Origin of the sequence: Vibrio scophthalmi LMG 19158 (genome assembly GCF_000222585.1) — a bacterium.
Classification (GTDB): domain Bacteria; phylum Pseudomonadota; class Gammaproteobacteria; order Enterobacterales; family Vibrionaceae; genus Vibrio; species Vibrio scophthalmi.
The window spans coordinates 57672-115342 of sequence record NZ_AFWE01000078.1; the positions used below are offsets into that span (position 1 = coordinate 57672).

The window sequence follows — 57671 nt, forward strand, 5'->3', positions numbered from 1 at the left end:
CATAATTATATTAAACAAACATTATTAGTTATATTGTTCTTCTCGCTTCAGGGTTGCATGGCAACGGGAAAGAGCGCGAATACTGCTTCTGCTAGTATGAACATTCACACCCAAGAAAAGCTCTTGGAAGCGGCCAATAATAATGCGAGATTAATAGAGTTTTATAAATCGCAATTAAAGGCGAATGAATCAGAAAAATACCGCTTAAAACTCGCTCAAGCCTATCTAAGAGAGTTTGATGCAGAATCTGCATTGTTCACAATTAAGCCTCTGTTAATACAATCTAAATTTTCTGTCTCAAGCGCGGTAGTTGGTGCCAAAGCTTATATTGACCTTGGTCAACATGAACAAGCGAGATCGCAACTAGAACAAGCAATAAAATCAGCACCTAAAGATGGAGAAGTTGCTAACTTATTAGGCATTGTCTACGCAGAGCAAGGTGATGTGTTGAAGGCTCGGAAAATGTTTGAGCTTGCACGCAGCAATTTCTACGATGATACGAAGATCAAAAATAACTTAGCGCTGCTGGACATGATGGAAGGGGAGCGAACACAAGCGCTGCAGCGTATTGTATCATTAGCCAGTGAACCCAATTTAGATAAGCAATTACAAGCAAATTTAATGCTGATCATGGCGAAGAATGGTCAGAGAGAGTACGTCCTTGATGGCTTAGATTCGACACTTTCAGAAGTGCAAAAAGATAAGATCTATCGAGCGTTGCGAGATAGTTCATTTCAGATTCGTCACAACGAAAATCATGCCATTGTTGAACCGGTCAGTGAATCCATACCAAAATTGCTACCAGAACTCATCACTCAGCCTATTCCAGACAAAGTAGTCGTACCTTCAGCAAAACAAACGATAGCACTAGAGCCTTTAGTGACGGAGCTGCCTACAACTCAAGATTCGAATTCTCAAAATTTAATTGCGAGTATGCATGAGGTAAAAGAAGCATCTGTACCCGAATCAACGCCGTTAGAAAATCATGTTGCAGAGACTGAAATGATAGATCCAAACATAATCGAAAGGGATCAAGTTGTACTTATTTCTTCCGAATCGGCTGTGCTTGAGACCGAGAATCTTCAAACCGTAGAGAGTGAATCGGCCTCGGCGGCGGAATTTGATGAAAGAGCGGAGGTAATGGCCTCCGATCCTTTAGCCATTGCACAAGAGGTTAAGCGATTACCTTTGACGTCAAAAATCGAAGATCCACGACCAATTGAACCTGCTTCAAGTGAAATGACTGCCGAAGATGCAATAGCATCAGATGAAATGACGGTAGATTCCGATTCTGTAACGCCGACTGTTGTAACCCCTAACATAGTGGAGCAAACGGCCGATCAGCCTGAGGTTTAATGGAGAAGGATCATGAAGCGGAGGAATAGTAAAAAGAGGCAGGATGGTGTTGCCACTATTGAATTTGCAATGGGCTTTATGTTGTTTTGGTGGCTATGTATGGCTTGGGTCGAAGTGAGTTACATGTCTTATATTTCTGCTGTTTCTGATTTAGCAGTTAGTGAAGCTTCAAGAGTTACTCGCTTAGAAGATTCGGTAGATAAAGATTGTACTGGACAAGGTTGTCTTAATAGTTATTCAGCACGCTTTAGTCTGGCTTTACGCGACAACAACTCATTATGGGCTAAATTTGTTGACCCTTCTAAATTTAGATTTTCTATTCAATATTTAAAAACGCCTTTAGAGCTAGAAAATTTAGCGGATGATTATTGTGCTCTAACGCAGGGTGAAACTGAAAATGAGTGTGGAAATTCTTTTAATAGTGCTATAGCGGTTTATCGATTGAATTATGACTATGAACCGATGTTTAATTATTTTATCAATTCAAACCAGCTATTTTCTCGTGAAGTTGTAGTAATACAGGAATATGAGCGTGAAAAGTTTAAATTATAGTCAAAGAGGAACATTCACCGTTGAATTTGCAATCGTCGGTTTGATTTTTAGTTTACTTTTTGTTTTTAGTGGCGATGTGATTATTAAACTTGCCTATAAAGGGAAACTTGATCGCCTTGCCTACTCGCTAGTGAATATAGTTAAAGAGCGAACCCAGCTATATGAAGACAGTTATAGTTTAACTCCGGCAAATGTAACAACGGTAGCAAATATTGCAGAGGCATCGTTGCGTAGAATGATAACTGATTTCGATTCCAACAAATTTGGTTATGTGATTGAGGCTGTCACTTTTGACGCAAGCCATCGATCGACGTATCAAGCGTTTTCATCAAATGTGGTAGGCAATTCGGCGATACAGTGCAATACCCCTAACAAGCTGAATCAAATGATGCATTTATCAAAGATCACAACATGGGGACGTCCGTCTACGCTCTATCGCGTCACCTTATGCTATGAAACCGCAAATTGGATCGGTGATTTACTCAATATGAACTTTACACGTGTAGAGTCTGACGCAGTCATGATAGGGAGATGATCATGAAGTCTCGCATTGTTTCTCAAAATGGGCACGCTTCAATACTATTTGTGATGATTATTCCGGTCCTATTTGGTGTGTTCATGTTAGGCACTGATGGTGCAAGAGCATTGCAACAAAAAGCACGGCTGCAAGACGCTTCAGAGGTTGCCGTTTTGGCAGTGACAGCTCATGCGGATCAGAATATCGTAGGTGAAGGACAAGCCCCTGAGGGCGGTAGTAAAGTCAATCGAGCAATTGTGGCGGACTTTATCTCAGCGTATTTTCCAGATGTGAAAATTAACGGGCCTGAAGATTTAACAAACTTAAGGATCGAAAGGAAAGAATGTTCTCAACTTGCAGATTGTTCAGCGGATGGTTATCAGTTTTTCCAATATCAAATACAGGCGGCCTTTAAATACGATACCTGGTTTCCAGGAAACAGTGCCATTGTTGGTTTTGGTGATCAAGTTGAAGTTGGTGGTTTAAGTACGGCAAGAAAATATCAAAATAATGCTGTCGATCTTATGTTGGTCGCTGACTACTCTGGATCAATGACGTTGGAGTGGGATGGTGGTAACAAAAAAAAATACCAAGACTTGTTCGACATTATTAAAGAAGTGGCGCTTGAACTCGATGACTATAATAAGCAAAAAGTGCCAGGACAAACCAGTACTATTGGAATTACTCCTTATAACCACTTTGTTTTCAGAAAGAAAGGCGTAGGAGGAATTTGTAATAACGTTACGAATGGTGATGTATGGAATGTGGAACACACTAAGTTTACAAATAATGCGACCGATTTTCAGGCAACAATATTGGCTGCAGAAGCTCCTATTGATAGTGATGTATGTCCTAGTAGTAATGAATATAAAAAATCCACATTTTACAGTATTGGTTTGACTACCAATATACCCAACTTTATATCAAGTATAAATAGGTTTAAGCCATCATCATATACAGCATCATTTCAAGGAATTATTGAAGGTTATAAACATTTAAAAGAAGGAAAAAATAAAAAAAAGCTGCTCGTTATTCTTTCTGATGGGGTGGATACTGAAGACCACGCGCCTAAAGGTAAAATTGAGCCTGGTAGTCCAAGTAATCGCTATCCGTCATATAAAAAGATAGGAAGTACACTTGTAGATAAACCTCATTTGCTATGTGAAAAGGTAAGAAATGGTTTATCAAAAAATGGTGAAAATGTTCAACTCTATCTTATTGGCTTTGATTATAGGCCGGGTGCTACAAACAAGGCATTGGATGAGTGTGTAGGCGCAGGAAATATTCTTTATGCAAATAATAAAGAAGAGATTAAAAAAACATTACTGTCTCTAATGGCAGAAGAGATTGGACACTTAAAATAAATCAAGGATATTTATGAAAACTGTATCTACGGCTCTGAGTTGCATCGGAATGCTATTGTTTGCTACTTCTGCAAATGCTTTGGACAACGACAAGTTAGTCAGTGTATGTGGCCACTCGGATGTTAGTGTTAAAAAGCAGGTTAAAATCGAACAATCCACCAGTGTCTCACTGCTACAGGGGGGCATGCTACGCATTGACTCAAAAGGTCCTATGCCAACGGAACAACTATTGCAGGCGGAGATGAAAAACATTGGAGTGTCAAATGAATGTACGGAGTATTTTATCTCTCAAGGAACAAATAATCCTATGGATGGGCGAGTCTATTTTGCGTTTGATAGCGACAAGCTAACGTCGGCCTCCATTACAGTCCTTGATGCCATGCTAGATCATCTAGGTAGAGCAGAAAATAACATCACTCTGGCAGGACATACTGACTCAATTGGTAGCGATGGCTATAATTTTTCATTAGGCTTAAAGCGTGCAATGTCAGTACAGGAGTTTTTACAGGATAATAATGTGGCACAAAAAAATATCGAAGCGGTTAGCTATGGCGAGAAACAGCCTATAGCATCAAATAGCAGCTCTGAAGGTCGAAAATTAAATCGTAGAGTGGATATTTCAGGGAACTAATTCATTATCTAGTAGCTCGCAGTTGAATTCGGGGGTTTTAATTATGCTAGAACGACTTTAGATATGCTATTTTTCATTGGCTTTTATTTAAGTTGTTGATTTGCATGGTTTTGTTGTTTTTTTATGAGAGCTTGTGCAAATGGTTATGTACATAAAAAGGTAAGTAAACCTGACATCAAGGCGGTGTCAGGTTAGTTGTATATGACTTGAATTTTCCCTAAGTCAATAAATAGATCTTCGATGGCTTGATCTTTGGATATGCGAATGTCGACTGATTTGGCTACATTGTCATAAAAGTGTACTCGGTAATTTCCTTCCGGTAATACATCAAGTTCAAAATTCCCACTATCATCGGTAAAGAACGGGTAGATTTGATTTGATTCACTATTTTGAAATTCGCCAACAATATCACTCGCAGGTGCTTGTTGTTTATAAAAATAACCACTTACAAAATAGCCTTTGTTAATGACTAGTTGATGGGAGGAGCCGCTATGTAATCCACCCAATGCTATGAATTCGCCTTGCTTTAGTTCTTCATTGAAATAGAGGTTGTTACTGTTAATTTTTATGGTTCTAAAATCGTCATTAGCGACAGGAATTAATAACTCTGATTGCCCTGAATTTTCAGCTGCTTCCGAAATATGAATCCGTTGGTACTTATCGTAACTCAATTGATACTTTTCTTGATACTCATCAGGAAGTGAGACAATCGTAAAACTACTGGTAACGGGAGATGTTAAAATAAGATTAGATCCAGCCCATGCGAGCGCAGTATCAGCTCCTAAGGTAATAATACGATCGCTCCCTTGTTGCGATTCATTTCTGGATGAATAGCGAGCATTCAGCACGACTTTGTCACCATACCATTTACCGTAACCATCAAAACCATCATAGGTTGTATCTCTATACTTAGTGGAGGCTCGCCAGTAATAATCAGGTTGATATTGTGAAGCAGAAACCTCACTTTTATATTCATCGCCGCGGCTATCATAAGATGTTTTTCCTGATACACTGACGTTGTTCCAACGCAATGGGATAGAGAATGAAAGATAAAGGCTGCGATCAATGTTATTGGCATTCTTTTGCCAGCGTAAATTTAAACTGGTCGATATCCGCTCGTTAATTCGATAGCTGGTGTTGATTGAGGCTGATTGTCTAACAGTGCTGTTTTTGTCGAATTGATGTTCAAGATTAAACGACAGATAGCCGTTGGTCAGCGGAGTTGTCACGCCTGAGCTGAAGTAAATTTTGTGCAGCAACGGGTCGGAACTGGTTGATTGGTCGACGCCATAGCTAAACGCTACATTTGATAAGGTTTTATCAAACAGCTCGTCGATAAATAGTTGGCTTTGAGCATTGTAAGAGCGGGAGTTTGAAAACCTAGTCAGTTGCCCGTTTAAGGTGAGAAAGAGCTCACCAACGGCAAAGCTTTGATTAAGCGAGTAGCGTTGTTCGTCGGTTTCTAATTCAAGTGCGGAAGAAAGGGTCCACCATGGCGTTAGTCCATAGGAGAAGACGCCTTGAGCATTCATATCGTTTCTATCGATGCTCTTATCGCCATTGTTTTCATAGATTTGTTTAGCACCATAAATCAACTGAGTCTCTATATCACCTGCAAGCAACATTTGTGGGTGGTCAATGAGGTTAAAAAAGCGCTTGTGCTCGATGCCGCTTTGGTCGATATAGCTTACCTCTACCTCATTTACCCCCTGTTCTAGAGGCAAATCCTTAAGATTATATTGTCCAGCAGCAAGCCGGAGCGTACGGTATTCTTCACCGTTGATTCGAATTTTGATTAGCGAGGTTGATTCTAAATTAATCGGTACTGTATTTGGGCTGATGACGTCTCTTAAATATTTAGGTTGGTAAGAATAAGAAAGGCCGAATAATTCGCCGCTTGGTAAGCGCGTTATATTGGTTTCTATTTGATAGTCACCCAGTTGTAAAAATCCGGTATTGTTGCGTAAGTTCCCCATGACTCGAGTTCGATCGCGCAACCAACTTCCCTGATCGGTAAAATGGTTGTAATAATAAGTGTGTCCATCTTCAAATGTTACATGGCCTACGGCCGCTGTTGCGCGCAATGCAACCTGAGAGGCTGAGAAATCAGTATTAACCAAGTTATGTGAATGAGACCAATAGGTATTAAGTACACCACTGAAAAAGACGGGCTCAACATGAGGGATTCCACTGGGTGGCGTTCGATTACTTCGGCCTTGCAGAGGAATTTCAATCAACTTACGATCGGCCACGGGTACAGAAATAGTGATGAGCAGGTCTTCAGGTTTATAGAGAGCCCCCCAGCCGAGTTGTCGGAAGTCATCACGGGTGACTTTTCGATCTTGTAGTACGTTTCGCAACACATCGAGGCGATCAGCATCGATAGATTGTACTAATACATCCAGAAGTTCATTTCCGTCTAGCGCCCAGTATTGTTCTTGCTCATCATCTAAGTAGCCGGTAATTTCCACACGCTGGCTGACTACATTCACGTCGATGGGCATTTGTATTTCTGCAGCACTAGTGGAGAAGGTTACTCCGCCTGAGATCATCGTGGAGAAGAGAAGTGAACGTACATTGCGCATGATCTTTCCCTCTAGTCTAAAATAATCTCTGCCTGATGATATTGCCTGCCAATACGAGTTAAGGGTAAGAATATTTGGGTATCAGCGAGCAGATTAATATCGGGTAGGGGCTGATCATAAACAACGCTGCTTTGATCTGAGCTGAGTTTTAGTTGCCAATCCTGCAAAATCATGTGTTTGTTACCTTGATTTTTAAGCGCCAATATCATTCCTTTTCCGTCGTTTTCGATAGTGGCTTGTATATCGGCTTGTGCATTTTTAGGCGTAACATAAAACGCAGTATGGAAGTTAAATTTCGCATTGATACCTTCATCGTCGTTTTCGGTGACGTTACGATCAAGTTGCATGAAAACAACGCGAAATGATTTTTCTAAGGCGAGTTTTTTTTTACCGAGATAAATCACTTTAATGCGTTTTTTCTGATTAGGCTCAAGAATGATTTTCGAGGGAAAAACGCGTAGTTCTTTGGTCGGCTCGCGAACTTCTTCCCCTGCAGGGGCGAGAAGACGCTTAGCCACATGAATTTGATAGGCTGCCTTACGATCAGTAAGGTTCTCTATGGTGTAACTAGCGGATTTTTCTTTTACCGTAATGCTCTGTGATAGGGGTGAGATATTAAAGTTAGCCTTTACCACCCCTATGTAAAACAGCAAACAGAGTATAGATATCATTTTCATAACTCATCCTTAATAAGTAAAAGAAGGAGGGCAGTGCCCTCCTCGTGGTTAAACTACAAAGGGGTCAGGTCAAATGTCAGAGTTTCAGTATATTGCCCCGCATAGCTAAAGGCTTCACCTGGTGCAAGGTTCATAATTAGTTGAAACGAAGCGATCTCAGTAGTTGATCCTGTAGCGACAAGAGCAGATTCACCGGCGGCTAAATCTTTAGGGGAATCAAAATCTCCGCCAGTTAATTTATCAAAATTGCCTTTTTTCAATAGATAGTTAACGTTCTTTGAGCCCGTATTATCGTTGTTATTTAATGAACCGTTCGTTGCTGTGACATGGATGTCATATCCACCCGAGGCGTTACATAAAGCTTTGCCTGAAATGCTCTGGCCTGAAACAGTTAAATCGTTCAACTCGCTATGTACATATTGGCCACCGACTTGATTTACTGGATCACCAATTGAACCATCATTCGGGGGAGCTAAAAGGCCGATATTACATTCTTGAACAATGTTCTTAGCCAGCGTTGTTGAAGCGCCTGTTACATCAGCATACGCGTTTGAGTATCCTACTGCTGCAACAATAGCAGCGGTTGTAATTACGACTTTATTCATAATGAAATCCCTTTTGTTCTGTTTTGGATTGTCTGTGTTGTGAAGACATAAGAATGATAGGAAAAAATATGATTCAATAAGTTGGAATTAAGTTTTAATTTCTACAATCACTCTGTGGTTTTAAAGTTTATATAATATTTATGGTTTGATTTTTCGGTTAATATGCTTGTTCGCTTTATCTATGATTGAAGTGTTGTTGATATTTATGTTAAGTGCTGATTTTTAACAATATTTGAATTGTTTTTGTGTTTTGTTATTTGGTGCATGATTGAGTTGTTTTTTTATATGGCAAAATTCCCTATTTTTTATTAAGACTATTGTTAGTATTTTAGTACTAGTTATGCCATTTCATGTGTAAGCGGTTGAAGTTGTTAGGTGTTTTGTGTCTTGATAAAGATCTCATTATTGGATGTTAAAGCGTGTACGTAGTTGTATATATGCAATTGAATTCTACTATTAAGCAGGTTCTATGTTTTTAGTGGGGGAGGATATGACTAATAAAGAAAAAGTAGTTGTTGCTTTTTGTGAGTCTAGAATTCAGCGTGATCTAATTAAGGAAGCATTATGTGGTACTAAAGGATTTTGCTTAATTGTGTCAAATAATGAAGAACTCATCGGGAGTGTTCTGTTAAATGGTGCTGATGTTTTAATAGTTGATTATAACTATATTAATAATGAACAATTGAGAGCATTGTGTGGAAATTCATTAACTGGTGATTTGATTATGTACAATTTTTTAGAAGAAATTCAAGAAAGTCAGGTAATACAATGGCCTAACCTCAAAGGTTTGCTTTATAACACTGCGCCAGTTGAACATTTGAGTAAATGTTTAGAACACGTGCTTAATGGAGACATGTGGCTACCAAGAAAAATAATGGTTGCTATGTTGCAGTGCTCATATGAAGAGCCAAAAACAAACCATTCAGCAAGACTACTCACGAGAAGAGAAAGGCAAATATTAGATCTTCTAGCAAATGGGAAGTCTAATCAAGCTATCGCTGATAATCTTTATATAACGGAAAGTACTGTAAAAACACATGTTTATAGATTATATAAAAAAATTAATGTGAGGTGCCGGAAAGAGGCTATTTCATATGTTTATAAAAAATCACATATTCCACATTACAAATCCGTTCTTATCGAAGATGCGACAATATCCGGAGATTATTAAGCATATGCAATAAGGCTGAAGGCTCAGCCACGTCCTCATCATAAAATTTGGTAACGGAAGGGGCGCTCGTTTTGATTGTAGTATGTAGATATCTCAATAGTTTATCGTAAAAATGGTTTTAGGTTGAAGATTATGCAAGACATAGCGTTTAAACACGTATTTTCTCAGTGCCCTACTGGCATTTTGGTTACCGATCTCAGCTTGAAAATTGTTCGTGCAAATAGAGCCGCACATAGGATTTTAAGAGCGCGTAATTTGATTGGAATGTCATTCTCATCACTTTTCGATGACGTAGCCAATTCGCATATGAGGACATTTTGTGAGTATTTAGATTCAGGAAGAGAAATGAGTTTGAGTTGTAAGTTCTGTAATTCGAATGTTGATAATTGGTGTGAGCTTTCTGGGACAAAAACTGAAGATGAATGTATTGGAAAGCTGATTATTTGGAGTGTGTCTGATATTTCAGTACATAAAAAAAGAGAGACGGAACTAGAGCAGTTAGCGCATTACGATGGATTGACAGGTGCATACACAAGATATTATTTCTATCATCTTGCGAATAGACACTTCCAGCAGTTTATTGTGAGTAAAGAACCATTCTGTGTACTGATGTTGGATCTCGATGATTTTAAATTGATCAATGATATTTATGGTCACAGTAAAGGTGACCATATTTTACAGAATTTTTCAGCATTGGTGGCTAAGAACTTGCGAAAAAATGATCTATTTGGAAGAGTTGGAGGCGAAGAGTTTGCAGTAGTTTTGCCCAAAACAACACCCAGTGTAAGTCATGATATTGCCACACGAATTTGTCATGAAGTTGCCCGTTATTTTGTTGATCCCAACGTAACAGTGAGTATCGGTATTACCGCCATTAATAATGTAGAAGATAGCATTGAGCAAGCGATTATTCGAGCGGATGAAGCCCTATATACCGTTAAGAGCAACGGTAAAAACAATGCGTTGTTGAACTGCTTCTAGAGGCTAGTTGGCGATGTACTGACATCGGTAGCGGACATCATATGATAGTATCTATTCAAAGATTAAACGCTGACATTGCCAAACGACAGGCGTTGAGGGTAGGCTATTGGGGTTTACAGAAGGTGGCTAATAACCACCTTTGTATTGAGGTATACCCTTTTACCCGTAAGCGACGCTTGGGAACCACAGTACCAATTGAGGCCACACCACCAAGCAAACCAAAGCGACTAACTGGATGAGGATAAAAGGGATCACACCGCGATAGATGTCTTTAAGCGCCACACCTTCTGGGCAAACTCCTTTTAAATAGAATAACGCAAAGCCAACCGGTGGGGTTAGAAAACTGGTTTGCAGCGCCATCGCCACTAACATGACGAACCAAACGAGACTTGGGTTGTCCACTACGCCATGGCCATCAAGCTCAATGCCGAGACTGGCCACAACGGGGGCGAGCAGTGGTAAGGCAATTAAGGTGATTTCAATCCAATCAAGGAAGAAGCCGAGCAAGAAGACGATTAACAAAATAAAGGCAATAATTCCATAAGTACCAAATGGTAAACCACTCAAAAATGATTCGATTAATTCGTCCCCGCCCAACTCTCGAAGTACCAGAGCAAAACAAGAAGCGCCCAAAAAGATCATAAAAATGTAAGCGGTAGTACCATAGGAAGAAAGCAGCACTTCTTTTAATACTTTGAGATTAAGCTTTTTGTTATAGGCAGCCAATAGTGTTGCACCGAGTGCGCCAATCCCTGAGGCTTCCGTTGGTGTCGCTACACCCGCAAAGATTGAGCCTAATACTGCGAGAATCAGCATAAAGGTCGGTGTAATATCTTTGAACACTTGTAAGATAAGGCTCCAGTCTACCGGTTGAATATTTTCTGGCACCGGGGCTTTGATTGGCGACATTTTACCAACAAAAAGAATATAGCTGATGTACATACTGCCAAGCAGTAGGCCGGGCATTATCGCCCCCATGAAGAGATCACCAACCGATAACCCCAATTGATCGGCCATGATCACCAACATGATTGAAGGCGGTAATAAAATACCTAAGGTGCCTGCAGAGGCTACGGTCCCCAGCGCTAAAGGTAAGTGATAGCCTTGGCGCATCATGCTAGGGAGTGACATCACCGTGAGCAACACCACGGAGGCACCAATAATTCCTGTGGAGGCAGCAAGAATAATCCCTATCGCCATCACGGTAACGGCGAGTCCGCCATGTACTTTGCCAAAGAGCGCCTGCATCGAGGTCATTAATTTTTCCGCAATCCCCGATTTATCCAGCATGTTACCCATGAAAATAAACATCGGTAGCGCGACTAAGATCCAGTTATCCATGATCTTATAGATACGGTTCACCACTAAACCTAGGCTGGTGTAGTCAAGCCCGGTAAAGGTATCTAGGTAGATATCGGAAAAGTAGCCTACGGCCGTAAAAATTACACCAATGCCACCCAATACATAGGCAACTGGAATACCAGTAAATAGTAGCAAGATGAACGAGCCAAACATGGCGATCACAATCCACTCATTCGCTTCCATCATTTGCTCCTTCTTTTATGGTATTAATACTGCGTAGCACTTTGGCAATCAGAGCAAAGAAAAGCACCGAGAAACTAACGGGGATAACGCTCTTGATCAGCCAGCGATAATCTAATCCTGATGGGGATGCAGAACGTTCGTTCACGCGCCAAGATTCGTAGGCAAAATCGTAGGAGTGCACTATGACAATAACGACGAAAGGAAGCGCGAAACAAGCGATGCCAAACAGGTCGACGATTGCTTTGGTTCGCGCGCTAAATTTGTGATAAAACAAATCAACCCGCACATGCAGGTTCGAAACTTGAGCATAAGCGGTGCCGAACATAACGGCGGTCGCGTATAAGTGCCATTGCAACTCTTCGAGGGCAATCTGCCCGTTGGAAAAGACCTTTCGCAGTATCACCTGCAGCACGATAACGGCGATTAGTGCTAAGTTTATCCACGCCAAGTAGCGGCTAATGGCGCCAATGGTTTGTTCTAACTGTTTATATAAGGGGACAGAGAGTGATGTCGTCAAAGCCTTATTCATTGGAAACTCCTTTCGCCCCATTCCCGACTTACCGTAATGGGGCGATTACCTCAGTCGTTATTGATTTTGTTCGATGGTTGCACGCGGTAAGAAACCATTGGCCTGCCATAATGCATAGCCTTTACGGAATTGGCTTAGGTCTTGCCAAACTTTATCAAAGTACGGATCTTGTGCCGTTTTTTCGTCGACAACTTCCATCCAAGTCGTCCTGAAGAGATTCAGCATCTCGTCGTTCCAATAACGAATTTCGACACCATTCTCTTTGGCTTTTTCCATAGCAGAATATTGCAGCGCTTCACCTTCAGCGATGGAGTAAGTCATGGTTGCCATACAAGTGGTTTCCACCGCAGACTGTTGCGCAGGGCTCATTTGTTTCCAAGTATCTTTGTTGATCAGCAACTCGAATACGGTGGATTGTTGATGCCAGCCAGGGAAGTAGTTGTATTTCGCGACTTTGTGGAAGCCAAGACGTTCATCAATCGCTGGTTGAGAGAATTCAGATGCGTCGATTGCTCCTTTCTCGAGTGCGCCAAAGATTTCACCGCCCGGTAACTGTACGGTGCCTACGCCGAGTTTCTCCATCACCGATGCACCAAGGCCGAAGAAGCGCATATTTAATCCTTTGAGATCTTCTGGCTTTTCAATCGGTTTTCTAAACCAACCTGAGGTTTCTGGTGAGATGATGGCGCACGGTACCACTTTGACGTTATAGCCCCCTTGGTCATACATTTCTTGATAAAGCTTCAAACCGTTGCCGAAGAATAGCCACGCCATGTATTCCCCCGCTTCTGGGCCAAAAGGAACCGCTGAGAATAAGGCGGAAGCTGGCAGCTTGCCTTGCCAATAACCTGCAGTTGAGTAGCCAGAGTTGACTTTACCTGTTGAAACCGCGTCGAGAATTTCGGCAGGGCTGACCAATTTACCCGGTTCGTAGATTTTCATTTTAATCGTGCCGCCGGACGTTTGGGTAATGCGTTCGGCATACCACTGAATTGGTGTACCTAGTGCCGGTAGGTGTGTACCGAAAGCAACGGGGGTTTTTAGGAGAATCTTTTTGTCAGCTGCTTGAGCACTGAATGCCAAGGTTGTAGTAGCCAGTGCGATTGAACAAGCCAATGCGGCTTTTTTGAGATTCATCATTCCTCCTTGAAGGGGTGTTCCTTAATGGTGGTTATAAAAAAGGTCGTTACAAAGAAAGACTCTAATCAGAAGTTATCTTCAGAAATGTGAACATTGGTGGAACTGAATTGTTATTACAATGTTACATTTGATGAGGAGTGTAGAAGCCAAATCTGAGTCCCTCTATGAGGAACATTGCGCACTGACGATCGGTATTTGATGCAAAAAATCAGGGTTTAGTACGTAATACTACGTACTTACCAAAGGAGCGGGATATGGGATTGATCAGCAACCGAAAGCTATCAATCAATATAATATTATTGTCGATTGTACCTCTCATAGTGGTGGTGGCTATTGTTGCAAGTATTCTTTTTAGTCAGGCAAAACAATTGGTTGATGAACAAGTTACCTTGACTCGCAGCAATGTTTACTCGATGAAAAAACAAGAGTTGAAACAGTATGTCGAAATGGCTCTCAAAAGTATCGAGCCTTATTATCAAGACCAATCACTGAGTAAAGAGTCGGCACAAAAAATAGTTGCTCAAAAATTGAGCCAGCTCACATATGGTAGCGACGGCTACTTCTTTGCCTACACTTGGCAAGGGGATGCTCTGGTGCTGCCTTATCAACAAGACCGAATAGGTAAAAACTGGTGGCAGGTAGAGGATGTTCGTGGCAAAAAACTGTTGCAAGAACTGATCGCCGTAGCGCGCAGTGGCGGTGGTTTTGTTGATTATCTCTGGCATAAACCGTCTAAAAAAGAGCCACTGCATAAGTTGAGTTATGCGGTATCTCTGGACAAATGGGGTTGGATGATTGGTACGGGGGTTTATCTGGATGACATCGAAAAGCAAGTCGCACATATGCGCAGTGGCTTTGATCAAAATGTCGGTAAAACGAGTTCAGCTTTGTTTGGACTATTGTTTATTGCGGTTTCCGTTATTGCAGGATTAGGCGCTTCTTTAAATATCAATGTGCGTCGCTTGGCTAATCAACAACTTCGCGTGCTCAACCAACAGATCATTGACTCTCAAGAGAATGAAAGGCGACGTGTTTCACGTGAGTTGCATGATGGCGTCAATCAATTGTTAGTCGCCGCTAAGCTTCGGTTAGACAACGTCAGTGCGGTGTTCAATGACCAAAAAACGCATCGAGAGCTTGGTGAAAGTAAGTTGGCGATGGATCGCGCCATTGTTGAAGTTAGACGCATATCGAGGGATCTAAGACCATCACAACTCGATGATCTAGGGCTCGTGATTGGCATCCAAGCGTACATTAATGAACTGCAACAACGCACGTCACTTGAATTGGTGTTTGAACATGACGTGGAGGGCATTGAGTTTGCTGAGGATGTGGAAACGACCTTGTATCGGGTTGTACAAGAGGCGCTGCATAATGTAGAAAAACATGCGAATGCAATAGGTGTTGATGTCGTCATGCAGCGTGAAGGCCGCCTACTAATACTGACCGTCAGTGATGATGGTATTGGCTTATCGGCCAACATTGACGCGTCTGACACCGCGACAATATTCGCAGAAGAGCAAATGGGGCTGCGTAATATGGCAGAGCGAATCCAAGCAATCGGCGGCAACTTTTCGGTGACAGGAGAGGTTGGCAGCGGGACAGAGGTTCGGGTTGAGCTAAACATGGAGGGGATATGATTAGATTGGTATTGGCAGATGATCATCGCTTAATGCAAGATGGTTTAAAGTCACGCTTAGAAAGGGAAGATAACCTCGAAATTGTCACTTGTGTTGGCTCGGGGAGTGAAGCGCTAAAGCAAACGCTTGAACTGAAGCCGGATGTGCTGTTGCTTGATATTAATATGCCTAATTTGAATGGCATCGACGTGCTAGAAAAGCTGCAAAAGACAAATTGTCAGACGGCGGTGATCATGTTGTCGATGCATGATAGTAAAGATTATGTCATGCGCTCGGTAAAATCGGGGGCAAGAGGGTATGTACTAAAAGACGTTGCTTCAGAAGAGTTAGTGATGGCGATTAATCAAGTTGCTCAAGGTCGTTCCTATTTATGCCCCCAAGCGTCGGACAAACTGTTAGAGCAAATCAATCAAAAGCCCTCAGAGCCGCAAGGTGATGAACTCTCTAAACGTGAATCTGATGTATTGAAAGCCATCGCCAGTGGCTGTTGCAACAAGCAGATAGCAAACGCCTTGGACATCAGTGTTCGTACCGTTGAAACTCACCGATTAAGAATAAAGAAAAAGCTTGGAGCCCATTCGACAGCGGCGCTGGTTAAGGTTGCGTTAAAGCGAGGGTTGGTACACTGATGACCGTGAATATGCTCTCAAGCCGTAAACCGATCCTTGATAAAATGGTCTTTTTCTGTGCAGTGCTGAAAGCCGGTTCTTTTCGTGAGGCGGCCAACCAACAGGGGATTTCGCCAGCGGCGGCGAGTCGTTGGGTTAAAGAGTTAGAAGAGAGCATGTCCGTCGAGTTGCTTAAGCGTAATACTCGTCAATTAGTTGCGACTCTGGCGGGCGAGATGCTCTATCAACGTTTTTCGCCATTATTACCCGATATTCACAGCCTATGTGAAGAAGTGCTCAATTTAGCCGATGAGCAGCAAGGTGAAATTAAGCTCTCTTCAACCCCGTTGTTTGCACGCCAATATTTAACCAAGATTGTTGCGGAGTACATGGATAAGTTCCCCCAGGTGAATTTCAAGATTTTTATTGAAGCGGGAGAGTTTGATCCACTGAGTGTCGACTTTGCTTTTCGTGCGACTGCCAGCTTTAATGGTGACCTCGCGCAAGATTCGTTATTGATTCGCCGTTGCTTAATTCAAGAGCCGCTTTATTTGTGCGCTTCACCAAATTACCTCGTCCAAAACGGCACACCACAAAGCCCTGCAGAATTGCAGGCGCACCGGTGTTTGTATGCGCAAACATTGTTGAATGGCAATCGATGGGCGTTTGGGCGTAATAAGAAAACGGAAATGGTGACCATTAAAGATTCGTTGCAATGTGACAATAGTGAAATGCTGCTTGATCTGGCGATACAAAGTGGCGGTATCGCTTATCTGCCACATTCGCTAGTCGTGTCTTCATTAGCGGATGGTAAGCTGATCCAAATCCTGCCGAGTTATCAATGTGCCAGTTTTGATGTCGACTTGATTTATCGTCCTCGCTCTCCCATGCCAGAACGATGTGCCGCGTTTAAGCACTATCTGTTACAGCGTGTGCAGCAATTACGCTTGGTATAACTATGAGTATCAATCAGATCCAATCGACTCATCGCTAGTCACTCTCTTCTCAGTTGGACAAACCAGCCACATTATTCCGTTTGCGGAATTCTTAATCTCTTTATGTGCAATTAACATTGGGTGGCTACCAGACTAATCTGATTAAGAACCTGATTTAAAGGGAGCATTTAAATGGTGAGTCGATTAACGTCAGATCAAGCCGCTCAGTGGGTAGAGGATGGAAATACCGTTTTACTCGGCGGATTTATTGGTAGTGTAGTACCCGAAGCGATTGAACGGGCTTTGGGGGAACGCTATGCACATAACCAGCAACCAAGAGATCTTACTTTGCTTTTTGCTGGTGGACAGGGGGATGGCAAGGAGAAAGCGATCAACCACCTAGCTCAAACTGGATTAATTAAACGGGCGGTGGGCGGCCATTGGGGCTTAGTGCCTAAACTGCAACAACTCGCCATCGATAACCTCATCGAAGCTTATAATCTACCACAAGGGATTATTTCCCATCTTTTACGTGATACGGCGGCGGGTAAACCCGGTACGATCAGCAAAGTTGGATTAGGCACCTTTGTTGACCCACGGCTATCGGGAGGAAAAATTAACGCTATCAGCCAAGATGATTTGGTTTCAGTGGTGGATTTACTCGGTGAGGAGTATTTGCTGTATCACAAAATTCCGGTGGATGTGGCGATCCTACGCGGAACTACGGCTGACGAAAACGGCAATATTACCATGGAAGATGAATGCTTGATCGTTGAAAACTTGGCCGCGGCGCAAGCGGCAAGAAATTCGGGCGGTAAAGTGATTGTGCAAGTGAAGCGTGTGGTGCCAGCTGGATCGCTTGATCCGCATGCGGTTAAAATCCCCGGTATATTCGTTGATGCAGTGGTGGAGTGTGGCAACTTGGCAGAGCACATGCAGACTTTTGCGACACAAATGAATCCGACGTTTTGTGGTCAAATAGCAGAAGTATCGGAAGTTAAAATAGAGCCGAGTACCGTGTCAATTGATGCAAAGTGGGTGATTGCTCGCCGCGCTGCGTTAGAGCTCCGTCGTGGGGCGATTTTGAATTTAGGTATTGGGACGCCAGAATACATCGCAAAGGTTGCTCAGCAATCGGGCATTATTGAACATTTTACTCTCACGGTTGAGCCAGGAGCGGTGGGCGGAACCCCTGCCAGTGGACTCGATTTTGGCGCATCGGCTTTCCCACAAGCGATCATCAGCCAAGATCAAATGTTTGATTTTTACGATGGTGGAGGGGTCGATCAAGCATTCCTTGGGTTAGGGCAGTGCGATGTACAAGGCAACGTAAATGTTTCTCGTTTTGGTGGCAAAATTGCCGGTTGTGGCGGGTTCATTAATATCACGCAGAATGCCAAGCAAGTGTATTTCTGTGGCACGTTTACGGCGATGGGGTTAAACGCAATAGCGTCACCACAAGGGTTGAATATTCAGCGTGAAGGTAAAGAGAAGAAGTTTATTTCTCAAGTAGAGCAAATCACCTTCAGTGCGGTTCAAGCGATTAATAACCAAAAAAAAGTGCTCTATATCACAGAACGAGCAGTATTTCGTTTGACGGCTCAAGGCCTAGAACTGATTGAAATTGCTCCAAATTTAGATTTTCAGCGCGACATTATGCAACAAATGTCTTTTAAGCCATTGATAAGCAAAGACTTGAAATTTATGGATTTGCGCCTGTTCGATGAGCAATTTGAGCTATCTTCATTGTGTTAGAACGCGGCGTTGCCCGTTCTCTTTTTTTTGCCCAAGATGAAAAGGAATCGAAATATGCTAGGAAATAGCTTCAATAATAAAGTCTGTATTGTAACCGGGGCCGCACAGGGTATTGGCCAAGCGATTACGCAACGTTTTAGTGATAACGGCGCAATGATGGTTTATGCATTGGATCTTAATCATGAGGCCTTAGCCCATGCATGGCATGATAGAGAGAATGTCACGCCGATTGGGATCAACATCTGCGATAGAAGTGCGCTTAAACAGTTGGTTGATGATATACAGCAGCAATATGGTCATATTGATGTATTGATTAATAACGCCGGTATTACTCAAGATGCGCTATTGGAAAAAATGACCGAAGATCAGTGGGATCTTGTCTTGGCGGTTAATCTGAAGGGGGTGTTTAACCTCACTCAAGTGGTCGCTCCGATTATGATGGCAAACAACTATGGTTCGATTGTCACCATGTCATCCGTGGTGGGAACCGATGGTAATATTGGCCAAAGTAACTATGCCGCCACCAAAGGGGGGGTCATTGCGATGACCAAGGGCTGGGCGAAAGAGTTTTCTCGTCATGGTGAGCAAGTGAGAGCCAACTGTGTTGCTCCCGGGTTTGTTGAAACACCAATGACGGCGAATCTACCCGAAAAAGTGCTGAGTATGATGCGTGAAAAAACACCGCTTGGTAGGATGGCTTCAGTCGATGACATCGCTGATGGTATTGAGTTTTTAGCCAGTGATAAGTCGAGTTTCATTACCGGCCAAGTATTGAAGATTGATGGTGGCTTGGTACTGTAGTCTGCATTATTGAGGGGGATTGGAGGGCGATGATAAAAGAACCGTTTATCACGGCTCTTCTACCTCTTGAACTGCGATTCTCTTGAACAGTTAGTGGCAAGCTAAACAAGAGCAGAGCTCAATCTTACACCTTACGACCAAAAAACGAGGGCAATAAGAGTCAACGCTCCAATACAGACAAGATTGAGAATAAAGCCTACCCGCATCATCTCACTTTGCTTCACCATTCCGGTGCCAAACACAATCGCATTCGGTGGCGTTGCCACTGGCATCATGAAAGCACATGAGGCCGCAAGGGCAATCAGAATCGATAAGATAATCGGAGAAAGGCCAAAGGCTTCTGCTACGGTCGCAAACAAAGGAATAAACAGCGCAGACAGCGCAGTATTACTAACAAACTCGGTTAAGAAAACCACGAAGCTCGCCACCAGAAGCAGCACTAAGATCAGCCCTAAATCAGCAACCAAAACACTCAATCCGTTGGCAAGAAATTCGCTAGTACCCGTTGCTTTAAGTACGTTGCTCAAACAGATGCCACCACCAAACAAAAGTAAGACGCCCCAATCGGCGGTTTTTTCAATATCTTTCCAGTGAACGACACGACAGAAGCTCACCGCAATGATTGCGCCTAAGGCAATGATCGTATCGAATTTAGCATAGCCGCCGATCATGGCATTGATAGGTTTACTGAAGATCCAGAATGTCACGGTTGTCGCAAAGATTGCTAACGTTACAACTTTACCTTTATCCCATTCGACTGGTGTGTGGTTGAGTTCAAAATCCCCTTTCAATTCAGGTTTTAATAAACCGAACAGTACGATAATGGCTAACGGCAATAGCACGGAAGCAACCGGTAATCCATAGCTCATCCACTCAGTAAAGGTTAATCCTACTTCCGCTGCGGCAATGGCGTTCGGCGGACTACCGACGATGGTCGCCATGCCACCAATACTGGCACTATAAGCGATACCAAGTAGCACAAAGACATGGGTCTTGTGGCCACTTTCTTGATTCACTTTACTTAGAATTCCTAACGCGAGCGGCAGCATCATCGCGGTGGTGGCCGTGTTGCTGATCCACATTGATAGTAGAGCGGTGACGCCAAACAGCATGAATACCGCGACGCTCATTTTTCCTTTAGCAATGACCAGTACTTTGTCGGCAATGACTTTGTCTAGGCCTTGTCGATTCATTGCGGCCGCAAGAGCAAAGCCGCCTAAAAATAGGAAAATGATTGAGTTAGCAAAATTGTTAAGCGCTGTTTGGGTATTAAAGACACCAAACAATACCGCCATAACTGGAACTAAAATGGCGGTAACGGTGACATGCAAAGCCTCGGTTAGCCATAAAATGGCGATAAAGACCAGCATGCATATTCCGAGAACAACTTGGGGCTCCATTGGTAATGTAAAATACAGAGTCGCAAATAACACAATATCAGCCAATATGATCATGCTATTGCGGTTGATTAACCATTCACGAGTGTTGGTAGGTAGAGGGACACTATCATTTTTATTCATTATATTTATCTTCCTTTTGATGCCATAAGGCAGGCAAGATAATGACAGCAAATTAACCACGTAAAAAATGGCAGTTTAATGATTTGTTAAATAGATCAAAATGAATGGTTGCAAATGTTAATTTTATTTATTGTGCAATTTGATTTATTTGTCGTGATGACAAATCTGAGTGATTATTTTGTTTTTACATCTACACATTGGCGGCCTAATAAATAAGTGAATTGAGAGCGCTGATTTATAGAGAGGTTATTCGTGCATAAGATTACCATCGAAGGGGTTGGCCTATGTGTATGATATTAAATTGTTTTGTGTTTATTTGTTGCTGCGAGTGGTGATGGCACTGTTTTTAATCAAATATAAGAAAGGGATATATATTTCACTGGTGAAGGAATTTTAAAATTCGATGCTACTCGTCTAATTTGAATACAAATTGTGTTTATAATGTAACCATTAGGTATAATTAGATTGCCAATTTACAGACTTGGTGCTATTTATCGCTGCAGTATAATATGAATATGAGGCCAGGAATGGAAGCCGAGCAATTAGAAGTACTCAATTTCATTAGCCAACACCCACCTTTTGATGACCTGCCAGAAGAGCATCTACGTAATATCGCCTTGAATGTGGAAGTCGCGTATTTCCGAGAGGGAACGGACATTTTTAAAGTCGGTGATGACATCCGTGATCTGTACTTGATCCGCAGTGGTGTTGTCGAAATCTACCGACGTAAAGGGGAGTTATACAACCGCTTTACTACCGGTGGGTTATTTGGCCAAATGGGCCTATTGATGAATAACCGTGTACGTATGCCTGCAAGAGCGACAGCAGATACACTGGTGTATTGCATCCCTGAAGTTATCTTTACTCAATTGTGTGATGAATTTGAAAACTTTGCCGATTTTATGGAGTTGGAAGACAGCGCTCGTCTGCGTACTGCTGTCTCCAGTCATGCTGAAGGCAATGATTTTACCACTGCCAAAGCGCGCAAAATTCTAAGTCGTGAACCGATCACTTTAGAATCAAGTGCGACTATCCAACAAGCGGCGAATCTAATGGCGGAAGAAAATGCCACCGCATTGCTGATCGTTCGTCCAGCAGAAGAGTGTACGGAAGACGATGATGAAGATGAGCTATTGGGTATTCTGACTGACCGTGATTTGTGCATTCGTGTTATTTCGCAAGGTATCGATACCAATTTAACGGTCAGCGAAGTGATGACGACGGATGTCGTTTCACTGGGTTACAACGCCTATGTGTTTGAAGCTATGCTCACCATGTTGCGTTATAACGTGCATCATCTGCCGATTTTAAAAGATAAGAAGCCGATTGGTGTGATTGGCATGACGGATATTGTTCGTCATGAATCACAAAATAGCTTGTTATTGGTTAGCTCGATTTTCCAACAAACCACAGTAGAAGACTTACAACTGGTCGCAGCTCAGGTAAAAGATTGCTTCGTACGAATGGTTAATGAAGATGCTAACGCGCACATGGTTGGCCGTGCGATGTCTGTTATCGGTAGTAGCTTTAAGCAACGTTTAGCTGAAATGGCAGAAATGGAGTTAGGCCCTGCGCCAATCCCTTATTGCCTTGTGGCAATGGGCTCGATGGCTCGTGATGAACAATTGATTGTTACAGACCAAGACAACGCAATTATTCTCGACAACAGTTACGATGAAGCGTTGCATGGTGAGTACTTTGCGCAGTTTTCTAAGTTCATTTGTGATGGTTTAGCGGCTTGTGGTTATAGCTATTGCAGTGGCGATATCATGGCGACCAATCCAGAATGGCGTAAAACGCGCACCGAATGGGAAGAGTGCTTCGCGAATTGGATCGATCATCCTACGCCTGAGCGTTTATTGAACAGTTCCATATTCTTCGACTTACTCGGTGTATGCGGTCGGGTTAAGTGGGCGGAGCAGCTGCAGAGCTTTATCGTGCGCCGTGCTAAGCGTAACAATCGCTTCCTTGCCTGCATGGCTTACAATGCGATTAGTCGCACGCCACCGCTTGGCTTCTTCAAAGATTTTGTGATGGAAAAAGATGGTCGCCATCGCAACTCAATAAACTTAAAACGTCGTGGTACCGCACCACTAGCGGATTTGATTCGTGTGCATGCTTTGGCGATTGGTTCGCGCTCGCAAAACTCATTTGATCGACTCGATGACATCAACAATGCGGGAATTTTGCCGAAAGGCAGAGGGATGGATTTAAAAGATGCCATGGAACTGATCTACATGGTACGTATTCGTCACCAAGCGCTGGATATCGAGAATCAAGAAGAGCCAGATAACAACATCGAACCTGAGCACATGTCTGAATTTGAGCGCCGAAATTTAAAAGCCGCCTTCCAGATTTTGAGTAACGCTCAGAATTACATCAAGTTCCGTTATCAGAGAAGCAGCAAATGATCGCCTTGCCGAAAGAAAGAACGAGCCTGTTGGATACGTCACAGACACCTAATTGGCCCGCTTATTTTGAGCAGCTTAAACAGCAAGCGCAAGATCCGCGCCTACAAGCCTATTATTCAGCGCCAATTGCTGAGGCGTCGACACCGTTAAAAGAGGTGCAGTTTGTCGCGCTCGATTTTGAAACCACAGGGTTGAATTCTCAGCAAGATGCGATTCTTACTATCGGGCTAGTGCCTTTCACATTGTCACGTGTTGCGTGTAAAGAATCGGCGCACTGGGTGGTTAACCCTAACCGAGATCTCAACGAAGAATCAGTCGTTATTCACGGTATTACCGACACGGAAGTAAAGGCGGCTCCGCAGCTTGAAGCGATTCTAGAAGAGGTTTTGAAGGCTTTGGCCGGTAAGATTGTCGTGGTTCACTACAAAAATATTGAGCGTCAGTTTTTCTATCAAGCATTGATGGAATGTATCGGTGAAGGGATTGAGTTTCCAGTGGTGGATACCTTGGATATTGAGTATGCCATCCAGCGTGAACAGTGCCGTGGTTTTTTCAATTGGCTAAAACGTAAGAAGCCAGGCTCAGTAAGGCTTGGTCAGTCACGACAGCGTTATGGTTTACCCGCGTATCAACCGCATCATGCGCTCACAGATGCCTTAGCAACCGCCGAACTCTTACAAGCTCAGTTTCAGTACTATTTTGCACCAGAAACGCAGCTGTCAGAAGTGTGGTTATAGGAAAAAATGTTCTTTATTGGTAAAAAATAAGTGTAATCGAGGTGGTTTTAAGATTATGATCCTTCATCCTTTCGATTAGTTAAGGAAATGCTCAATAGTGAAAAAATTGAGCGATTGGATTTGAAATTACCTTTCACTCTTAATGATTACGAAAGAAGAATTTTAATAAATGGTCACGTTTTTAAGGAGATAATTCGTGAGCACAGAAAACAATGGCGGGATTCAACGTCCCGACGGCAAGGTAAACGCGATCGACACTGATTACCAAATTGGTCAAGATAACGTAGCTTTAAAAGTAGGCCCATTTGGCCTTGATATTCACAACCGTGTGTTTGCCATTTCAGGTATGTCTATCATCCTGTTTGTCATCTTAACACTTACCTTCAGACAGCAAGTTGAACCCTTTTTCGCTGGATTGCGCGGATGGCTGGTCTCTAACTTAGATTGGTTCTTCCTTGCATCAGGTAACTTTTTTGTTGTCGTCTGTCTGATCTTAATCTTTACTCCGCTTGGCCGAGTAAGAATTGGTGGTACAGAAGCAACACCGGATTATAGCTATACTGGTTGGTTAGCCATGCTATTTGCTGCCGGTATGGGTATCGGTTTGGTGTTCTTTGGTGTATCTGAGCCAATGTCTCACTTCAGTGCTGCGCTTAATGGTGTTACCGTTGAAAATGGCGTACGTACTGACTGGGCACCTCTGGGGGCGGCAATTGGTGATACTGAAGCGGCTTCTGCTCTAGGTATGGCTGCAACGATTTACCACTGGGCATTGCACCCATGGTCAATCTACGCGTTGCTTGCGCTTGGTCTAGCGATCTTCTCGTTCAATAAAGGTCTACCATTGACCATGCGTTCAATCTTTTACCCACTATTTGGTGAGCGTATTTGGGGTTGGACAGGTCACGTGATTGATATTCTGGCGGTTGTTGCGACAGTATTTGGTCTTGCTACGTCATTGGGTTATGGCGCATCGCAAGCGGCTACTGGTTTGAACTACTTGTTCGGTATCCCAATGAACGACACGACGCAAATTATCTTGATCGTTATCATCACAGCTTTGGCTCTCGTATCAGTTGTTGCGGGTCTTGATAGCGGTGTTAAGCGTCTTTCTGAGATCAACATGGGTGTGGCGGCGATTCTATTACTGTTCGTGATTGTTGTTGGTCCTACATTGGCTATCTTTACCGGTTTCTTTGACAACATCGGCGCTTACTTATCGAATATTACTGCGCTTTCAATGCCGTTTGGCCGTGAAGATGTGAATTATTCACAAGGTTGGACTGCGTTTTACTGGGCGTGGTGGATTTCATGGTCCCCATTCGTTGGTATGTTTATCGCACGTGTTTCTCGTGGTCGTTCAGTTCGTGAGTTTATCGTCTGCGTTATCCTGATCCCATCAACCGTGTGTGTATTGTGGATGACAGCGTTTGGTGGCACTGCAATTAGCCAGTACGTTAATGACGGTTACCAAGCGGTATTTAATGCTGATCTGCCTCTTAAACTGTTTGCGATGCTTGATGTGATGCCATTTGCAGAGATCACCTCTATCGTTGGTATCGTTCTGATTGTTGTGTTCTTTATCACTTCTGCTGACTCTGGCTCACTGGTTATCGATACCATCGCAGCGGGCGGTAAAGTCGATGCACCAACTCCTCAACGTGTGTTCTGGTGTACGTTTGAAGGCTTAGTCGCGATCGCGCTATTACTTGGCGGTGGCCTAGCGGCAGCGCAAGCGATGGCGGTAACAACCGGTTTACCATTTACACTTGTTTTACTTGTTGCTTCGGTTTCTTTGGTTAAAGGTTTGATGGATGAACCTCGTCCTAAATCGAAGAAAGGGAAAAAAGCAGTCGCGTAATAACAACCGCTAATCTGCTTAACTCGATGATTGATTAAGTCAAAACGGCATACGAAAGTATGCCGTTTTTGTATTAATCGAAAGCAAACTCAATCCAACTAAATCCTCAATCAAACCCAATCGTTGTTCATTGCTACCGAGTAATAATAATCATTATAAGTCTTTGATCATTCTTGCGGATTAAACAGCGGATAAGATAGTGATACGTTTATAAGAATAGTGTAATAAGAACAAAATTAGCGGGAGTGGTAGAGATTCAGCATAAAAAAAAGAGTCGCAATAGCGACTCTTTTCTCTCCAAACTGTCAGCAAAAAAGCTTGGAATTCCAGGGGCAAACGAAGGTTTCTTTTTTTTGTACATAAAAAATACTATCGAATTGAACGGAAGTAAATTGCCAAAACGTATTTGGTTTTAATTTACTGATGAAAAAAATATAAGGGTGGACTAATTCACATATAGATGTAACAGATAATTTTGTTAGTATTATTTGCAACCTCAATAGTGATGGTATTTTGACGGAAAGTATTAGCCCGCCAAAAAATAGTTCACTGCAAACACTATTTTAGACTTTTGACTCTAATCACAATATTCTCATTAGTATTATGGCGATTTGACGAAAATGTTTAGTTGTATTTTTTGATCATTCCGTAGGGTTTTTCTTGTCGACGAATATCAAGCATCAAGCTTGCCGAGTGAGGAATGGATAACTGAATCGTTTTTAAATTAGCTTCAAGCCCTTTGTAATAGCGGTTAAGCAACGCAAACGCACTGACTAGAGTGGGTATCACAACGCTCGCTAGCAAGCTTTGTAAGCGGATAGAGTGTTTTATAGCAGCCATGACGTTTATCTGTCTGAACGTTCATTAATTCTCTTGAGAATAATGAAAGCCTAGTTCAATTTTTCTAAGCTAGGATTATGGCCAGTGATATTTGAGGGGAGAAGCAGGGGGCTTTGTCCGCTTTGTTTATACCACAGCGCGACGAGGATTAATGAATTGGTATTGATATTAAAGGCGGTATTTACGCCACCATTCTCATATTCGCCGGTAGGAATACTACGCGCTTGGAGGCTATTGTTGAGTACCGCATCGAACAGCTGTTGAGCAAATTCGTCATCGAATAGCACGCTAAACCCAAAGGCGACTTTATGACTTAATATTTGTGGGTTCTCAATCACTTTTCCGCCGGGGCTGACGCTCGTCCACGATTTGCCATAATAATAAAGGTTGTTATAAGCAAACCATGGGTTTTTATTCATTGCATCTTCTGCGTAGCTAAAGAGCTTATTTTGCTGTTTTGAATGCACTTTATGCAGAGAGTATATAGTCTCAAGTTGGTTCCAATCACTATATTGGCCAAACTCTAAACTGGCCAATACATAAGGATCACTGGTCATAAAGGGCACGTTACGACTATCAATTTGTAACGTATTACCTGATATGTCGACGGTTGAAATATAGTCGTCAATATTGGGAAGTGGCACTTTATACCCAAACAACTCAAAGCCTGTTGCGGCATATTGTAGATAACCATGCCGACCTTCTTGGCGATAATATTCGGTACCTTTATAACGCTTTTCACCGTAAAGAGTGCCGTTACTGATTGCTTTATTTAGCTCCCAGTAGCTGAGAAGATCAAGAATTTCATCTTCCAGTTCAGGGTGCTGTTGGCAGAGTATTTTCAGCCAAATCAATAGTCGTCCGATATCCAGTGCTGACCAGCCGTTGCCATTAGTCGGCTCTGAACTCAGCCTCCCAGACGGCATACCTGTTTTTGTACTGTATTCACGATTTGGCAACCAGTCTTTGTACAGCGGCATTTCACGCAGTGTAGAGAGTGTCTGTGCCAATTCTCGGTGCGTTTGTTCCTTCGATTTTAAATTAAGTGCTTCTAGAGCGAGCGTGCCAGCAATGCCACTGGCAACATCCCACATCGTTGAATGGGCATAACCCTGAACAGAATCCCATAGCCCGGTGGTTTCACGTCGATTTCGGTCAAAATAGTATTGGGCTTTTTTTGCTAATAGACGCTCATTGCGATTGAGTTGATAGAGAGGTTTTCCATGCTGGTACGTAGGGTGAATGTCCGCGGTTGTCAGCGTTATTGCATTTAACCCATTTGAAAAATCAGAGGGTTCAGGCTCAGTAAGAATTGAAGATTCGAGAATCGGCGGTGCGATGACTCGGCGTTGAAATGTTGTTGCTGGAGCTGCTGATTGGGTTTGTTGAGATATACTGCGCTGACCATAGAAACTCACTTGTTCTCCGGCTAATGCATCATTTTTTATTGAGCTACCATCGACAAGCTCATCACTATTAACGTATATCGGTAGGGCAGTAATAACACCGACAATAACTAACCAGCAGCGAGATTTCACGTGTTATGCAATTCCATTCGCAAATGTTTATCTAAGATAATGATAATACAAGATTTGCTATACGCTAGTTAGGTTGATAAAAAAGCTGCTATAGCTCGATGTTGCAGCTTGATGCTGCGTGTTAAGAGCAATGTATAGTTGTGTCGTCATCAATGGAGAAAAGAGAGAGGTTAAAAATCAACCACAATGCTTGAGTTTCACTGATGAGGGTTGTTACACTATAGATGATCGCGATACGCTGAAGTTATCCAACATTCTATTACTTTTATCACAATAATTTTTATGACAACGGACAGTGCTGGCTAAATGGATTTGAGTTTAGTTAGGAAATACTGTTATGAAACATTTTTGTCAATTTGTTCAAACGCTAGGCTTTAGTGAGTGCCAAGTCGGCGCTTGTGACCCCTTTTCTGAACCACAATTTTTTTTATACTCATCCTGATTACACTCTAGGGTCTGATGCCAAAAGACGTGTTCACGATTATCTAGCGAACCAACCCCTATTTTTACAAGATTATGGTCAAATAGAACAGGCAGATTTTGCGATTGGCTTTTCATTTGGTGATAGCGACTGCATCAACCTTGAGCTAGCCAATATCGCTAATAAGGTGCATCAAATTGCGCCGTCATTAACGCTCTATTTGCAACAAGAGATCGCTCTTCATGCGTCAACACCGCGGATAATCATTGCTAATAATCAGTATCAAACAACGTTTGATGTGGCGAAGCAAGCGCAACAACGACAAGTGGGCAAAAAAGTATTGGTATTGGCTCAAGCATGGCATGCCAAGCGTTGTATCGAAACTTGTCAGTCACTGGGACTTGAAGTGGTTGCATTGAAAGTGGTCAATGGTTTCCCTGCTAACGATCCACAGCCGTGGGTTCGTAATCCAATCAATTGGGTGATCAAAGAGAGCCATCGGCATATGGCGACGGGTTATGAAATTAGTCAGAAATATCAACTAGCTTAGTCATCGACTGACAAAACAGCGTCTATACTCAACAGATAACTATATGCAACAACGTCAGTTAGGGTTCATTAAGCTATGAGTATAGATTCGGCAAAGGCTTCGCTGTCGAACAATCCGTTCGATGCTGTCCGCAAGGAAATTTGGGCAGCGATCTCATTCAGTTTAGGGGTTAATTTGCTCGTGCTGGCCGTGCCAGTTTATAGCCTACAGCTCTTTGACCGGGTGATGGGCAGTGCCAGTGTTGAAACTATGTTTGCTTTGCTGGTTATTACACTCTTTTTAGTCACCGCTCAGGCGCTACTTGAGTATATTCGCACCTTGTTAATGCAACGCTCAGCACTAAAGTTGGATGCAAAACTGAGTGGAGAACTATTAGCAAAAAGCATCGCTGAATCCTCAAAAACCAATCGTATTGAAAAAAACGCCTTACAAAACCTCACAACATTACGTAATTTTTTGGTATCACCTTCAACGTCATCCATTCTTGATTTGCCTTTCACGCCACTGTTTTTATTACTGTTGTTTGCGTTCCATCCTTATATCGGTTTTGTTGCTCTGATTGGTGTGGTGATATTTGCAGGTCTAGCGGCGGTGATGATGTTGGGCGGTAGAAAGTTAACCGCTCAAGCGCAGAAGACCACCGCTCAGGTAAGCATGGAACTCAATGATTATTTAAGAAATGCCCCTACATTAAAAGCGATGGGGATGAGTGAGAATGTCGGTAACTCATGGCGAGAAACCAATGCTAGCGTGTTGCATTTACAGTGGTTGGTGAATTCTCGTGTGGGACTATTGCTAGCTATCAGCCGTTATTTTAGAACCTTATTGCAAGTCGCAGTGCTGACCTGTGGAGTCTACTTAGCACTGCAACAGCAAGTAGGCATTGGCGCGGTGATAGCCAGTTCGATATTGATTGGACGTGTTTTAAGCCCGTTTGAAAGCGCGGTGAGCGGCTGGAAAACATGGTATAGCGCGTTCAAAGCGTGGCAAAGCCTAAATCATAGTGTGTTGGAAAACACACACTCCAAGAAGACGCTGTTACCAGAACCAAAAGGCGATATTCAGTTTAGTAATGTCAGTCTTAAATTTGCTCATGCGCGTAAGGCGACGATTCAAAATATCAGTTTTAAGCTAGGGGCGGGAAATGCACTTGCGGTGATGGGTAATTCCGGATCTGGAAAATCAACCTTAGCCAGTTTGTTAATGGGCATTCAACAACCGAGTATGGGCGAGATCATGATTGATGGTGCCAGCATTGAAAAGTGGGATCTTAATCAGTTTGGCCAATACATTGGTTATCTACCTCAACATGTCGGTCTACTGGCAGGGACGGTAAAACAAAATATTTGCCGTTTTACTGAAGGAGACGATGAGGCCGTAATACGAGCGGCCAAGTTGGCGTGTATTCATGAAATCATAATGTCATTGCCGGACGGTTACGAAACCTATATTGGAGAGGGCGGTGTTTTACTTTCCGGCGGGCAAAAGCAAAGGATTGGTCTAGCAAGAGCCATTTATTCCAACCCAAGAGTATTGGTGCTCGATGAGCCTAATTCAAATTTGGATCCAGAAGGTGAAACGGCCTTAGCGATTGTGCTGCAACATTGTAAAGAGCACCAAATTACGGTGGTGATGATCAGTCATCGCCCAGGTTTTTTGCGCCAAATGGATTGGGTGATAAAACTCAAAGATGGCAAGGTAGAAAAAGCGGGTACCTGCGAGCAATTCTTGGGGCTACATGTTGAGCCAGAGTTGACAGAAAGTAAAACAAGTAAGACAGCTTAAGGTGGCGTTATGGATGATGTCGTACAGAAAGAGATGTTCAGTACCCGTAAACTGACTGTGATTGGTTTGACCGTTTTAGTTGTTACCGTTGGGGGCTTTTTAGTTTGGGCAATGAGCATGCCGTTAAGTTCAGCCTCTGTTGCTACCGGCAGTTTAGTCGTGGAGAGTAAACGTAAGCAAATCCAACATTTGCAAGGTGGCTGGGTAAAACAAGTCTTCGTTCGAGAAGGGCAAACGGTCGCGGTTGGTCAAGCTCTGATTGAGCTTTCAGATACGAAAGCGGAAGCCGACTATCGCCGCTATCTGTATCGCAGTTACTCTTTGCTTGCACAACAAGCAAGGCTCAATACGTTAACCAATGGTGATGCTGAGATTGTATGGCCTGAAGCGCTCACTGTTGAGAAAGATGAGGTGGTGATTGCGGCTCTGTTACGCAGTGAAAATGTTCAGTTTGAACAAGCATTGTTGCGGGTGCAATTACTGGCAGGTCAATATCAGCAGAGAATTGCTTTATATAACGAAAAAATCGAAGGTAATCAGTTTCAAAAACGCGCCATTGCCACTCAAGGCGATTTAGTTAAACAAGAAGTCACAATGACGAAGGGCTTAGTTGACAAAGGTTACGTGTCTAAAACGCGTATGTTGGAATTGCTACGTCATCAAGCGCGGATTGATGCTGAATTGGCCGAGATCAGTCTGACGATTGATATGGCTGAGCGAGAGCTTGAATCGCTGCATCAAACTCACCAAAATCAACTTTTGGAGCTAAAGCGTGAGCACTCTTTTCAACTTAAAGGGGTCAATGATGAGTTAAGGGATGTACAACAACTGATTAAAACCGCATTGGATATCCGCGAGCGTATTTTAATTCGCAGTGAATTTGATGGCAAAGTCGTGGGGATGAATATCGCCAACATCGGCGGTGTTATTAAGCCGGGGCAAGTATTGATGGAGATCGTGCCAGAAAGTGATGAATTGATTGTTGAAGCGATCGTATCACCTAAGGATATTGATGTGGTGAGGCCAGGGCTAGATGCACGGGTGCGTTTAACGGCTTACAGTGCGAGAAACACACCGCCAGTGGTAGGCGAAGTGTTGCACGTTTCTGCTGATCGAGTATTACAGGGGGGTGAGAATAAAGATACCGCGCAAGGGTATCTAGTGACTATTCGTTTCGATCACTCTTCAATTTCTGATTTGATTGAGAATCATGGCGTAGCACTTTATCCGGGCATGTTAGCGGAAGTTCTGATTCTTGGTGAAGAACGGACGCTCTGGGATTACTTGGTTAGCCCGATTCTAAGTGGCCTTAATAAAGCGATGAGGGAAGTATAATGACGCAAGAAATGGTGTTTTGGCTGTGTTTTTATGGTTTCTTTATGCTGGCAACGGCATTGGTGGGTTACCACAAGAATAATATCGTGGCGGGGATCTTACTTGGCTACGTTTTGGGCCCGATTGGTTTAGTGTTGATCTTGTTGAGCCAAGATCGACGTCATGGCCACTGTCCGCATTGTTCTGCAAAAGTGGATCGCCATGCTTATCATTGCCCGCGTTGTGAGCAAAAGTGCTACAAACAATTGGTTTGAGTTTATCTCGATAAACATACCAGCAAGGCGTCCCTGAGGTCATCTTAATTATTTCGATAGCATGCAGTGAGAAAAAAGGCCCACCGAGGTGGGCCAAGCAGTGGTGTGAACTTGAATTTTGGGGCTACACTTCGGTCGAATCTGGGAAGTTAATGTCGTTGCTATCGAGATCACTCCAGATAACCACTTCTTGCCCTGAGTCATTTTCAAATCGATAGCCGTAAAGTGAGCCGGTATCAATATCGCTGGCTTGATAAATATTGGCGATCGAATCACTCATCTCGACGTGGCTCTCAGTGAGTGTCCAACCCCAGCCAGACAGGTCAATGCTACTGGCTCCAGTACAAACAAATTGCCCTGAGGTTTCTCCTGCGGTGTGGTTGGCAGCGATTTTATCTAGTGCCAGTGAGAGTTCGGTATCGCTGGAGTTGATACTGATCCCCTCTAGCTCTTGGAAGGTGTTATGGCTCATATCGATCATCTGGTTTTGGTTATCATCCCCGACGAGCAGGACATCAAAATCAGCGCCTCCGCTAAAGTGAACCATATTGGCTTCGCCACTTTCAATTTCATTCGAGTCAAACACCAATTGGTCGTTGCCCGCACCGCCGAACAGTTGGTCGATACCATCACCACCATCGAGGCGGTCATTACCCGTTTGGCCATAGAGCATATCGTCACCTGCATCTCCCGCTAAGGTGTCATTACCCTCGCCACCGTCAAGTGTATCAGCGTTATCATTGCCGTTAATGGTATCGTTACCTTCGCCACCCGAAACATAGTCCTCGCCGCTGCCGCCAGAAAGCTTATCGTCGCCTTGTTCACCATAAAGCATGTCGTTTCCTCCATTCCCTGATAATGTGTCATTGCCTTCTTCGCCGAAGAGAAGGTCGGCTGAACCACCACCAGAGAGGTTGTCGCTACCAGTACCGCCCCATAATATATCGCTGCCTGAATCGCCGCGTAGGGTATCGTTTCCTTCGTTACCATATAGGGTGTCATTGCCCGATCCTCCGGAGACGTAGTCATTACCCAGTCCACCAGTGAGCGTATCATGATCGTTTTGCCCCCACATTGAGTCATCGCCGTCATCCCCTTGTAGGATGTCGTCACCAGAGCCACCGTAGAGTTTGTCGTTATCAGCGCCACCAAACAGTTGGTCGGCACCACTGCCCGCATTCAGCGTGTCTTGGCCAGCGTCGCCGTGCAGTTCATCTGCGCCAGAACCGGTTGTCAGTTTGTCATCACCTTCACCCCCGGTTAAGGTGTTGGTGCCACCCGTGACGGTGACAGTATCGTTACCTTGGCCACCATCAATTTGATTGGCGCCGCCTTGGGCGCTAATGGTGTCGTTTCCGTCACCACCGTCTATGTGATTAAGGCCGGAACCGGACAGTTGAATGTGGTCATTACCAAGTCCACCAGCAATGGTGTTGTTGTCACCGGACGCTGTGATGGTGTCAGTGCCATCGCCACCATCTATTTGGTTTGAGCCCGTACCAGTGACTTCGATGTAATCGTCACCGATGCCGCCGGAAATTAGGTTATTTGCACCGCTTAATGTAATGCTATCTTGTCCATCACCACCGTGAACGGTGTTATGATCAGATTCATCTTCGATAATGTCATTACCAACCCCACCCAGTAGGGTGTCGGCTCCGCTTCCACCAAGTAGCGTATCGTCGCCTTCCTCACCTGAGAGCGTATTTGTACCACTTTCGCCAACCAGTTTATCGTTACCTGTACCACCGAATAAGTGATCATTCCCAGAGCCAGAATAGAGTTCGTCTATGCCAGCATCACCGTGCAAGGTATCGTTACCAGCACCACCAAACAACAGGTCGTTAGCGTCGCCGCCAGATAGCGTATCGTTACCTTCACCTGCATCAATCAGGTCTTGCCCCTCATTGCCACTAAGATTGTCATCACCTTTACCACCAAACAACGAATCATCGCCTAGACCTCCTGACGCAGTATCGTTACCGGATCCGCCATAGAGGGTATCTTGACCTTCACCAAGGTTAATTGTGTTTTGGCCAGCTTCGCCATAAACCGTATCATCGCCAAGACCAGCATCAACATTATCAGCACCATCGCCCGCGTAGAGAATATCGTCGCCACCCGCGCCAGTAATGGTGTCGGCATCTTCGCCACCATAGAGGGTATCGGCGACATCGCTTCCCACTAGCGTATCATCGCCATCCCCACCATAAATCTGGTGGCTACCCATTTCGGCTGCATAGAGGGTATCGTTACCTTCTTCACCGAGAACGGTATCGAATCCGTCGTCGTGAACGATGTCATCGCCTGCACCCGCCGCAATAAAGTCGTATCCTTCGCCACCAATCAGTTCATCGTTACCTGCGCCGCCAAAGAGGGCATCATTGCCTGAGCCGCCTTTGACGATGTCAGCGCCATCACCGGCATCAATGTGGTCATCGCCAGCACCAGCATCAATATCATCATTGCCTGAACCTGCATAGATTTGGTCATTGCCTTCTTCTGTGGTGATCGTATCGGAATCAATACCGCCATAAACTGTATCGTCACCTAAGCCTGTTGAGATGGTGTTGATACCCGATTCACCATAGACGGTATCATTACCTGCACCAGAATCGATTTGGTCTTCACCAGAGCCTGCAAAAATAGTGTCGTCGCCTAAGCCCGAGGTGATAGTGTCATTACCAGCACCGCCAGAGAGTGTGTCGTTTTCATTTGAACCGACAAGCGTATCTTGGCCAGAGCCGCCATAGAGTTCACTGGCATTGAGGCCGGCATTAAGGTGGTCATCACCGCCTTCACCAAATAGTACGTTATGGCCTAGTTCACCTTGCAATACATCGTTGCCGGAACCGGCGAAAACTTGGTCACTACCGACACCCGCATAAATGGTGTCATCACCTGCACCAGTGAAGGCTTTATCATCACCGCTACCGAGGCTCACGGTATCGACACCACTGCCAGAATAGACAAAGTCATCATCATCACCAGAGTTAATGGTGTTATTACCGTCACCGGCAAAAACCGTATCTTGGCCTGAGCCGGTCAGGATGGAATCTGCACCACTACCTGCGTAGAGGAGATCACCACCAGCGCCAGTATTGAGTGTGTTTTGGCCATCGCCGGCATAAAGCGTGTCATCGCCATCACCAGACAGAATGGTGTCGTCTCCGAAATCTGAGTAGATAGTATCGTCACCAGTACCAGAATCTATGGTGTTGTTCCCGGTCTCACCAAATACGATATCGTTGCCTTCACCAGTTGTTATGGTGTCATCCCCAGAGCCCGCATAGACTTGGTCTGCGCCTGCACCGGTGGTGATAGTATCCATGCCCTCATTGGCATGGATGACATCGTTACCATCGCCACCATCAATCGTATCGTTGCCTTGACCGCCATATAGTTGGTCGTCACCAAACCCACCAATGAGAGTATCGTCACCCACATCACCGTAGAGGATGTCGTGGTTGTCTCCGCCTTCAAGATGATCATTACCCAGCTCTCCGACGAGTACGTCTTGACCTGTACCGCCAGAGATAGTGTCGTCCCCATCGCCGCCTAATAGGAGGTCATCTCCAGCGTCACCGGTGATGGTGTCAGCCCCTTCGCCACCAAGAATAAAATCGTTGCCTTCACCACCGATAATTGTATCTTCACCTTGGTCGCCATGAATTTCATCATCTCCGCTATTGCCCTCAAGATGATCACTGCCTTTCCCACCGAGTAAGCTATCGTTGCCTTCCCCGCCAAGTAGGGTGTCAGCGCCATCATCACCGATAAGTGCGTCGTTACCGGCACCGCCTTCAAGGTGGTCATTACCTATTTCCCCCATTAATAGGTCATCACCGTCACCGCCAAATAACGCATCATCGCCATCAGAGCCGAGTAGGGTGTCGTTACCTTCGTCACCATAGAGCGAGTCATCACCAGACCCACCTATTAAAACGTCATCGCCAAGACCGCCATGCAGTTGGTCATCATTAATATCGCCATCGATAAAATCGTTGCCTTCGCCGCCATAAAGCGTGTCATTGCCTTGTTGGCCTTTTAGGATGTCGTCACCTGCGCCACCATCAATCGTATCGTTATAGATATTGCGAACTTGCACGTCTATGTCGCTAACGGTAGCGATTGGCGCGCCTTGTTCATCTATGAAAGTTAATACGACAGCACCATCAGTAGGTAGGTCGGTTTCTGCAATATTAATATCAACACTCAATGTTCCGTCTGCCGATGTGGTCGCCAATTGGGTTGCGATAAGGTTGCCTTGTTCATCGGTAATTTGCACGGTAACGGGTGAGTTTTCGGTAAACCCTCCGGCATTAGTGGAGGTTTGTACTGCCTGATTGACAGCAAAATTATTCAGTTTTAACTCATGGCTTACTTGTTCAATGGGGCCGGCACTATATTGATAGACGCTGGCCGCCATTCCCCATGAGTCGTCGTTGTTGGATGGCGTGCTTTCTTCCGCTGGTGTGTACTCAACATCGCCAAGAACAGTATCGGCCCCATCACCGGCGAAGACCGTATCACTCCCTTCGCCCGCAGCAATAAAATCGTCTCCCGCTAAGGTTGATATTTCGTCATTGCCCGAACGGCTATTTACAGAATCATCGGCGGATGTACCGACAATAAGGTCATCGTGTTTGGTGCCTTCCATAAGCCTTCTCCTAGCCATTAAGCCTGAATTCTTGGTATTGCAAATGTGATACCAGATTCATATTTTTGGTTATAGATTTAGGTTAGTAGGCGAGAGAATATTTGCCACGAAAGTTTAATTTTTCAATAAAATCAGTGATTAGAATGAGAAGCTATATGCAAGGGTAATAGAGCCATCTTTGAAGCGTCCGGTATCCTCTCCTCGCTCAGAAGGGTGCCAACGATTGCCAGAATAATTGTTATATTGCAAAGTGACAGTGCCTGGCCGCCAGTCAAAATAGCCGAAACCGTAGGTATAGTCGGGGTTCCAAGGCTGCTGTTGTGCTCTGTCAAAATAGTAAAATGCAGTCGCATTGACGTACCAGTTATCGAAAATAGAATATTTGCAGCCAAGGCTAAGAGTTTGGTGATTCTTTTTATAAGAAATAGAGGCCAAATCGAAATACTCGGGGGTATGGTTAAAATCTACCTGACAACCAATCGCACCTTGCTCGGTAAAACTTATCCAATCTTTCACTATTCCCGTTACTGGAAACTTCCAGCCTATTGCCCATGTTCCTTGGTTGAACTCAGTCACTCGTCCGCCTTCCTCGGGAGAGAATCGGTTACCGCCATAGTTGGAGTACACCAAACTAAAGGTATAAGGTCGCCAATCGCTATAACCAAAGACATAAGTAAAGTCAGGATTCCATGCTTGTTGTTGTTCACTGTCCCAATAATAGTAAGCGGTACCGGAAATAAACCAGGCACCAGCAATCGTGTACTTCAACGAGAGTGTGGCAGTGGTGTTGTTATTGCTTGGGCCGTTGGTTGCGCCCGCAGGGAGATTGGCGGATTCGGTTTCAGCCAGTGGGTGGTGGTAGCCAATATTGCCACTTAGCCCTTGCAGCAAAGTGCGTGATTGCCATTCTTCGTAAGGGAAGTCAAATGAACTGCTTACCCCATTCCAGATTTCTTCTCGTTCAATCTCCACGTCGCTTTTTGTTGGCGATGAGAGATCCTCTGGCGGTGTGACGGTCAGGACATGTTGTGATGGGTTCACCGCCATTTGGCTGGTATTTGATAGGTACTCGTCAGCCAAAGCAGGTTTTATTACTAGCCCACTGAGTAAAAAAAATAATTGTGCGGCAACTTTTCCTGTTTGCAAAATACCGTCTTCCATATTGTTAGAACAAGCAGTGAGCAGATAAGTTTAGGATAATCATAAGAAATTATTTGCATTGCTACTAATCGAGTCTAACCTAAAGTTATAGCGCTTGCGAATTTAAGAGCCAAACAATAGGTATCATCAAGCGCAAAGAACACGGCAGCAGGAAGCTGCATCAACGTCAGAACATAGAAAATATTAAGGCTAGGAATGAAAGAAATTCTGCTGGTGGATGACAGCCGAACCATTCTTATTTATATGAGTTCGGTCCTTCAGAAACGGGGATATAAAGTCTTCACCGCGATGAGTGGTGAGGACGCTTTAGAGGTGCTTAATCAACAAGATGGCATCCAATTTGTCCTGTCTGATTGGATGATGCCCGGTATGAATGGCATCGAACTTTGCCAAACCTTAAAGTGTCACAACTTTGGCCGTTACATCTTCTTTGTACTGCTGTCCTCCAAAAACGATCAGCAATCGATAGTCAGCGGTATAGATGCTGGTGCCGATGACTTTGTCGATAAAAAAACCTCGGTTGAAGAGCTTGAAGCGCGGATCCGAGCCGGTTTTCGTACTCTTGATCTCCATAACGACTTACTTGCGAAAAACCATGAACTTGATAAAGCCTACGAGACGATCAAGCGCGACCTCGATTCGGCGGGTGATTTAATCAAGCAAATCTTACCGAAAACCAAAACCTTCCCGTGCGCTGAATTAAGCTATGTTTCGATCCCAAGTGCCCAAATTGGTGGAGATATGCTGGGTTACATGCAGCTTGATCCTCACCACATCGCCTTCTATCTGTTTGATGTTGCCGGACATGGTGTTTCTTCCGCATTGATGTCGTTCTCAGTACAGCAAAGTTTGTCGGTATTGACGGGGAGTTCTTCGGTGGTGATGCGCTCTGGGATGAGTGGCAGTGAAATAGCTTCACCGGAAGAAGTGGTGGAAAAACTGAATCAAATTTACATGAGTGGTGAAACAAACGTGCTCTATTTCACCATGATTTACGCCGTATTAAATACTCAAACGGGTCTCATGTCCTACTGTTGTGCCGGCCATCCCCCTTTGGTCTGGTATCACGGTAGGCATGGGCAGGCTGAGTTGATTGGTCATGACAATTTTGTCGTTGGTGCGTTTGAGGATGTGGACTACCAATCTTCGATCATCCAACTTGAACCGGGTGACAAAGTTTGGTTTTACTCGGATGGCATTACTGAAGCCGATAACGGGCTAGAGCAGTTTTCAGAAGATGGTCTGCGCAACACAATCGAAAAATTGAATAATTATTCCACCCAACAACAAACCGAAATGGCAGTGAAATCTGTGCAGCAATGGCGTAACAAAGAGTGCTTTGATGATGATGTCAGTGTGTTGGTGGCGGAATGGAAGGGGTTTATTGAAGGAGAAAATCAATGCGATATGAGATTAGTGAAAAAGGAAACTGCACAATTCTTCAAATAAATGAAGAGCGCTTTGACGCCAAATTGGCGCCTCAGTTCCGAGCTGAAATTGAAAGCGTGATGAACACAATGAGTCCGCACCTAGTTCTTGATATTGGTGCGGTTCGATTTATGGATAGCAGTGGTCTTGGCGCGGTAATGGGCGTGTATAAGTTACTCCGTGATAAAAAGATCAGTGTCGCGAACCCACAAAAACCAGTGCGAGATCTTTTCAAGCTTACTCGTATGGACCGATTAATAAAAACCTACGACAGCGTTGATGCAGCACTGACTACCTCGGTGTAGGAGGCATTATGAAAGGGATGATTCTTGCTGCAGGGAAGGGCACACGTGTGCGTCCTATTACTCAATCGATACCAAAACCGATGATCCCGATTTTAGGAAAACCGGTAATGGAATCGATGATTGAGCTATTTGCCCAGCACAACATCAGTAAAATCATGATCAATACCAGCCATCTTGCGGAGGTAATTGAAGGCTACTTTGGTGATGGTCACCACTTTGGCGTCCAACTTTCGTATTCATACGAAGGCGAGTTAAAAGAGGGAGAATATCGCAGTAAAGCGCTCGGTTCTGCTGGGGGAATGAAAAAGATCCAAGAGTTTTCCGGCTTTTTCGATGAAACATTTGTCGTGGTATGCGGAGATGCATGGATCGATCTTGACTTAAATGAAGCGGTACAAAAACACAAAAAGAAGGGTGGTATCGCGACCATTATTAGTAAAAACGTTCTCGATGACGAAGTGGAAAAATACGGTGTAGTCGTGACGGATAGCCGCGGTCAAGTCACCAGTTTCCAAGAGAAACCAGCCAAAGAAGAAGCGCTTTCTAATCAAATCAATACTGGGATTTATATCTTTGAACCAGCGATATTCGACTATATCCCCCATGGAGAAGAGTTCGATATTGGTAGTGATCTCTTTCCTCTTTTGGTTGAGCAGCATGTACCATTTTATTCGGTCGATATGCCTTTCCAATGGTTGGATGTTGGCAATATTAGCGACATTTGGGGCGTAACCCGCGACATTCTCGATGGCAAAGTTCCAGGTTATCGCATTCCGGGTACACAAGTTAAAGCGGGTGTTTGGTTAGGGATTAATACCGTCGTTGATTTGGATAAATGCAATATAGTCCCACCGGCTGTGATTGGCAGTGGTTGCAAAATTTCAAATGAGGCCAATATTATCGGACCGGCGCTCGTCGGGGCGAACTGCATCCTTGAAGCTGATTGTCAGGTTCAAGAGTCGCTGATTTTCGACAATATTCACGTTCATCAAGGCACGCAAGTGAAACAGCAAACCATCTTTGGCAATTACTGTATTGGCCATGATGGTAATCCATGTGAAGACTTGCAGTGGAACCATCTGCGTTCTGGACCAAAAGATCGCGTATCGGACGCATTCAAATCGATTTAACTCTCACAAAGGAGAAAAGGATGACCAATCGCCAGTGCAGGCATTTTGGCAGTACTTACTCAAGCTCATTAGATGCTTCTCGCGAAGCATCTGAAGACCTGCAACACTTTTGCACCCGAGTTGGAATCTCTAATGAACTCGCCGCTCAACTGGAGTTGTGTGTGGTGGAAATGGTGAATAACGCGTTTATTCATGCTTATAAAGAGCAGGAAGGACAGCCGATTGAATTGCAGTGTGAAATTCAAACCGATGATTCTCAATCTGTATTGTTGATGAAGATTTCCGATTTCGGCAGTTTGATGCCACAACAGGAACTGGAACGAAAATTGGCTAATGAGTTTCTCGAACCCGATCCGGAAGATGAAACCACATGGGCGACATCGGGACGAGGTTTTATCATCGTCTCAAGTCTTATGGATAAGGTAGAGCTCATTTCTGAACAAACCAAAAATACCTTTTTAATGGTGAAAGCGTTAGAGGAACAAGCGCTCGCCGTATAGTCCAGCATGACATCGTTTGCTAACACTGAATTGGATAGGGAGTGCCAGGATGGATCACTATTTTAAACATTTTGAACACCGTGTTCCGCCAGAACCCGTGCCTCATAGCATACCGCGTGAGTTGTTGTACCAATATTTAGCGACTTGTAACTTGACGCTTGGCCTTTGGTATTTATGGTGGCGCTGGAGCTTTGCATTAAACTACGATGCATTGTGGTTTTCGCTCCCACTTGCATTCGCGGAATCTTGTGCATTCATCGGCTCAGTCCTATTTACTTATAATTTGTGGAAAGTAAAAGATGAGCCATCTAAAGCTCCTCCTTTCAAAATAGCTGAATGTGTTAGAGACACAGAGGAAAACAGGCCGATCAGTGTCGATGTGTTCTTTCCTAGTTACGATGAAGAACCTGAACTGGTCAAATTAAGCATCTTGGATGCACAAAAGGTTCGCTATCCCCATCCAATCGAAATCAACATTTATATTCTTGATGATGGTAATCGTCCTGAGATGAAAGCGATGGCCGAGAGCATGGGCATTGGCTACATCACGCGAGAGGGGAATATTGGCTTTAAAGCGGGCAATCTGCGCAATGCCATGGAGCAAACGTACGGTGATTTTGTGGTCATTTGCGACGCCGACACGCGACCATTCCCCACTATTTTAGAGAACACGTTGGGCTACTTTCGTGACCCGAATGTCGCGTGGGTGCAGACACCACAGTGGTTTTTTGACCTACCAGAAGGTGAGCGCCTGCCGAAGTTCTTGCAACGCAAAATGGGTAAGTGGGCTGCCTATTTTGGTGCAGGGTTTGAAAAACTGTATGGCCCAGTCACGCTCGGTGAAGATCCTTTTGTTAATGACCCTCAAATGTTTTATGACGTCATTCAGCGTCGTAGAAACTGGGCAAATGCGGCCTTTTGCTGTGGTGCGGGCTCGATCCACCGTCGTGAGGCGGTTATGGAAGCGGCATTACGAGCGTATGCAGAACAAATTACTAATGAGCAGGATGAAGTAGAGCGCCAAATTCGCCGGTTGACCAAAGAGCGTGAGGTCGATAAAGATATTTCCGATAACCTGCGTAACGAAATATTGTTTGATACCGAATTTACGCCTTATAAATTCCACGTTTCGGAAGACCTTTATACCTCAATCGTGTTGCACTCTGATCAAGAGCGTCAATGGCGTTCGGTAATGCATCCTCGGGTTGAGAGTAAAATGTTGTCGCCACAAGATCTCCAAACATGGACGGTACAACGCTTCAAATACTCTGGCGGTTCGATTGATATCTTTATGAACGACAATCCAATTTTTCGTAAGGGTCTTAACTTCAAGCAAAAGCTGATGTATGGCGCCAGTTTTTGGTCAAACTTATCTGCGATCTGGAATATCATTTTCTTAGCCTGTCCAATCGTCTACTTCCTAACCTCGATTGCCCCTGTTAGTGCTTATGACGTGACTTTCTATATGCATTTCCTTCCGTTTGTTTTGACTGCTGAACTTGCCATGATGGTTGGTACTTGGGGTGTCGCAGGCTACAAAGGTAAGACAAATTTTCTCTCCTTTTTTCCGGTTAATTTACGAGCGTTATGGACCGTGTTGCGCGGACGGAAAATCACCTTCCCAACCACGCCGAAAGAGCGCCAAACCGGCAATTTCTTCAAACTGGTTTTACCCCAAAGCATGGTCTTTTTCCTTAGTCTGTTTGCACTGGCATTCGCATGGACAGGTTACTCAACAGGCATGTGGGGAAGTTATTCCTTTGGTGGTTTAGTGCTAAATACGTTTTGGATAATTAATAACATGATGGCGATGTGGGGCGTAATGGCAGCCGCATTTTGGACACCACCGAATACAGATGAAGATCAGCAGGCGGCGACCAATTCAGAGGAGTTGAAATATGAAGTTTAAACAAGCGTTAGTGAATGCTCGTCATCATATCGTGTTTATTTTAGGCCTAACCACAGCACTTGTGATTGCGTTCAGTATTGAGACGCGAGAAGACGGACAAGTGCTTGGCAATATCACCTTTGAAGCTGCAGAAGAGATCCCGCTCAAGCAGAATCGAGTGCTGACGACTCAAGAGTATCAATGGGCCAGTATTGCTTGGCAATATTTTGAAAATAACTATCAAGAGAATACCGGGCTGGTGAATTCAGTGGATGGTTATCCGTCAACCACGATGTGGGATACCGCTTCTTATTTAATGGGATTAATTGCGGCGGAAAAGTTGAATGTGATTTCAACTGATATGTTCAGTATGCGCATGGAAAAAGCTTTGATTACCTTATCGCGATTACCGCTGGTAAACGGAAAGCTGCCGAATAAAGCTTATAACACCCAAACCCTTGAGATGGTGGATTACGAAAACAACCCGAAAGAAAACGGTATAGGTTGGTCGGCGATTGATATCGGTCGTATTTTGGTGCCGATGAACATTGTGATTTGGCAGTACCCGCAGTTTAACAAACAGGTTAACGATGTATTAAACCATTGGAGTGTCAGCGATATGCTGATTGATGGTTACCTGTTTGGTGCTCGTCCAGCAGCAAAAGATGGCCGTATGGAGCTGGTGCAAGAAGGGCGAATTGGTTACGAAGAGTACGCCTCGAAATCGTTGGCTTTGATGGGGCGAGATGTATTCAATTCAATGAAGTATATAGATTTTTTGCAGATGGTTGATGTGTACGGTATTGATATTCCAACTGATAAACGTGATCCGGCAGAGTTTCACGCGCATAACTACGTTGTGAGTGAGTCTTACATTCTCGATGGTATTGAATTTGGCGCAGATAGTGTCTCGAGAATATTTGCACACCGAATTTACCAAGCCCAAGAGCGCCGCTACAACGATACTGGCATTGTCACCGCAGTCAGTGAAGATAACGTCGACCAAGCACCGTATTTCGTTTACAACACGGTCTTTTCGAATGGTAAAACATGGAATGCCATTTCCGATGACGGCAAAGACCAATCACACCTTAAAACATTATCAACCAAAGCCGCGTTTGGTTGGTACGCCTTGTATGAATCGGACTACACCGATCTATTGATCACCGAAGCGGGTGAGCTTTATTCCAATAAAAAAGGCTGGTATTCAGGGCGTTATGAGGCTGATGGACGAACGAATAAGGCAATTACAGCTAACACCAACGGCATTGTATTGGAGTCGCTAGCTTATATCGAAAATGGCCCGCTGCTCACCATAGGCGAAAAGTAATCATTATTAAGGAAGAGATTATGCGCAGTATCTGTATTGGTCTAGTGACGCTTGCCTTGATAGGTTGTGGTAATAAGTACAACCAGTTTTCGGATGACATAGTTGATCGTAAATCCCATTGGGATGTTCCTCAGCCTCGCTCTGGCGAACTCACTGAGCAAGAAATGGACATGGCGAGAATTGCTTGGAAGTATTTCGAGAATAATTACCAAGAATCAACGGGATTAGTCAATGCGGTAAATAACTATCCCTCAGTGACGTGGTGGGATGCGTCTTCTTATTTGGCTGGTATGGTCAGTGCTTATGAGCTGGGCATCATCAAAAAAGAGGAGCTCGATTCAAGACTAACTCGTTTTCTTGGCACCTTGAATAAGCTCGATCTCTTTCGAGGTGAGCTACCTAATAAAGCCTACAATACTCAGACTGCCGCCAAGGTGGATTATGGCAACCAACCGGGAGAGATTGGTTATTCGGCTCTCGATCTTGGTCGTCTAATGATTTGGTTGCACATCATTAAGCACCGTTACCCAGAATTTGCTACCAGTATTGATTCTGTGGTGTTGAGATGGAACTTTTGTAACATTATCGACGAAAATGGCACCATGTTCGGTGCATTGCTCGAACCCGGTAAAGAGGTGCAGTATTTGCAAGAGGGCCGATTAGGTTACGAAGAATATGCGGCGAAAGGTTTCCAGTTGTGGGGCTTTAACGTTGAACAAGCTCTACTCCCAGAGCCGTATTCCACCATTAATCTGTTTGGATATGATGTGCCGTATGACACCCGAGATCCTAGAAAGCTCAAAGCGCATAGTTACGTTGTCACTGAAAGCTATGTGTTGGATGGCATCGAGTTGGGCTGGGATACCATCGATGATCGCTCAGAACACGATAATTCATACTCTCATCAGTGGATGGCCGAATTTGCTTTGCAAATCTATCGTGTACAAGAAGAGCGCTACAAGCAGACCGGGATTATCACTGCGCGTACCGAGCATCAGTTAGCGGGGGCGCCATATTTCGTTTATGACACGATTTATACCGATGGTTTTGCCTGGAACACTATCTCGGAAGTGGGCGATTTTCTGCCACAGTTTTCTGCTGTCGCGATCAAAGGGGCGATGGGGATGTGGGTGTTATGGGACACCGAATATACCGACTTACTGTTTAAACATGTCTCAACGGCTTATGATCGTGAAAAAGGCTTTTATGAAGGCATTTATGAAAACGGTACTGGGTTAATCAATACCTTTACCTCAAACAATAACGGCATCACTTTAGAAATCTTACTCTATAAGAAGCAGGGGAAGCTTCTTAAGTATCAAGATGATGTCGCCCCCAGTTTGTGGGAGCGAGCGCTAGAGTCGCCATTTGGTTACGAAGGGCAATGTTTACCCCGTAAAAAAATAGAGCCTGTACAGTAGCGAGGCGCTCAATGCTAAAGAATGTAGTCGTATTAGCACTGATGGTAATCCTGTCAGCCTGCGGCGTGGTTTATCAAGGCGTGAATGATGGGTTTACTGCGCTTAATCATTCGCAAATGGTACGCCAAGGTCGCCATGGTGCGTTGACGGAAGAGGAGCTTGCCTGGGCGGCGATAGCGTGGAAATACGTCAATAACAACACTCAATTGTCCACAGGGCTAGTGAATAGTTTAGATAACTATCCGACCACTAATATGTCGGGGGTTGCCGACTATCTGATTGCACTTTTAGCGGCGAGAGAGTTCGCTTTTATCAGCAATAAAGAATATGACGAGCGTCTATCGCTGGTACTGGCATTTTTAAATCGGATGCCGCTCAGTCAGGGTAAAGTGCCAAATAAAGTCTACAGCACTCAAACTGGCCAAATGGTTAACTATGGTAATCAACCACAAGATATTGGCTGGTCGTCGCTTGATATTGGCCGAATATTGATTGTGTTGGCGATTGTGAAGCGCCACTCCCCCGAGTTTTCGGAATATATTGATAAAGCAGTACTACGGTGGAATTTTTGTGAGTTGATCAGTGCCGATGGTGAATTGTATGGCGCTGTGGTCAATAATGGTCAGATCAGCCGTTATAAAGAAGGGCGTTTGGGGGTAGAAGAATATACCTCTTATGGCTATATCGACTGGCATATCGTACCGGAGAAAGCGATCAACATTGAACCTTATGATGTGGCCAGCATTTATGGTGTAGATCTGATTTTTGACGGCCGCGATCCACGTCTTTTCAATGTATTACGTCCGGTTTATACCACCCCTTACTTGTGGATGGGGTTGGAGTTCAACTGGGATGATATTGGCGATGACTCTTCGAGTGATGCGACTCATACCAATCAAACACTATCGGCAATGGCTGATGCCGTATATCAAGTACAAGAAAAGCGTTGGGATAACGAACGTATTTACACTGCACGCGGTGAGCATGTTGTCTCTGGAGAACCTTATTTTGTCTACGATGCGATTTATGGCCTTGGCACGCCTTGGATTACGCTAGCAGACGATGGTTCTTCTCATGATCACTTGGCATTGGTCTCGACACGAGTTGCATTTCAAATGTGGGCGCTGTGGAAAACAGATTATACAGACCGATTAATGACTCTAGTTAAGGAACTTTATGATCCGCAACGAGGTTGGTATGAGGGCCGTTTCGAGCTGACCAGTGCGTATGAAAAAAGCCTAAGTTTAAAAACCAACGCAGGGGTGTTAGAGGCCTTACTGTATAAGCAGCGAGGTAAGTTGTATCAGCGTAGTACAGATAAAGAGTATCGGGATGTGAAGTTTAATTCGCGATTTGATCACCCTGGCAACTGTTTAGTTGAGACTTTCAGATGAAAAAAATAACGTTATTTCTTCTATTGTTCTATTTACCTCTGGGTTCCGTTCTTGCTCAAGATACCTTGCATAAATCGGCCATTGACGCCTTAGTGACACCAACGTTGTTATTAGGTAAAGGTCGTTATTCTCAGGCGGCTGAAAGTTTCCATGCCCAAAGTACGGCGGTGTTAACCTTAGAAAAACAATTAGGTGCGCAGGGGATGTGGCAAGTAGCAGGATTGGCAGAAGGACTCGCTGCGATTGCAGCGGAAAAAAGTAATAATCCCATTGCGTATCAATATTGGTCGAATAGCGTGCGTTATTTTCTAATGTCTGGAGGCAGTTGGAGCCAGCTACAAAGTCAGTTGCATCAGGAGTTTGAGCAAGCTACAACACGTTTACAGGTTAACATGGCTCCCGGAGATACGGGCGCTTCAATCGACAATACTTGGCTAGAGCTTTTTTCTCTCGTTGAGGTTTGGCAAGAGAAGCTCGATTATTTCTCTTATCGTTCGCCGTCTTCTGGCTTGGCTCAACAGGCCACTAAACCATCAGCTTCGGTATCTGGTGACAACCGTTCAAATGGATCTCAATTGCGCCAGTATTCGCCCAAAAAACCGTTGCAGTTGAACGGTACTTTTAGAGGTAAAAAAGTTATCCAGACGAACGTCAATACGAGTCTTAAACAAACCCAATCCGCCAAAACCTCCGCCCCACGCGTTACACCGATAGCCGCAAATAATACGAATGACACTGGCGAGCAAAATATACAGCCGAAAACGGAGCAACAGCCGGTCACCATTGTTACTCCAATCGTCGTTGAAGGCGACATTATTGAACGCGATCATGTGACTAAAACGATTAAGGGGGATCAGCAAGCCTCTTCACAGACAGAGTCAAAGAGTGAAGAGAAGCTTATTTCGCGTGGCAATTTGGGTTCTGAAAGTAGTAAAGGCGTTGAGGCATCTCAACGGCGTAGTTTTGCACCTTCAACGGAGTGAACAGCAATTTCTTATAAAGAGAACCGTGCAAAGATCACATTTTGAATTACGCTTAAGTGAATATAAATCAAGATGCAGTGCTAGCCCATGTCCAATCTTACTCATTCGCTAATTGCGTGTGCCGCGATGATGCCCTTGGCATTTCTTCCTCTAAAAGTTAATGCGATGGCATTTCAAGATGATCTTGAAAACTTTGATTCTACTAAATGGTGGGTGGCAGATGGTTGGGAAAATGGTTTCCCTTTTTTAAACCGCTGGGAAGGTAAAGCGATATCGTTTGGTAAGCGTGGGATGACGATTGCATTAACTCCGGACAAAAAACTTAACGAACTTGGACAGCGAACTTTCTATTCTGGTGAATTAAGAAGCCACGATTATTACAGCTATGGTTGTTATGAAATTGAAATGCGTCCGATTAAAGCCGCTGGTGTCGTGACCTCTTTTTTCTTATTTTCAGGACCCTATGATAAACCTGAAGATGGTAATGGATTACATAATGAAATAGATATTGAGTTTTTGGGCAGTAACACCAACATGGTTCAATTTAATTTTTGGACTGATGATGATGAATATGCGAATACGCATGAAACCTTGGTATTTCTCGACTTTGATGCCTCGAAAGAGTTTCATCGCTATGGAATCTATTGGGGAGAGAATTCCCTTGAATGGTTTATTGATGGTGAATCGGTACTCAAAGTGAAAAACAATCCTTTTGATCCGCTACCAAATGTTGAGCATTCAAGATTGCGAATTATGGCCAATGTTTGGGCTACCGATCCGGAAATTGCCAACTGGGCAGGGCTATTTAATCAAGAAAAACGTACAACTTATAAAGCAAAATATCGTAATTTTTCGTTTACGCCTGATAGCCAATGTAAATAGAGTATGAGAGAAGCTCATATCAATCACGCTGATTTTCAAAGTTAAGGAAAATCGCGCCATTAGCTTGTATTCAACACTGTGCATACTACCTTTTAAAGACAACAATTAAATACACAACGTCAGTCTGGGGTAACAGTATGGATACATCATTGTCGCATGCGCTTGATCTTATGCATCAAGCAAGCGTAGATTTTGATCTTACCGATAACTCACATCAACTTCGCTTACTCAATCTTGCTGATGATCTTCTCGGCTTAGAAGATTTACAGCTGCCGCAACTCAAACACCTCGCTATCCAACATCATGCTCCTCTAGAGTTTCAATTGGCGCTAAAACTGGTGGAATCACGCCAGAAAATATTGGCGCTGAACAAACCTGTTAAAGTGGGTGTCGTCTTCGCCATGTGGGGTGAGCATAACCGTCTGCAGCCGAGAAGCAGAGCCAACCCAAATGGTGAAGATTCATTGCGGATGAAGATCCATCAATTGCAGTGGGTAACACAAGGCTCACAAGTACAATGGCAGCTCTATGCCGTCGACGATGGCTGTCCCCATGATAGTGCTCATATTGCCAAGCGTATTGCCCATCAACAGGCAAGAGAGGTAAATGAACAGGTTAAAGTGCTGCAGCTTTCAATGGCGATCCCAAGTAAATCCGGCCCGCTTAATGGTTTGGATTGCGTTGACGACTCACGTAAGGGCGGTGCAATAATACTCGGTTGTGAATATGCGCTCTCTGCCGGGGTTGATGGTGTGGTTTACACCGATGCAGACAACTCAGTGCATTTGGGGCAACTTGGTCTTATTTTAGAGCCTTATGCAAATCAAGCGAAGCAAGTCGTGTTAGGTAATCGAAAGCATTCTGATTCTATTCTAGTGAAACAGGAAGAGCGTTGGGGGGTCGGTATCAAGACGTTGCGTCACATGCAGCGTATGATTGGAGCACAAATTTTTGATCAAGGGATCAAAGACACTCAGGCTGCATTTAAGTTCTATAGTCGACCGGTGTTAGAAAAAATCCTGCAAAAGCCAACCGTCTATGACTTTTCATTTGATACGGATTGGATTTTTGCCGCAATGGAAATGAATCAACCGATCACCACCGTTCCGTTTGCTTTTATCGACTCTGCCGCTGAATCTGCGTCTATTGTTCAAGGACCAATGACAACATGGTACGTGCTGCTGAATGGTTTAGTTAAGGCCGCTAAAGCGCGTAAAGTGTCATACAGTGAAGATATGGCGGAGGTATTTACCAAAGAAATCGACTCTCATAAAGATCTCGAACTTCTGATCGATGTTTTACCACCTGAACTCGCAGGCGCTACTGATGCGGATCTCGGTAACCCGAAGGTGATGTCACCTCAATCAGTGAGAAACTGGATTGTTGCGGCTAAATCCCTGCATGCTCAAGGCGCCTAATGGTCAGTCAGAAAGGTTTTTTGTGAACATCAATCATCAAATCAGTTGGCTAAAAAACCGACCGATTTGATGTTCGACAATGAGGGGCGCATGAGAGGCTTTGTATTTGTTATCGATTCTTGTTACGCTTACTTTGTGCTTCTATATCGAGTGAGGTCGCATAAAGCATATCGAGTTCTTCTTGGGTGACGATATCACAAACGCGATGTCTCTGCCTGCTGGCTTCCAAATAGGCGATAAGCTGTTGTCGCTCCCCAAGAGAGAGTGAATCGATGGTTTGGTACATTATCCGTTTTGTGTCTTCATCCATATCAATCTCCTTAGCAATGGCTATTTAGGAGCAAGGCTAAGCCTTGTTTAATTTCTCTCGCGACGGATTTTGTCTCTATCTAGCGGGTCGTCGCGTCCAACTTAATACATCTTAAATCTAGACTATACATCCTTATTAATACCTATAATCTTCTCGCTTCTCGCTTCTCGCTTCTCGCTTCTCGCTTCTCGCTTCTCGCTTCTCGCTTCTCGCTTCTCGCTTCTCGCTTCTCGCTTCTCGCTTCTCGCTTCTCGCTTCTCGCTTCTCGCTTCTCGCTTCTCGCTTCTCTTACATCCTATTATTCAAGCTTGAAAGCGAAAAAGCGGCTGGGGGAGTGAGCGAAAATCCATGCTGCTTGCCAGTAATCACCCAGTTGTGCCAGTTTGGTGGCAGATCAAGTGTCGTTAGTTCTGAAATAAGGCGGCTAATTTGAGTGGCATCAGCCAGATTGGCACTTTGGCTATAAGCATGTAAGTAATGTATTTTTGCCTGACTCGAATGGGGAAATTGCTGCAAAAACGCTTGGCTGATGAGTCGCTGATCTTGTGATTGACACTGCTCCGCTGGGGTGGCATTCACTGAGAATGAATTTTGCGATAGGCCCAGTTGTTGGGTATTGGCGCCACGTGCTTTAAGAACATTGATCAGTGCGGTATGAATATCATGCTCTCCAAGCAGCGCCAGTGCAGGTAAAAACTCCATTAATAGAATCGGGGGGCACTCGAACAACTCATCATAGAAAGTGGCGATAGATTGCATGAGTTTTTTATGTCCAAGCGCATCGTTATTCTCATCGATCAAAACGTGGCATTGGAACAGCAAATGCAAAGCCACCAGTTGTTGTACCCGTTTGGGTGTGAGTTTGCGGCTCGCCAGTTGGACGAACTTATTCGCGTGGTGCAGAACTTCGGTTTTCGCGGTCGTGCTTTCCGTTAACTGATAAACATTTTCTAGTGATTGAAAATGTTGAATAACACTTTTTAACCAATTGATATCGGCTAGCGACATGTGCCTCGCGTAGGTTTGACCGACTTTGATCAATTGATTTCGCTTGTTAGCCAAAGCGGTCAGTTGACTGGCCTTAGAAGCGCGTTCACCAATACTTGGCGTCAGTTCGAAGGCTTTATTTGCCCACAGAGCCGCGTTGCTAAGCTGATTCGACTCTGCGTAGAGTTGTGAAAGGGTATCCATTACCCGAATAGAAAGCGGGTTTTCGGTCAAAAATAAGTGCAGTTCTTCAATCGCTTGATGCGTATTGTTGTCACGATGTAGTAGGTATGCCATTGCACACATCTTAGAAGCATGGCATTGGGTAGAGGATATCGTGATGTAGGCATCAATCAGCGCCCATTTATTTTTGCTCATCCAATGTTCGAGCAAATATGCTTCTAAGCTAATGTTAAAGCCTGAGCGATTAATCATTTCAAACAGGTCATTGGCAGATAAGGATTCACCGGCAACAATTGCTTGGCTGATTTGTACCAGTTTTTGGGTCTCGTGGTTTATTACACTGAGCTTTTCAGCCAAAGAGGTATTACTGAGTGGTTTGGTGACGAAGTGTCGCACTTTGCCTGAAAGGGCCGTCAGTACCGTCTCTTGCCGTGCATCACCGGAGATCATCAACACACCGGTAGTGTCACTAATTAATCGGTTCCGATAGAGCAACATTGCTAACTCGTAACCAGTAAGATGTTGTTCGAGATGATAATCAAGAATGAGCACATCAAATTGATGAGTCTCTATTGCTTTAATGGCATTTTGATAGCGTTCAACAGTGATGATTTGCTCATGATTGACGCCAAGCGCGATGAGTTGTTGCTTGATCAAGAGCAAGGCAGTACTGGAATCGTCGACGATCAGCACGCGCATATCTTTTAAAAAGCTAGTATTGACCTTTCTCAAGAGCGCCTCCCAAGCTTGGTATGTAATTAGGTATCCTTTCCTTAATTAGATATTAGTCCACGGGTTTCATATTTGCCATTTGAGAACTATCTAAATGATTAATTTACCTTTTATTTTCATTCACGTACAAAAAAGAGCACTCGGGGTGCTCTTCGGGGTCTTGAATTAATTACGGTTCTATCGCGTACATACCGAGTTTCGGCATCAGCAAAATAGGTATGACTTAGTGCGCCACGTTCATGGTGAGCTGTAAATCGAGTTTTAGCGGGGAAAGCTTATCTTTCAATAGACGTTTCGCTTTTTCTATTTCCGCCAATTCAAGATGTTTGTTATCGGTATGAACATCGATATTTACCCAAAGTTCTTGTCCTACTTTGGCAACGCCCGCTAGCTCAATATGTTGCGAGAACTGCTGGTCGATCTTATTGACTTCAATATCAACGGCATTGTGAATATCATCACTTGGTGTCATTAATAGCAGCTCTTTCATTGCTTGCTTTAGCATCTCATAAGGCACTTTAATAAAGTAAAATGACATTAAGATCATCATCATCGGGTCAGCGTAGACGTTAAGATGCGCATAAGGTGTTAGCGTCAATAAAAATGCGACCACAAAACCGAGTGTTACCGCAACGCTTAGCAAAGTATCCATCTGCCATTGTTTGGTTTCGGCATGAATCAATCCCGAAGAAAAACGCTTCGATTTATTGGCGATATACCACCAACCATAACCACAGCCGATAACGTTAACAATGCCAAATAATGCAGCAATGGAAGCGTTCACTTCACGGCCACCGGTCATAACTGACATCACAGCTGAATAGAGTGAGTAACCTACAATGGTAAGAATCACTAGGCCTTTGATGGCAATCACAATTGGTTCAATGACCGCTTTACCAAATTGGAACTCACCTTGCGATGGGCGACTAATATAACGTGATGCGGCGAGTGACAATAATGTTAGCAGTAAACTAACCAGTGAATAGACACCGTCGAAGACGATAACAAGCGAACCCATTATGAGGCCAAGCACGAGTCCGCTTGCTGCAAACCCTGATGCTAAAAGGGCTGAGAAAGTTAAGATTCGCTTTTCATTTAAGCTTGTTTGGGCACACATGGTTGAAATTCTCCTTAGAACGTCCTTCTATTTTTGAGATTTTTAACCATTTTGACAAACTCATTGTCGAGAAGAGATTAGAGGAGTTAATGGTGAAAATAATAAAGTTAATTAAAAACAGATGCTTATCGGTTTATTTTGCTGTCAATATTATTGGCGCTGAGTGATTTTTCGTCTTTTGTCACGATAAAAAATATCAATCGCCACTAATTCGAACTGAAATTTGAGTAAAAAGCACTAGAAATCAAATAGGTATTCGTTGAGTTTGTCGGCAATCCAAGTCATACCCGGGTGTTCTTTCATGCTGACGAGTGAAAACATACAGTAGTCTTCCTGCGTCAAACCATAAGTATGCTTAATCACCGCAAGATCTTGCTGGCGGAGGTGATGGCGAATCAATGGCTCAGGCAGCACACCCCAAGCACCTTCGGTCAAAATTGAGTTGAGGATGTAGTCAAAGCTTGAGAAGCCGATGTGTTGCAGCGCCAAAGGTTGCAATTCTGGGTTGTCTTTCTCATTGAGATAAACCATCACTGCCTGCATGTTATTACGCAATTCACTGTCAGAAACGCGGCGCAGCTTGGCAAGAGGATGAGCGGCATTACATACCGACATCATACGAATTTTACCCAATGGCTGGGAGGTAATATGCGGGTCGTTGATTCGCTCGTAATCGACACCAAAGGCAAAATCGACTTGCCCAGTGACGACTAAGTTGGCCAAATCACCCGATGAAGCCAGAACCATGTTAAATGAAGTGGCGGGAAAGCGTTTATTCAATCGGTGAGCGAGATCTTGCCATAACTCGTCAGGTAGCGAGTCATCACGCGCTATCCAAACTTCGGCGTTAAATTCACCACTGGCTTGAACACAGGTTTGTCGAATACGAGACTCAGTCACCAATAAGTTTTGGCAATCTTTATAAATCGCTTTACCCGCTTCAGACATCGAGAGGTGATTACCCGAGCGAATAAAGAGCGCAGTAGCGAGTTCTTTCTCTAATGCCTTAATCGACATACTGAGTTTGGTTCGGTTGCAATCTAATTGTCGCGCCGCTTCCGAGACAGACCCCGTATCGGCAACGATACAAAACGCTTCGATTTGCGATAAGTTCATATGCGTCGCTTTTCTTTAATTTTGATCACTATGGTAATTTAATTTGCGCCAAATGTCTGTTTCCACTTAAAAAGGGGTGGCGTATAATGAGGAATACACTTACCTTTGCGGTGAAAGCAGTTTTAAGGAGACCACAATGGCGATCAATTGGGATGAATGTGCGAACACGTGGGACAGCGATACAGCAGCAATAACTTATGCTGAGAATGCATTTTCTTCTCTAACTAAGACGGTAGATTTAACCAACAAACATGTATTAGATTTTGGCTGTGGCACAGGGTTGCTTACGCAAAAAATATCACCATTGGTTAAAGATATTGTTGCACTTGACGGCTCGGAAGGGATGATCGAGCAGTTGGATAAAAAAGCATTGGATAACGTTGAGCCAGTGGTTGATATGTTGACTCGTGGGTTAGTGGCAATACACCCTGCGTTCCGTAACCAATTTGATTTAGTGGTGGCTTCATCGGTTTGTGGACTCATTCCAAATTATGCCGATGTGTCTGACATTATTTATAGCTTGCTTGAAAAAGGCGGCCAATTCGTTCAATGGGATTGGTTAGCCAACGATGAAAGCGAACCTCAAGCGATGAGCGCGGCGCGTGCTGAGCGTGTTTTGACCGGGGTAGGCTTTAGTGATGTGCAAACCTCAACATCATTTGAGATTGCAACCGAACAGGGCAACCTCAAAGTGTTGATGGTCATCGCCACGAAATAGCGATTTCATTACGGACAGTCAGCGCTGCTTACCGTGTTGATGCCCATACTTGCTCAATCTCTTTAAGAATATCTGGGTTTGCGATTGCGCCCAGATTTTCTATTTCTTGACCTTTCAAAACCTGTTTCACAGCAAGCTCAACTAACTTACCTGATTTTGTTTTGGGCATCTCACTTAACGCGATGATGTACTTGGGAACATGTCGTGGAGAGCATCGAGTCCGCAAGGCCAGTGCTATTTTCTCTTTTAATGCCAAGTTAAGCTGTGCTTCTGCGGCGAGCTGTACAAACAGGACGATCACTTCGCTGCCATTTGCACAGTAGCCCACGGCCAGTGAATCCAAAACCTCTTTGAGCTGATTAACTTGGCGATAGATCTCGCCAGTACCAATGCGCACCCCACCAGGATTTAACGTGGCATCACTGCGGCCAAAAAACATCATGCCACCATGTCGGGTCGCAAGAACATCATCACCATGATGCCAAGTATTGTTGTAACGTTGCCAATAGGCTCGATGGTAGCGCTCACCATTATCACGCCAAAACCCAATCGGTTGATTAGGGAAGCTATTACAACAGACAAGCTCTCCGCGCTGGCCAATGATGCGTTTTCCCTCGGTGTCGAAAGCAGCGACATCCATACCAAGCGCAGCGCCTTGGCATTCACCCCGATAGACGGGTGAAATAGGGTTGCCAAGCACAAAGCAGCCGCAAATGTCGGTGCCACCTGAGATTGAGGCTAAATGAATATCGGCTTTAATCTCGCGATAGACGTAATCAAACTGCTCAGGATAGAGCACTGAACCAGTAGAGCAGATCGTTTTTAACTCGGTTAGCTTAACTTCTTTGTGTGGTGAAACCTCGGCCTTGGCAATATGTTCAAGATATTTTGCTGAAGTCCCAAACAAGGAAACTTGCGTGCGTTCTGCTAACTGCCAAAGACGCTTAGCGTCGGGGTAAGTTGGACTGCCATCATAAATCACCAACGTTGCGCCGCTGGCGAGAGCGGAAACATGCCAATTCCACATCATCCAACCACAAGTGGTGTAGTAAAATACACGCTCATCTGGCTGAATATCGCAATGCAACTGGTGTTCTTTTAGATGGTTTAGCAGCGTGCCACCAACGTTGTGTACGATGCATTTCGGCTTACCTGTCGTCCCTGAAGAGTAGAGGATAAATAGTGGGTCATTAAAGGCCACCCACGTAAACTCAACCATTTTTGCGGAAAATTGTGTGGCTAACTCATGCCAATAACAGATGGGGAGCGAGCTTTTTTCATGAGGATGATGAACTAAGTGTGAGTCCGATAAATTTGATTCTATATCGTCACCTATAATGCAGGCAGAGTTGAGTGTCGGTAGG

At 44.1% G+C, this 57671-nt stretch carries 48 protein-coding genes (3 of these 48 running past the window's edge); 32 read left to right on the forward strand and 16 right to left on the reverse strand.

Going from position 1 to position 57671, the window contains the following annotated elements; all coding sequences use genetic code 11:
* Positions 1-5: the 3' end of a type II secretion system F family protein gene (locus tag RH88_RS06670; protein ID WP_005594404.1), read on the forward strand. Its footprint begins 883 nt before the window's first position; 5 of the gene's 888 nt are visible here — the last part of the coding sequence; the start codon falls outside the window, past its left edge; the stop codon is at positions 3-5.
* Positions 1-1356, forward strand: partial view of a tetratricopeptide repeat protein gene (locus tag RH88_RS06675; protein ID WP_005594406.1) — the 3' portion only. It extends 3 nt beyond the left edge of the window; only the last 1356 of its 1359 coding nucleotides appear in the window; the start codon falls outside the window, past its left edge; its stop codon occupies positions 1354-1356. Before RH88_RS06670 ends, RH88_RS06675 begins: the two co-directional genes overlap by 8 nt.
* A 12-nt stretch (positions 1357-1368) precedes the next feature.
* Complete coding sequence (locus RH88_RS06680; protein ID WP_040757866.1) at positions 1369-1908, forward strand: TadE/TadG family type IV pilus assembly protein; 540 nt, start codon at positions 1369-1371, stop codon at positions 1906-1908.
* Positions 1889-2443: a tight adherence pilus pseudopilin TadF gene (gene tadF, locus RH88_RS06685; RefSeq protein ID WP_005594410.1), complete on the forward strand. Its 555-nt coding sequence runs from the start codon at positions 1889-1891 to the stop codon at positions 2441-2443. Before RH88_RS06680 ends, tadF begins: the two co-directional genes overlap by 20 nt.
* 2 nt (positions 2444-2445) lie before the next feature.
* Positions 2446-3789, forward strand: a complete 1344-nt coding sequence (locus RH88_RS06690; protein ID WP_005594411.1) for a TadE/TadG family type IV pilus assembly protein — start codon at positions 2446-2448, stop codon at positions 3787-3789.
* Positions 3790-3802: 13 nt separating this feature from the next.
* Positions 3803-4420 (forward strand): OmpA family protein, encoded by a 618-nt coding sequence (locus RH88_RS06695; protein WP_005594413.1) that lies wholly within the window; start codon positions 3803-3805, stop codon positions 4418-4420.
* Positions 4421-4611: 191 nt separating this feature from the next.
* Here RH88_RS06695 and RH88_RS06700 read toward each other — a convergent pair whose 3' ends face one another.
* From RH88_RS06700 to RH88_RS06710, 3 genes are read right to left on the reverse strand one after another with little or no spacing between them, the layout of a single operon-like run.
* Positions 4612-7005, reverse strand: a complete 2394-nt coding sequence (locus RH88_RS06700; protein ID WP_005594415.1) for a fimbria/pilus outer membrane usher protein — start codon at positions 7003-7005, stop codon at positions 4612-4614.
* An 11-nt stretch (positions 7006-7016) separates the two neighbouring features.
* On the reverse strand, positions 7017-7682 hold the full coding sequence (locus RH88_RS06705) for a fimbrial biogenesis chaperone (RefSeq protein WP_005594417.1): 666 nt from the start codon (positions 7680-7682) through the stop codon (positions 7017-7019).
* Positions 7683-7735: 53 nt separating this feature from the next.
* Entirely contained in the window at positions 7736-8287 is a 552-nt protein-coding gene (locus RH88_RS06710; RefSeq protein WP_005594418.1) for a hypothetical protein, read from the reverse strand.
* Between the two features lie 490 nt (positions 8288-8777).
* Between RH88_RS06710 and RH88_RS24005 the strand changes: the two genes are divergently transcribed.
* Both RH88_RS24005 and RH88_RS06720 read left to right on the forward strand, forming a co-directional pair.
* Positions 8778-9458: a response regulator transcription factor gene (locus tag RH88_RS24005; protein WP_160162582.1), complete on the forward strand. Its 681-nt coding sequence runs from the start codon at positions 8778-8780 to the stop codon at positions 9456-9458.
* A 132-nt stretch (positions 9459-9590) separates the two neighbouring features.
* Complete coding sequence (locus tag RH88_RS06720) at positions 9591-10439, forward strand: sensor domain-containing diguanylate cyclase (RefSeq protein ID WP_081467363.1); 849 nt, start codon at positions 9591-9593, stop codon at positions 10437-10439.
* Between the two features lie 159 nt (positions 10440-10598).
* Here RH88_RS06720 and RH88_RS06725 read toward each other — a convergent pair whose 3' ends face one another.
* Genes RH88_RS06725 through RH88_RS06735 form a run of 3 tightly spaced genes read right to left on the reverse strand, consistent with a single transcriptional unit; the run spans position 10599 to position 13650 of the window.
* Positions 10599-11984 (reverse strand): TRAP transporter large permease, encoded by a 1386-nt coding sequence (locus RH88_RS06725; RefSeq protein ID WP_005594423.1) that lies wholly within the window; start codon positions 11982-11984, stop codon positions 10599-10601.
* Entirely contained in the window at positions 11971-12513 is a 543-nt protein-coding gene (locus RH88_RS06730; RefSeq protein WP_005594424.1) for a TRAP transporter small permease subunit, read from the reverse strand. The genes RH88_RS06725 and RH88_RS06730 overlap by 14 nt, the downstream gene beginning before the upstream one ends.
* A gap of 57 nt (positions 12514-12570) precedes the next feature.
* The gene (locus RH88_RS06735; RefSeq protein WP_005594426.1) at positions 12571-13650 is read right to left on the reverse strand and encodes a TRAP transporter substrate-binding protein; all 1080 of its coding nucleotides are present in this window, start codon (positions 13648-13650) and stop codon (positions 12571-12573) included.
* A gap of 257 nt (positions 13651-13907) precedes the next feature.
* On the opposite strand from RH88_RS06735, the gene RH88_RS06740 reads away from it, so the two are divergent.
* The 5 genes from RH88_RS06740 to fabG all read left to right on the forward strand — a co-directional run bounded on the left by RH88_RS06740 (position 13908) and on the right by fabG (position 19392).
* A complete protein-coding gene (locus RH88_RS06740; RefSeq protein ID WP_005594428.1) occupies positions 13908-15293 on the forward strand; it encodes a cache domain-containing protein in 1386 nt (461 codons plus the stop codon).
* Positions 15290-15922, forward strand: a complete 633-nt coding sequence (locus tag RH88_RS06745) for a response regulator (protein WP_005594429.1) — start codon at positions 15290-15292, stop codon at positions 15920-15922. The genes RH88_RS06740 and RH88_RS06745 overlap by 4 nt, the downstream gene beginning before the upstream one ends.
* Positions 15922-16857, forward strand: coding sequence for a LysR family transcriptional regulator (locus RH88_RS06750; protein ID WP_005594430.1), 936 nt, complete (start codon positions 15922-15924; stop codon positions 16855-16857). Before RH88_RS06745 ends, RH88_RS06750 begins: the two co-directional genes overlap by 1 nt.
* Positions 16858-17028: 171 nt before the next feature.
* Positions 17029-18591 (forward strand): acyl CoA:acetate/3-ketoacid CoA transferase, encoded by a 1563-nt coding sequence (locus RH88_RS06755; RefSeq protein WP_005594431.1) that lies wholly within the window; start codon positions 17029-17031, stop codon positions 18589-18591.
* Positions 18592-18645: 54 nt separating this feature from the next.
* Positions 18646-19392: a 3-oxoacyl-ACP reductase FabG gene (gene fabG, locus RH88_RS06760; protein WP_005594432.1), complete on the forward strand. Its 747-nt coding sequence runs from the start codon at positions 18646-18648 to the stop codon at positions 19390-19392.
* Between the two features lie 131 nt (positions 19393-19523).
* Here fabG and RH88_RS06765 read toward each other — a convergent pair whose 3' ends face one another.
* Positions 19524-20912, reverse strand: coding sequence for an SLC13 family permease (locus RH88_RS06765; protein ID WP_005594433.1), 1389 nt, complete (start codon positions 20910-20912; stop codon positions 19524-19526).
* A 527-nt stretch (positions 20913-21439) separates the two neighbouring features.
* Between RH88_RS06765 and RH88_RS06770 the strand changes: the two genes are divergently transcribed.
* The 3 genes from RH88_RS06770 (at position 21440) to RH88_RS06780 (ending at position 25921) form a co-directional block, all read left to right on the forward strand.
* Complete coding sequence (locus RH88_RS06770; protein WP_005594434.1) at positions 21440-23323, forward strand: DUF294 nucleotidyltransferase-like domain-containing protein; 1884 nt, start codon at positions 21440-21442, stop codon at positions 23321-23323.
* A complete protein-coding gene (locus RH88_RS06775) occupies positions 23320-24060 on the forward strand; it encodes a 3'-5' exonuclease (protein WP_005594438.1) in 741 nt (246 codons plus the stop codon). The genes RH88_RS06770 and RH88_RS06775 overlap by 4 nt, the downstream gene beginning before the upstream one ends.
* A gap of 196 nt (positions 24061-24256) precedes the next feature.
* Complete coding sequence (locus tag RH88_RS06780) at positions 24257-25921, forward strand: BCCT family transporter (protein ID WP_005594440.1); 1665 nt, start codon at positions 24257-24259, stop codon at positions 25919-25921.
* Between the two features lie 624 nt (positions 25922-26545).
* Here the strand turns inward: RH88_RS06780 and RH88_RS06785 are convergent.
* Both RH88_RS06785 and RH88_RS06790 read right to left on the reverse strand, forming a co-directional pair.
* Positions 26546-26761, reverse strand: coding sequence for a hypothetical protein (locus tag RH88_RS06785; RefSeq protein ID WP_005594444.1), 216 nt, complete (start codon positions 26759-26761; stop codon positions 26546-26548).
* A gap of 50 nt (positions 26762-26811) precedes the next feature.
* Positions 26812-28299 carry a DUF3131 domain-containing protein gene (locus RH88_RS06790; protein ID WP_005594445.1) on the reverse strand — a complete coding sequence of 496 codons (1488 nt, stop codon included), beginning with the start codon at positions 28297-28299 and terminating at the stop codon, positions 26812-26814.
* A 398-nt stretch (positions 28300-28697) separates the two neighbouring features.
* Here RH88_RS06790 and RH88_RS06795 point away from each other — a divergent pair, with 398 nt between their 5' ends.
* The 4 genes from RH88_RS06795 (at position 28698) to RH88_RS06810 (ending at position 32644) form a co-directional block, all read left to right on the forward strand.
* Entirely contained in the window at positions 28698-29270 is a 573-nt protein-coding gene (locus tag RH88_RS06795; RefSeq protein ID WP_241212164.1) for a hypothetical protein, read from the forward strand.
* A 75-nt stretch (positions 29271-29345) separates the two neighbouring features.
* On the forward strand, positions 29346-31055 hold the full coding sequence (locus RH88_RS06800) for a type I secretion system permease/ATPase (protein ID WP_005594448.1): 1710 nt from the start codon (positions 29346-29348) through the stop codon (positions 31053-31055).
* Between the two features lie 9 nt (positions 31056-31064).
* Positions 31065-32390 (forward strand): HlyD family type I secretion periplasmic adaptor subunit, encoded by a 1326-nt coding sequence (locus tag RH88_RS06805; protein ID WP_005594449.1) that lies wholly within the window; start codon positions 31065-31067, stop codon positions 32388-32390.
* Positions 32390-32644 (forward strand): hypothetical protein, encoded by a 255-nt coding sequence (locus RH88_RS06810; RefSeq protein ID WP_005594451.1) that lies wholly within the window; start codon positions 32390-32392, stop codon positions 32642-32644. Before RH88_RS06805 ends, RH88_RS06810 begins: the two co-directional genes overlap by 1 nt.
* A gap of 124 nt (positions 32645-32768) precedes the next feature.
* On the opposite strand, the gene RH88_RS06815 is transcribed toward RH88_RS06810, so the two are convergent.
* Both RH88_RS06815 and RH88_RS06820 read right to left on the reverse strand, forming a co-directional pair.
* Positions 32769-37304 carry a beta strand repeat-containing protein gene (locus RH88_RS06815; protein ID WP_005594452.1) on the reverse strand — a complete coding sequence of 1512 codons (4536 nt, stop codon included), beginning with the start codon at positions 37302-37304 and terminating at the stop codon, positions 32769-32771.
* A gap of 138 nt (positions 37305-37442) precedes the next feature.
* The gene (locus RH88_RS06820; protein ID WP_040757868.1) at positions 37443-38465 is read right to left on the reverse strand and encodes a hypothetical protein; all 1023 of its coding nucleotides are present in this window, start codon (positions 38463-38465) and stop codon (positions 37443-37445) included.
* A gap of 195 nt (positions 38466-38660) precedes the next feature.
* Between RH88_RS06820 and RH88_RS06825 the strand changes: the two genes are divergently transcribed.
* The 11 genes from RH88_RS06825 (at position 38661) to RH88_RS06875 (ending at position 51144) form a co-directional block, all read left to right on the forward strand.
* Complete coding sequence (locus tag RH88_RS06825; protein ID WP_005594456.1) at positions 38661-39914, forward strand: SpoIIE family protein phosphatase; 1254 nt, start codon at positions 38661-38663, stop codon at positions 39912-39914.
* Positions 39866-40198 (forward strand): STAS domain-containing protein, encoded by a 333-nt coding sequence (locus RH88_RS06830; RefSeq protein ID WP_040757869.1) that lies wholly within the window; start codon positions 39866-39868, stop codon positions 40196-40198. Before RH88_RS06825 ends, RH88_RS06830 begins: the two co-directional genes overlap by 49 nt.
* Positions 40199-40206: 8 nt before the next feature.
* Positions 40207-41328, forward strand: a complete 1122-nt coding sequence (locus RH88_RS06835; RefSeq protein ID WP_005594459.1) for a nucleotidyltransferase family protein — start codon at positions 40207-40209, stop codon at positions 41326-41328.
* Positions 41329-41348: 20 nt separating this feature from the next.
* A complete protein-coding gene (locus tag RH88_RS06840) occupies positions 41349-41828 on the forward strand; it encodes an ATP-binding protein (RefSeq protein WP_005594461.1) in 480 nt (159 codons plus the stop codon).
* Between the two features lie 49 nt (positions 41829-41877).
* A complete protein-coding gene (locus tag RH88_RS06845) occupies positions 41878-43737 on the forward strand; it encodes a glycosyltransferase family 2 protein (RefSeq protein ID WP_005594462.1) in 1860 nt (619 codons plus the stop codon).
* Positions 43727-45046, forward strand: a complete 1320-nt coding sequence (locus RH88_RS06850; protein WP_005594463.1) for a DUF3131 domain-containing protein — start codon at positions 43727-43729, stop codon at positions 45044-45046. Before RH88_RS06845 ends, RH88_RS06850 begins: the two co-directional genes overlap by 11 nt.
* 20 nt (positions 45047-45066) lie before the next feature.
* A complete protein-coding gene (locus RH88_RS06855) occupies positions 45067-46467 on the forward strand; it encodes a DUF3131 domain-containing protein (protein WP_005594464.1) in 1401 nt (466 codons plus the stop codon).
* 11 nt (positions 46468-46478) lie between these two features.
* Complete coding sequence (locus RH88_RS06860) at positions 46479-47861, forward strand: DUF3131 domain-containing protein (RefSeq protein ID WP_005594465.1); 1383 nt, start codon at positions 46479-46481, stop codon at positions 47859-47861.
* The gene (locus tag RH88_RS06865) at positions 47858-48844 is read left to right on the forward strand and encodes a hypothetical protein (RefSeq protein ID WP_005594466.1); all 987 of its coding nucleotides are present in this window, start codon (positions 47858-47860) and stop codon (positions 48842-48844) included. Before RH88_RS06860 ends, RH88_RS06865 begins: the two co-directional genes overlap by 4 nt.
* Positions 48845-48931: 87 nt before the next feature.
* The gene (locus RH88_RS06870; RefSeq protein WP_005594467.1) at positions 48932-49726 is read left to right on the forward strand and encodes a family 16 glycosylhydrolase; all 795 of its coding nucleotides are present in this window, start codon (positions 48932-48934) and stop codon (positions 49724-49726) included.
* Between the two features lie 137 nt (positions 49727-49863).
* Positions 49864-51144 carry a glycosyltransferase family protein gene (locus tag RH88_RS06875; RefSeq protein WP_005594468.1) on the forward strand — a complete coding sequence of 427 codons (1281 nt, stop codon included), beginning with the start codon at positions 49864-49866 and terminating at the stop codon, positions 51142-51144.
* Positions 51145-51253: 109 nt separating this feature from the next.
* Here RH88_RS06875 and RH88_RS06880 read toward each other — a convergent pair whose 3' ends face one another.
* From RH88_RS06880 to RH88_RS06895, 4 genes are all read right to left on the reverse strand, one after another.
* Positions 51254-51454, reverse strand: coding sequence for a hypothetical protein (locus RH88_RS06880; RefSeq protein ID WP_005594470.1), 201 nt, complete (start codon positions 51452-51454; stop codon positions 51254-51256).
* 288 nt (positions 51455-51742) lie between these two features.
* A complete protein-coding gene (locus tag RH88_RS06885) occupies positions 51743-53356 on the reverse strand; it encodes a response regulator (RefSeq protein WP_040757870.1) in 1614 nt (537 codons plus the stop codon).
* Between the two features lie 223 nt (positions 53357-53579).
* A complete protein-coding gene (locus RH88_RS06890; protein WP_005594472.1) occupies positions 53580-54473 on the reverse strand; it encodes a cation diffusion facilitator family transporter in 894 nt (297 codons plus the stop codon).
* A 237-nt stretch (positions 54474-54710) separates the two neighbouring features.
* Entirely contained in the window at positions 54711-55589 is an 879-nt protein-coding gene (locus RH88_RS06895; RefSeq protein ID WP_005594473.1) for a LysR family transcriptional regulator, read from the reverse strand.
* A 136-nt stretch (positions 55590-55725) separates the two neighbouring features.
* On the opposite strand from RH88_RS06895, the gene RH88_RS06900 reads away from it, so the two are divergent.
* Positions 55726-56307 carry a class I SAM-dependent DNA methyltransferase gene (locus tag RH88_RS06900; RefSeq protein WP_005594475.1) on the forward strand — a complete coding sequence of 194 codons (582 nt, stop codon included), beginning with the start codon at positions 55726-55728 and terminating at the stop codon, positions 56305-56307.
* 28 nt (positions 56308-56335) lie between these two features.
* Here the strand turns inward: RH88_RS06900 and RH88_RS06905 are convergent, their stop codons facing one another.
* On the reverse strand, positions 56336-57671 hold the 3' portion of the coding sequence (locus RH88_RS06905) for an acetoacetate--CoA ligase (RefSeq protein WP_005594478.1). Its footprint extends 746 nt past the window's final position; the window shows 1336 of its 2082 coding nt (coding positions 747-2082); its start codon lies off the right edge, out of view; its stop codon occupies positions 56336-56338.

Bases quoted from the DNA above. Each gene is read 5' to 3' on its own strand.
- RH88_RS06865 (WP_005594466.1), top strand. From the start codon at position 47,858: ATGAAAAAAATAACGTTATTTCTTCTATTGTTCTATTTACCTCTGGGT.
- RH88_RS06680 (WP_040757866.1), top strand. From the start codon at position 1,369: ATGAAGCGGAGGAATAGTAAAAAGAGGCAGGATGGTGTTGCCACTATT.
- RH88_RS06860 (WP_005594465.1), top strand. From the start codon at position 46,479: ATGCTAAAGAATGTAGTCGTATTAGCACTGATGGTAATCCTGTCAGCC.
- RH88_RS06800 (WP_005594448.1), top strand. From the start codon at position 29,346: ATGAGTATAGATTCGGCAAAGGCTTCGCTGTCGAACAATCCGTTCGAT.
- RH88_RS06855 (WP_005594464.1), top strand. From the start codon at position 45,067: ATGCGCAGTATCTGTATTGGTCTAGTGACGCTTGCCTTGATAGGTTGT.
- RH88_RS06835 (WP_005594459.1), top strand. From the start codon at position 40,207: ATGAAAGGGATGATTCTTGCTGCAGGGAAGGGCACACGTGTGCGTCCT.
- RH88_RS06870 (WP_005594467.1), top strand. From the start codon at position 48,932: ATGTCCAATCTTACTCATTCGCTAATTGCGTGTGCCGCGATGATGCCC.
- RH88_RS06775 (WP_005594438.1), top strand. From the start codon at position 23,320: ATGATCGCCTTGCCGAAAGAAAGAACGAGCCTGTTGGATACGTCACAG.
- RH88_RS06810 (WP_005594451.1), top strand. From the start codon at position 32,390: ATGACGCAAGAAATGGTGTTTTGGCTGTGTTTTTATGGTTTCTTTATG.
- RH88_RS06815 (WP_005594452.1), bottom strand. From the start codon at position 37,304: ATGGAAGGCACCAAACACGATGACCTTATTGTCGGTACATCCGCCGAT.
- RH88_RS06850 (WP_005594463.1), top strand. From the start codon at position 43,727: ATGAAGTTTAAACAAGCGTTAGTGAATGCTCGTCATCATATCGTGTTT.
- RH88_RS06725 (WP_005594423.1), bottom strand. From the start codon at position 11,984: ATGGAAGCGAATGAGTGGATTGTGATCGCCATGTTTGGCTCGTTCATC.
- RH88_RS06820 (WP_040757868.1), bottom strand. From the start codon at position 38,465: ATGGAAGACGGTATTTTGCAAACAGGAAAAGTTGCCGCACAATTATTT.
- RH88_RS06755 (WP_005594431.1), top strand. From the start codon at position 17,029: ATGGTGAGTCGATTAACGTCAGATCAAGCCGCTCAGTGGGTAGAGGAT.
- RH88_RS06900 (WP_005594475.1), top strand. From the start codon at position 55,726: ATGGCGATCAATTGGGATGAATGTGCGAACACGTGGGACAGCGATACA.
- RH88_RS06720 (WP_081467363.1), top strand. From the start codon at position 9,591: ATGCAAGACATAGCGTTTAAACACGTATTTTCTCAGTGCCCTACTGGC.
- RH88_RS06730 (WP_005594424.1), bottom strand. From the start codon at position 12,513: ATGAATAAGGCTTTGACGACATCACTCTCTGTCCCCTTATATAAACAG.
- RH88_RS24005 (WP_160162582.1), top strand. From the start codon at position 8,778: ATGACTAATAAAGAAAAAGTAGTTGTTGCTTTTTGTGAGTCTAGAATT.
- RH88_RS06845 (WP_005594462.1), top strand. From the start codon at position 41,878: ATGGATCACTATTTTAAACATTTTGAACACCGTGTTCCGCCAGAACCC.
- RH88_RS06705 (WP_005594417.1), bottom strand. From the start codon at position 7,682: ATGAAAATGATATCTATACTCTGTTTGCTGTTTTACATAGGGGTGGTA.
- RH88_RS06740 (WP_005594428.1), top strand. From the start codon at position 13,908: ATGGGATTGATCAGCAACCGAAAGCTATCAATCAATATAATATTATTG.
- RH88_RS06770 (WP_005594434.1), top strand. From the start codon at position 21,440: ATGGAAGCCGAGCAATTAGAAGTACTCAATTTCATTAGCCAACACCCA.
- RH88_RS06895 (WP_005594473.1), bottom strand. From the start codon at position 55,589: ATGAACTTATCGCAAATCGAAGCGTTTTGTATCGTTGCCGATACGGGG.
- RH88_RS06785 (WP_005594444.1), bottom strand. From the start codon at position 26,761: ATGGCTGCTATAAAACACTCTATCCGCTTACAAAGCTTGCTAGCGAGC.
- RH88_RS06690 (WP_005594411.1), top strand. From the start codon at position 2,446: ATGAAGTCTCGCATTGTTTCTCAAAATGGGCACGCTTCAATACTATTT.
- RH88_RS06745 (WP_005594429.1), top strand. From the start codon at position 15,290: ATGATTAGATTGGTATTGGCAGATGATCATCGCTTAATGCAAGATGGT.
- RH88_RS06840 (WP_005594461.1), top strand. From the start codon at position 41,349: ATGACCAATCGCCAGTGCAGGCATTTTGGCAGTACTTACTCAAGCTCA.
- RH88_RS06735 (WP_005594426.1), bottom strand. From the start codon at position 13,650: ATGAATCTCAAAAAAGCCGCATTGGCTTGTTCAATCGCACTGGCTACT.
- RH88_RS06765 (WP_005594433.1), bottom strand. From the start codon at position 20,912: ATGAATAAAAATGATAGTGTCCCTCTACCTACCAACACTCGTGAATGG.
- RH88_RS06880 (WP_005594470.1), bottom strand. From the start codon at position 51,454: ATGGATGAAGACACAAAACGGATAATGTACCAAACCATCGATTCACTC.
- RH88_RS06805 (WP_005594449.1), top strand. From the start codon at position 31,065: ATGGATGATGTCGTACAGAAAGAGATGTTCAGTACCCGTAAACTGACT.
- RH88_RS06825 (WP_005594456.1), top strand. From the start codon at position 38,661: ATGAAAGAAATTCTGCTGGTGGATGACAGCCGAACCATTCTTATTTAT.
- fabG (WP_005594432.1), top strand. From the start codon at position 18,646: ATGCTAGGAAATAGCTTCAATAATAAAGTCTGTATTGTAACCGGGGCC.
- RH88_RS06710 (WP_005594418.1), bottom strand. From the start codon at position 8,287: ATGAATAAAGTCGTAATTACAACCGCTGCTATTGTTGCAGCAGTAGGA.
- RH88_RS06695 (WP_005594413.1), top strand. From the start codon at position 3,803: ATGAAAACTGTATCTACGGCTCTGAGTTGCATCGGAATGCTATTGTTT.
- RH88_RS06700 (WP_005594415.1), bottom strand. From the start codon at position 7,005: ATGCGCAATGTACGTTCACTTCTCTTCTCCACGATGATCTCAGGCGGA.
- RH88_RS06875 (WP_005594468.1), top strand. From the start codon at position 49,864: ATGGATACATCATTGTCGCATGCGCTTGATCTTATGCATCAAGCAAGC.
- RH88_RS06890 (WP_005594472.1), bottom strand. From the start codon at position 54,473: ATGTGTGCCCAAACAAGCTTAAATGAAAAGCGAATCTTAACTTTCTCA.
- RH88_RS06750 (WP_005594430.1), top strand. From the start codon at position 15,922: ATGACCGTGAATATGCTCTCAAGCCGTAAACCGATCCTTGATAAAATG.
- RH88_RS06830 (WP_040757869.1), top strand. From the start codon at position 39,866: ATGCGATATGAGATTAGTGAAAAAGGAAACTGCACAATTCTTCAAATA.